50 protein-coding genes (1 of these 50 running past the window's edge) are annotated in these 57,671 nt (G+C 49.0%); 29 read left to right on the forward strand and 21 right to left on the reverse strand.

What is annotated here, in order from left to right:
• Window positions 1-284 precede the first annotated feature (284 nt).
• The 8 genes from QWI17_RS12245 (at window position 285) to QWI17_RS12280 (ending at window position 5,219) form a co-directional block, all read left to right on the forward strand.
• Window positions 285-677 carry a hypothetical protein gene (locus QWI17_RS12245; RefSeq protein ID WP_302722796.1) on the forward strand — a complete coding sequence of 131 codons (393 nt, stop codon included), beginning with the start codon at window positions 285-287 and terminating at the stop codon, window positions 675-677.
• Between the two features lie 138 nt (window positions 678-815).
• On the forward strand, window positions 816-1,313 hold the full coding sequence (locus QWI17_RS12250) for a DUF2314 domain-containing protein (protein WP_302722797.1): 498 nt from the start codon (window positions 816-818) through the stop codon (window positions 1,311-1,313).
• An 86-nt stretch (window positions 1,314-1,399) separates the two neighbouring features.
• Window positions 1,400-1,825, forward strand: coding sequence for a hypothetical protein (locus QWI17_RS12255; protein WP_302722798.1), 426 nt, complete (start codon window positions 1,400-1,402; stop codon window positions 1,823-1,825).
• Between the two features lie 2 nt (window positions 1,826-1,827).
• A complete protein-coding gene (locus QWI17_RS12260; protein WP_302722799.1) occupies window positions 1,828-1,989 on the forward strand; it encodes a hypothetical protein in 162 nt (53 codons plus the stop codon).
• A 310-nt stretch (window positions 1,990-2,299) separates the two neighbouring features.
• A complete protein-coding gene (locus QWI17_RS12265; protein WP_302722800.1) occupies window positions 2,300-3,271 on the forward strand; it encodes an alpha/beta hydrolase in 972 nt (323 codons plus the stop codon).
• Between the two features lie 79 nt (window positions 3,272-3,350).
• Window positions 3,351-3,809: a GrpB family protein gene (locus tag QWI17_RS12270; RefSeq protein WP_302722894.1), complete on the forward strand. Its 459-nt coding sequence runs from the start codon at window positions 3,351-3,353 to the stop codon at window positions 3,807-3,809.
• 41 nt (window positions 3,810-3,850) lie between these two features.
• Window positions 3,851-4,249 (forward strand): GFA family protein, encoded by a 399-nt coding sequence (locus QWI17_RS12275; RefSeq protein ID WP_302722801.1) that lies wholly within the window; start codon window positions 3,851-3,853, stop codon window positions 4,247-4,249.
• A gap of 142 nt (window positions 4,250-4,391) precedes the next feature.
• Complete coding sequence (locus tag QWI17_RS12280; RefSeq protein ID WP_302722802.1) at window positions 4,392-5,219, forward strand: alpha/beta hydrolase family protein; 828 nt, start codon at window positions 4,392-4,394, stop codon at window positions 5,217-5,219.
• Between the two features lie 90 nt (window positions 5,220-5,309).
• Here the strand turns inward: QWI17_RS12280 and mgrA are convergent, their stop codons facing one another.
• The 3 genes from mgrA to QWI17_RS12295 all read right to left on the reverse strand — a co-directional run bounded on the left by mgrA (window position 5,310) and on the right by QWI17_RS12295 (window position 8,724).
• Window positions 5,310-6,323, reverse strand: a complete 1,014-nt coding sequence (gene mgrA, locus QWI17_RS12285) for an L-glyceraldehyde 3-phosphate reductase (RefSeq protein WP_302722803.1) — start codon at window positions 6,321-6,323, stop codon at window positions 5,310-5,312.
• A 161-nt stretch (window positions 6,324-6,484) separates the two neighbouring features.
• Window positions 6,485-7,405 carry a cysteine synthase A gene (gene cysK / locus QWI17_RS12290; protein WP_302722804.1) on the reverse strand — a complete coding sequence of 307 codons (921 nt, stop codon included), beginning with the start codon at window positions 7,403-7,405 and terminating at the stop codon, window positions 6,485-6,487.
• Window positions 7,406-7,488: 83 nt separating this feature from the next.
• On the reverse strand, window positions 7,489-8,724 hold the full coding sequence (locus tag QWI17_RS12295) for a hypothetical protein (protein ID WP_302722805.1): 1,236 nt from the start codon (window positions 8,722-8,724) through the stop codon (window positions 7,489-7,491).
• 209 nt (window positions 8,725-8,933) lie between these two features.
• On the opposite strand from QWI17_RS12295, the gene QWI17_RS12300 reads away from it, so the two are divergent.
• On the forward strand, window positions 8,934-9,890 hold the full coding sequence (locus tag QWI17_RS12300) for an HPP family protein (protein WP_302722806.1): 957 nt from the start codon (window positions 8,934-8,936) through the stop codon (window positions 9,888-9,890).
• Here the strand turns inward: QWI17_RS12300 and QWI17_RS12305 are convergent.
• The 4 genes from QWI17_RS12305 to QWI17_RS12320 form a co-directional block, all read right to left on the reverse strand.
• Entirely contained in the window at window positions 9,887-10,660 is a 774-nt protein-coding gene (locus QWI17_RS12305; RefSeq protein WP_302722807.1) for a substrate-binding periplasmic protein, read from the reverse strand. The two genes, QWI17_RS12300 and QWI17_RS12305, sit on opposite strands and share 4 nt — an antisense overlap.
• Before the next feature lie 119 nt (window positions 10,661-10,779).
• Window positions 10,780-11,382, reverse strand: a complete 603-nt coding sequence (locus QWI17_RS12310; RefSeq protein WP_302722808.1) for a hypothetical protein — start codon at window positions 11,380-11,382, stop codon at window positions 10,780-10,782.
• Window positions 11,379-11,861, reverse strand: coding sequence for an RNA polymerase sigma factor (locus QWI17_RS12315; protein ID WP_302722809.1), 483 nt, complete (start codon window positions 11,859-11,861; stop codon window positions 11,379-11,381). Before QWI17_RS12315 ends, QWI17_RS12310 begins: the two co-directional genes overlap by 4 nt.
• Window positions 11,862-12,299: 438 nt before the next feature.
• Entirely contained in the window at window positions 12,300-12,851 is a 552-nt protein-coding gene (locus QWI17_RS12320) for an outer membrane beta-barrel protein (RefSeq protein ID WP_302722810.1), read from the reverse strand.
• A gap of 1,496 nt (window positions 12,852-14,347) precedes the next feature.
• Between QWI17_RS12320 and QWI17_RS12325 the strand changes: the two genes are divergently transcribed.
• Both QWI17_RS12325 and QWI17_RS12330 read left to right on the forward strand, forming a co-directional pair.
• A complete protein-coding gene (locus QWI17_RS12325) occupies window positions 14,348-17,383 on the forward strand; it encodes an AAA domain-containing protein (protein WP_302722811.1) in 3,036 nt (1,011 codons plus the stop codon).
• The gene (locus QWI17_RS12330; protein WP_302722812.1) at window positions 17,380-21,660 is read left to right on the forward strand and encodes a P-loop NTPase family protein; all 4,281 of its coding nucleotides are present in this window, start codon (window positions 17,380-17,382) and stop codon (window positions 21,658-21,660) included. The genes QWI17_RS12325 and QWI17_RS12330 overlap by 4 nt, the downstream gene beginning before the upstream one ends.
• Before the next feature lie 50 nt (window positions 21,661-21,710).
• On the opposite strand, the gene csm6 is transcribed toward QWI17_RS12330, so the two are convergent.
• The gene (gene csm6 / locus QWI17_RS12335) at window positions 21,711-22,829 is read right to left on the reverse strand and encodes a CRISPR-associated ring nuclease Csm6 (protein WP_368045342.1); all 1,119 of its coding nucleotides are present in this window, start codon (window positions 22,827-22,829) and stop codon (window positions 21,711-21,713) included.
• Between the two features lie 400 nt (window positions 22,830-23,229).
• Here csm6 and QWI17_RS12340 point away from each other — a divergent pair, with 400 nt between their 5' ends.
• The gene (locus QWI17_RS12340) at window positions 23,230-24,531 is read left to right on the forward strand and encodes a type IV secretory system conjugative DNA transfer family protein (RefSeq protein WP_302722814.1); all 1,302 of its coding nucleotides are present in this window, start codon (window positions 23,230-23,232) and stop codon (window positions 24,529-24,531) included.
• Window positions 24,528-25,436, forward strand: a complete 909-nt coding sequence (locus tag QWI17_RS12345; RefSeq protein ID WP_302722815.1) for a hypothetical protein — start codon at window positions 24,528-24,530, stop codon at window positions 25,434-25,436. The genes QWI17_RS12340 and QWI17_RS12345 overlap by 4 nt, the downstream gene beginning before the upstream one ends.
• A 171-nt stretch (window positions 25,437-25,607) precedes the next feature.
• Here the strand turns inward: QWI17_RS12345 and QWI17_RS12350 are convergent, their stop codons facing one another.
• From QWI17_RS12350 to QWI17_RS12405, 12 genes are all read right to left on the reverse strand, one after another.
• Entirely contained in the window at window positions 25,608-26,756 is a 1,149-nt protein-coding gene (locus QWI17_RS12350) for a Card1-like endonuclease domain-containing protein (RefSeq protein WP_302722816.1), read from the reverse strand.
• Between the two features lie 114 nt (window positions 26,757-26,870).
• Window positions 26,871-28,028 (reverse strand): pectate lyase family protein, encoded by a 1,158-nt coding sequence (locus tag QWI17_RS12355; RefSeq protein ID WP_302722817.1) that lies wholly within the window; start codon window positions 28,026-28,028, stop codon window positions 26,871-26,873.
• A gap of 73 nt (window positions 28,029-28,101) precedes the next feature.
• Window positions 28,102-30,243, reverse strand: coding sequence for a hypothetical protein (locus QWI17_RS12360; protein WP_302722818.1), 2,142 nt, complete (start codon window positions 30,241-30,243; stop codon window positions 28,102-28,104).
• A gap of 60 nt (window positions 30,244-30,303) precedes the next feature.
• A complete protein-coding gene (locus QWI17_RS12365; RefSeq protein ID WP_302722819.1) occupies window positions 30,304-33,276 on the reverse strand; it encodes a TonB-dependent receptor in 2,973 nt (990 codons plus the stop codon).
• Window positions 33,277-33,583: 307 nt separating this feature from the next.
• Window positions 33,584-34,633 carry a class I fructose-bisphosphate aldolase gene (locus QWI17_RS12370; protein WP_302722820.1) on the reverse strand — a complete coding sequence of 350 codons (1,050 nt, stop codon included), beginning with the start codon at window positions 34,631-34,633 and terminating at the stop codon, window positions 33,584-33,586.
• A gap of 91 nt (window positions 34,634-34,724) precedes the next feature.
• Window positions 34,725-36,011 carry a 6-phosphofructokinase gene (locus tag QWI17_RS12375; protein WP_302722821.1) on the reverse strand — a complete coding sequence of 429 codons (1,287 nt, stop codon included), beginning with the start codon at window positions 36,009-36,011 and terminating at the stop codon, window positions 34,725-34,727.
• A gap of 207 nt (window positions 36,012-36,218) precedes the next feature.
• On the reverse strand, window positions 36,219-37,298 hold the full coding sequence (locus QWI17_RS12380) for a lipid A deacylase LpxR family protein (protein WP_302722822.1): 1,080 nt from the start codon (window positions 37,296-37,298) through the stop codon (window positions 36,219-36,221).
• Between the two features lie 316 nt (window positions 37,299-37,614).
• A complete protein-coding gene (locus QWI17_RS12385) occupies window positions 37,615-38,373 on the reverse strand; it encodes a hypothetical protein (RefSeq protein WP_302722823.1) in 759 nt (252 codons plus the stop codon).
• A 61-nt stretch (window positions 38,374-38,434) separates the two neighbouring features.
• Complete coding sequence (locus QWI17_RS12390; RefSeq protein ID WP_302722824.1) at window positions 38,435-39,055, reverse strand: nitroreductase family protein; 621 nt, start codon at window positions 39,053-39,055, stop codon at window positions 38,435-38,437.
• A 10-nt stretch (window positions 39,056-39,065) separates the two neighbouring features.
• Entirely contained in the window at window positions 39,066-39,773 is a 708-nt protein-coding gene (locus QWI17_RS12395) for a GNAT family N-acetyltransferase (RefSeq protein WP_302722825.1), read from the reverse strand.
• A 1-nt stretch (window position 39,774) separates the two neighbouring features.
• The gene (locus QWI17_RS12400; protein WP_302722826.1) at window positions 39,775-40,221 is read right to left on the reverse strand and encodes a DMT family transporter; all 447 of its coding nucleotides are present in this window, start codon (window positions 40,219-40,221) and stop codon (window positions 39,775-39,777) included.
• Between the two features lie 36 nt (window positions 40,222-40,257).
• A complete protein-coding gene (locus tag QWI17_RS12405) occupies window positions 40,258-40,866 on the reverse strand; it encodes a Crp/Fnr family transcriptional regulator (protein ID WP_302722827.1) in 609 nt (202 codons plus the stop codon).
• 246 nt (window positions 40,867-41,112) lie between these two features.
• Here QWI17_RS12405 and QWI17_RS12410 point away from each other — a divergent pair, with 246 nt between their 5' ends.
• The 9 genes from QWI17_RS12410 to QWI17_RS12450 all read left to right on the forward strand — a co-directional run bounded on the left by QWI17_RS12410 (window position 41,113) and on the right by QWI17_RS12450 (window position 50,772).
• Window positions 41,113-42,402 (forward strand): efflux RND transporter periplasmic adaptor subunit, encoded by a 1,290-nt coding sequence (locus QWI17_RS12410; protein WP_302722828.1) that lies wholly within the window; start codon window positions 41,113-41,115, stop codon window positions 42,400-42,402.
• Between the two features lie 10 nt (window positions 42,403-42,412).
• On the forward strand, window positions 42,413-43,129 hold the full coding sequence (locus tag QWI17_RS12415) for an ABC transporter ATP-binding protein (RefSeq protein WP_302722829.1): 717 nt from the start codon (window positions 42,413-42,415) through the stop codon (window positions 43,127-43,129).
• Between the two features lie 2 nt (window positions 43,130-43,131).
• Window positions 43,132-44,445 (forward strand): ABC transporter permease, encoded by a 1,314-nt coding sequence (locus tag QWI17_RS12420; protein ID WP_302722830.1) that lies wholly within the window; start codon window positions 43,132-43,134, stop codon window positions 44,443-44,445.
• A gap of 13 nt (window positions 44,446-44,458) precedes the next feature.
• Window positions 44,459-45,673, forward strand: a complete 1,215-nt coding sequence (locus QWI17_RS12425; protein ID WP_302722831.1) for an ABC transporter permease — start codon at window positions 44,459-44,461, stop codon at window positions 45,671-45,673.
• A gap of 10 nt (window positions 45,674-45,683) precedes the next feature.
• Window positions 45,684-47,027 carry a sigma-54-dependent transcriptional regulator gene (locus QWI17_RS12430; protein ID WP_302722832.1) on the forward strand — a complete coding sequence of 448 codons (1,344 nt, stop codon included), beginning with the start codon at window positions 45,684-45,686 and terminating at the stop codon, window positions 47,025-47,027.
• Complete coding sequence (locus QWI17_RS12435; protein WP_302722833.1) at window positions 47,011-48,345, forward strand: sensor histidine kinase; 1,335 nt, start codon at window positions 47,011-47,013, stop codon at window positions 48,343-48,345. The genes QWI17_RS12430 and QWI17_RS12435 overlap by 17 nt, the downstream gene beginning before the upstream one ends.
• A gap of 72 nt (window positions 48,346-48,417) precedes the next feature.
• Window positions 48,418-48,675, forward strand: a complete 258-nt coding sequence (locus QWI17_RS12440; RefSeq protein ID WP_302722834.1) for a YerC/YecD family TrpR-related protein — start codon at window positions 48,418-48,420, stop codon at window positions 48,673-48,675.
• A 34-nt stretch (window positions 48,676-48,709) separates the two neighbouring features.
• Window positions 48,710-50,122 (forward strand): anthranilate synthase component I family protein, encoded by a 1,413-nt coding sequence (locus QWI17_RS12445; RefSeq protein WP_302722835.1) that lies wholly within the window; start codon window positions 48,710-48,712, stop codon window positions 50,120-50,122.
• On the forward strand, window positions 50,119-50,772 hold the full coding sequence (locus QWI17_RS12450; protein ID WP_302722836.1) for an anthranilate synthase component II: 654 nt from the start codon (window positions 50,119-50,121) through the stop codon (window positions 50,770-50,772). The genes QWI17_RS12445 and QWI17_RS12450 overlap by 4 nt, the downstream gene beginning before the upstream one ends.
• Window positions 50,773-50,979: 207 nt before the next feature.
• Here QWI17_RS12450 and QWI17_RS12455 read toward each other — a convergent pair whose 3' ends face one another.
• Window positions 50,980-51,927, reverse strand: a complete 948-nt coding sequence (locus QWI17_RS12455; protein WP_302722837.1) for an alpha/beta hydrolase — start codon at window positions 51,925-51,927, stop codon at window positions 50,980-50,982.
• Window positions 51,928-52,216: 289 nt separating this feature from the next.
• Here QWI17_RS12455 and QWI17_RS12460 point away from each other — a divergent pair, with 289 nt between their 5' ends.
• The 7 genes from QWI17_RS12460 to QWI17_RS12490 all read left to right on the forward strand — a co-directional run.
• Window positions 52,217-53,467 carry a putative porin gene (locus QWI17_RS12460; RefSeq protein ID WP_302722838.1) on the forward strand — a complete coding sequence of 417 codons (1,251 nt, stop codon included), beginning with the start codon at window positions 52,217-52,219 and terminating at the stop codon, window positions 53,465-53,467.
• Between the two features lie 86 nt (window positions 53,468-53,553).
• A complete protein-coding gene (locus QWI17_RS12465) occupies window positions 53,554-54,117 on the forward strand; it encodes an FMN-binding protein (protein WP_302722839.1) in 564 nt (187 codons plus the stop codon).
• An 11-nt stretch (window positions 54,118-54,128) separates the two neighbouring features.
• Window positions 54,129-54,887, forward strand: coding sequence for a PepSY domain-containing protein (locus tag QWI17_RS12470; protein ID WP_302722840.1), 759 nt, complete (start codon window positions 54,129-54,131; stop codon window positions 54,885-54,887).
• A 105-nt stretch (window positions 54,888-54,992) separates the two neighbouring features.
• Window positions 54,993-55,385 (forward strand): hypothetical protein, encoded by a 393-nt coding sequence (locus QWI17_RS12475; protein WP_302722841.1) that lies wholly within the window; start codon window positions 54,993-54,995, stop codon window positions 55,383-55,385.
• Between the two features lie 618 nt (window positions 55,386-56,003).
• Entirely contained in the window at window positions 56,004-56,549 is a 546-nt protein-coding gene (locus tag QWI17_RS12480; RefSeq protein WP_302722842.1) for an RNA polymerase sigma factor, read from the forward strand.
• The gene (locus tag QWI17_RS12485; RefSeq protein WP_302722843.1) at window positions 56,542-57,129 is read left to right on the forward strand and encodes a hypothetical protein; all 588 of its coding nucleotides are present in this window, start codon (window positions 56,542-56,544) and stop codon (window positions 57,127-57,129) included. The genes QWI17_RS12480 and QWI17_RS12485 overlap by 8 nt, the downstream gene beginning before the upstream one ends.
• Window positions 57,130-57,165: 36 nt before the next feature.
• Window positions 57,166-57,671: the 5' portion of a hypothetical protein gene (locus QWI17_RS12490; RefSeq protein WP_302722844.1), read on the forward strand. It continues 340 nt past the right edge of the window; the window shows 506 of its 846 coding nt (coding positions 1-506); its start codon is at window positions 57,166-57,168; its stop codon lies beyond the right edge, outside the window.

Below are 57,671 nucleotides of genomic sequence, written 5' to 3' on the forward strand. Positions count from 1 at the left end.
TAAAAGTAGGATCGGCATAGTGCTCTGGCTTGTTAACGGACTCGGTTGTACCGGTGCCTGGCATCAATCGAGCTACTATGCCGAATGTCTGTTGCTGCAGACATGAGCCTCACCTTATCGCTTTTTAACAGGAAAGGAAATCGTGTTAAACCAACCATACAAGCGGCATCAAACGGAGCCATTTTACGCTCCTGCGTCGCTCCAAATAGCCCGCTGTGCCGGGCGTTAAGTTGGAGTGTCTATGAAGAAATCTGAACTTGCGAAACTGCAAATAGAAAAAGCAATTGATCTTTTTTTATGAGAATGATTTTCCGTGCTCAATTACGCTTGCAGGTGCTTCCGAAGAAATGCTTGGTAATATCTTAAGACAGAATGGTGAAGAAAATATTCTTGGCGAGCTGCTTCCATGGTTTAACGAGCGTTATAACACTGAAATTTCCTTTTCAGAATTGGCAAAAGGTGCCAACGAAATACGAGACGAACTGAAACATGGGCATAGCTACCCTGATATCAATCATGAAGTTGAGGTTTCATTAGCTTATTGCACCCAAATGCTTCAAAGAGCATATGTAAATTACTCCCGTGCAGTTGGTGTTCCTACTGAAAAAATGGCCTTTTTTGTCAGGTACGTAACAGAAAACGAAAAAGAGCTATTTTCTGAATGGTCAGAAACTTAATGAGGCGGTCAAACATCGTTCCGCTTCGCTCCACTAGACAGAATTTAAGTAGTTTTTTTGTGGTTTTACTTCGTGAAAGTTTTCCAAAAAAAACTAGTTAAATTCTGCCGTTTACCGCACGTCAAGGGGTAAGTAACTATGAATGTTGTGATAATAATTTTAATAATAGTGGCCCTTCTTGTACTTTGGTGGTGGTTTATTGGTAAGAATATTCCAAAATATCCACCATTAGATATAAAAGACGATGACCCTTTAATGCTTGAAGCTATTGAAAAGGCTAAAAGTTCAATTGGAAAATTTCAGAAATTGTATAAGGCAGGGGGTTTTAGTGATGTGCAAATTAAAATTCCATTCCTTTCAAGTAGCGATGTTACTGAACACCTATGGGCAGAAGTATTAGGGTTAAATGACAGTGAGGTGAAGGTAAGGTACCTCACTCCGCCGGTAACGCATACTGGAAAATTGGAGCGTATTCACGATCATCCAATTCAGGAAATAGAAGATTGGGTCGTAGTTTCTGAATCAGGTGACATTTTTGGAGGCTACTCACAAAGAGTAATGTTTGTGCGGGGTAGAGAGCAATGGGGTTCGTTGCCACCTGAACTCGAAGCTCAGGAATCAAAATATGTCACCTAAGGCCAGGCAGAGGAACGAAAAAGCCGCCGCTTCGCTCGGGTTTTTGTGGCCATGCTGGCGACGTTATGTTTCCAAGGCGTAGGATTATGATTTATATCGAAGCGAATGGACTTAAAAGGCAGCTTGAACTTCTCGCGCTTATATCCAAGATGGAATCTTGTGAGCTAGTTATTTGGCTATACCCAGAGTCCAGGATAAGGCATTTGGCCGGGGCGCTTGTTTCAAAAAATCACGTTAATTTTGTGCCAATCACAACGTATGAGGATAGGACTGAACCTAGGTGTACAAGCTCTTTACCGGCACACTCTAATTCTATATTGGCACTAAAGACATTCATCTCGAAGCTTGAGCGCAACAGCGATAGTATTGCATTGTATCCCGCAGGAGAAAAAGATTGGAGCGCCTGTTCGGTAGGTCATGAAGGTGTGTGCCTAGTTAAAAATGAAAGGCTGCTGTTTAAAATTCAAAGTGCAGGTTTTACAGCGTCATTAACGGCACCATCGTGGTGGTAGGTATGGCAGGTCAAGCAATGAAGTATTTAAATTATCTCGCTCTCTTGTTTTGTTCTCTGTCGGCATTGGCGGGAGAGAATAGAGTGGATGACGCTGTCGCCGCGTCTGTCGGGAGAATTTTGCTTTATCAAGACATTAATACCGATATGAAGTTGGCAATGTAGGTCTTGGTCATTATTACCTTCCGGAAATAGCCATCAACGAGTACAGGGGTAGCATTGCTGAGTTGGGGGGAGATGATCGGCTCAAATTTATTTGGGGCGTGATATCGTTCGCAAAATTTGGTGCCAAGGGTGCCGAAGGTTTTACCTTGTTGATTAAAGAGTGTTGTGAGCAAGAGTTTATCGATTCCGCAGCGCAGTATATACGAAAGGCGAATATTCATCGGAAAAGTTCTCGTAACTATGTGGATGAAAGTATGGTTGAGAAAGCGGGTTTCTTTCTTAGGGCTTTAGGCGCGTACTAGGTATTTAAATGCAAGAACAGGAAGTCAACATTCAGTCGGGGGAGGTGACGCTCGCAGGTACGCTTTGCATACCTCACGCTGCCGGGAAGTTTTCCGCGGTTCTGATGGTGCACGGTAGCGGGCCATTGGACCGCAATGGGAATATGAAGGGGCAGAATCTCAACATTTTCAGTGAGCTGGCCCACGCATTCGACCGCCATGGTATTGCCAGTCTTAGATACGATAAACGCGGCTGTGGCAATAGCTCGGGCGATTTCTTAACGGCTGGGTATTCTGATCTTGTACAGGATGCAGAGCGATGCCTAGAGGCTTTGGCGCAGTCAAAATTGGTCTCCTGTGATCATCTTTATATCCTCGGGCATAGTGAGGGTTGCAGTATTGCCTCTAAGCTTTCCCAAAGCTGTGAGTCAGTCTCAGGGCTTGTGTTGTTGTGCCCGTCTATAGAGCAGGTCGAGCCCTTGTTGATCAGGCAAGCAGAGCAGCTTGAAAAAGAAATAGGGTCGCTACCGGGAATGTCAGGTTATTTTTATCGTATTTTTTTCAAGATTATGGGGCGCCCTGTGCGTATGCAGAAAAGTTTACTACGTAAAGTTCGTGAAAGTGACTTACCGGTTGTGCGCCATGGCCTGTCTCGACAGCCTGCAAAATGGTTGCGGGAGATACTGCAATTGAATACGGAAAACGTGTTTGCATCGACGCACGTGCCGATACTACTGGTTGCCGGAAATAAGGATCTACAGTGTAGGCCGAATGACATATATCGAATAGCTGACGTAGCGCAGGGGCCCACGGAAACCGTGATGATTAACGGCATGACGCATTTGCTACGAATCGATGAGCGCCCGGCCTCACTCTTGGGCTCTGCGAGACTCTTAGGTAGACCCTTGGATGGTATGGTAAGTGAGAAAGCGGCGCAGTGGATTATTGCGACAATGTCAGCTAACCATCAATTGCGTGCGGCCAGTGGGCCTAACGTGTGAGTTTTCCTGTTAGCATTGCTGGGGATTTCATCTTATGAATCGAGCATCTGTCATACTTCAGGAATATGATGGTTCCTGAATTTCGGAATTTGAGAAAGAGAAGGCTCTTTTACAATCAATAGCGGGAGAGTGGAATCACGGAGGCATTGAGCACGTTGGCATTACGGCTGTACCAGGAATGGTGGCAAAGCCCGTTATCGACGTAATGTTTGGTGTTAAAGGCCTGAATGAATCTAGCCCGGCAATCGATAAGCTGGTGAAAAATGGGTACGAATACTGGCCGTATAAATCTGAAGTTATGCACTGGTTTTGTAAGCCATCTGATGCTTATCGAACGCACCACCTTCATTTAGTGCCTTTTGAAGGCCCACTATGGATGGAGAGGATAGAATTCAGAGAGCTTTTACGAAATAATAAACAAGTAGCAGCGCAGTATGCTAATTTAAAGCGTGACCTTGCCGCTGTGTATAAAGACGATCGCGAAGCATATACACAACACAAGTGGCCTTTTATTCAGGCGGCTCTCGCGGGTGCGTAGTGCAAATAAGCCACCCCAATTACTTTGATTAAGGAATAGCTATGAAAGCGAAATTTCTATGTGGTTCTATTGAAGTAAATGCCCCCGATCATAAAGATGTTGGGCTCTGCCATTGTTCAATGTGCAGACGTTGGACGGGTGGGCCGATGTTTGCTGTTCACTGTGGCTCTGATGTGAGCTTTACCGGGGCGGAGCCTGTTCGTTACCAATCATCCGACTGGGCTGAGCGCGGGTTTTGTTCAGCCTGCGGCACGCACCTGTTTTATCATTTGCTACCTAATGATGAGTACATACTTCCGGCGGGTTTGTTTCAGGATCAGGACTTTACCCTTGCCAGTGAAATATTTATTGACGAGAAGCCATCCTATTACGAGTTGAAGAACGACACCCACAAAATGACAGGGCAGCAAGTCTTTGATATGTATGCGCCTAAAAACTAAGAGCGCAGAGATGTACTCGTTAAGCCGTTTCCAGCTATAAATAGGATAGATTTAGCAGCACGGGCAACGGTTTATTTATCTTGAAAAGCTGATGTAAATTTTTCAGTTTGGTGCCGTTCAATATTATCGGGCTGGATACAGTATGAAGCTATGGGTTGCATTTTTTCTGGTACTGCTGAGTTCGTTGTCGTATGGCAGTGAAGTCATTGTTGAGCATGTTGCGTTCGACAGTCACGGCGTGACATTACGGGGTTCGCTAGCGCTGCCTTCGACAGCGCCGAGCGCGGCTGTAGTGTTTGTGCACGGTTCGGGCAAGCAAGCTCGCAATATGCACTGGGCGGAGCGATTTGCGAAGGCGGGCGTGGCCGCGCTGGTTTACGACAAGCGCGGTGCGGGAAAGTCGGGCGGAGCCTACGAAGGTAACCAAAGCGTTAGCGGGCAGAATATTAGCTTGCTCACGGATGACGCAATCGCCGCGTTGAATGTGTTGCGCAAGCATGCGAGAACAAAAGATATTGCCCATGGCTTAACCGGTATTAGTCAGGCGGGCTGGATTGTTCCGTTAGCGGCGGAGCAAAGTCGGGCCGTAGACTTTATGGTGCTGTGGAGTGGGCCTGTGACTAAGGTCAGTGAGGAGGATATTTACAGTAAGTACACCTCGGATCTGGACGGCGAGCGAGTACCTAGTTATAGCGAGGCGCTTAAGGCAAGAACACGCGAGTACGTGTGGCCAGAATTTCTGGGCACCGATACTGACCCAACAACCAGTCTTGAGCAGTTATCGATACCAGGGCTTTGGGTATTCGGTGAACAGGACGGAAGCATACCGGTGGACCTGTCTGTTCAACGGCTCCGCAGTCTTATCAAAAAGGGCCATTCGTACGAGTATGTACTTTTCTCAAGCTTAGGTCATAACAATATGGAGCAAACGTTTTCGACCGTAGCGGATTGGATTAATCGGTTGCGGTAGGAAAATGAGGGCCACCCTTTGTCCTTAACAGTCCTTTCACAAAAAAGGCAGCTATAAAGCTGCCTCTCAGGTGTCGCTTAACATTCGACTCTATTTTAATATAGTGTCAATGGCCGTTAATTCTTTATCGGTAAAGTCCAGGTTATTTAACGCCGCTACTGAGTCGTTAATTTGCTCTACGCGGCTGGCGCCGATGATGGCACTGGTAACGGTTTTGTTGTTAAGCACCCAGGCAATAGCCAACTGCGCAAGTGTTTGGCCGCGTTGCTCTGCGATGTTATTGAGCGCGTTTACCTTGGCGATTACCTCATCGCTAAGGTCGCTCTCGTTGAGGTAGATTTGCTCGCCACGGCTGGCGCGGGAGTTCTCGGGAATGCCACCTAGGTATTTGTTGGTAAGGATTCCCTGATTTAGTGGCGAAAATACAATGGCGCCCACGCCTTCGTCGTCGAGCACGTCGGTTAGGCCGTCCTCAATCCAGCGATCCATCATGTTGTAGCGCGGTTGGTGAATTAACAGCGGGGTGCCCAAGTCTTTTAATATGGCAGCGGCTTCGCGCGTCTGTTCCGGTGAGTAACTGGAAATACCGGCGTAGAGGGCGCGGCCAGAGCGGACGATATAATCCAGCGCCATCATGGTTTCTTCCAGCGGTGTTTCCGGGTCGAAACAGTGCGAGTAAAAAATATCGAAATATTCTACTCCGCAACGCTTTAGGCTTTGGTCACAGCTGGCTACCAAGTACTTACGCGAACCGCCAATGCCGTAGGGGCCAGGCCACATATCATAACCGGCTTTGCTGGAAATGATCATTTCATCGCGGTAGTGGTCAAAGCCTTCGGCCATAATCTGGCCAAAGGTAGACTCAGCTGAGCCGTAATTGGGGCCGTAGTTATTGGCGAGGTCAAAGTGGGTGATGCCCAGATCAAAAGCGCGATGCACCATGGCGCGGGCATTGGCTAAAGAGTCGACCGCGCCAAAATTTTGCCAAAGGCCGAGTGACAGGCGAGGCAGGCGCAAGCCGCTTTTACCGCAGCGCTGATAGGGCATTTTCTCATAGCGTTCTGAGCTTGCCAGGTAGCGGGGGTTAACTTCGTGAGTAATCATGCTGTGGTCTCTTCTTATATTCGCTGGGAATGCATAAATAGTAGGCGGCTATTCTACGAAAAAGCCGACCCCGAGGGGTCGGCCCTGACGATTCTTAACAGAGCTTTAATTTGTGTTTTAAGCGTCGCTCAATTGTGGCCGGTTTTATTGCTGGATAAAACCTATTCGCCAGCAAATAAATCGTCAATGGACAGGTAGCGCTCGCCGGTGTCGTAGCTAAACACTAATATCCGGCTGCCTGGGGCGAACTCGGCTTCGCGTTGTTTTACCGCCGCGAGGCTGGCACCGGAGGAGATACCGACAAATATAGCTTCCTTACTGGCGCACTGGCGGGTCATGTCGAAGCTGTCCTCCTCGCTCACGGCAATGGTACCGTCGAGGGTTTCGGTGTTGAGGATTTGCGGTACGAAGCCTGCGCCAATGCCTTGCAGGCGGTGCAGGCCTTTTTCTTTGCCGGCAATCACCTGGGACTTTTCCGGCTCAACAGCGAAGGTTTTCATCTGCGGGAAGGAGGCCTTCAGCACTTCGCTGCAACCGGTGATGTGGCCGCCGGTGCCGACGCCCGTAATCAGGTAATCGAGTCCTTCCGGGAAGTCGGCGAGAATTTCTTTGGCCGTAGTTTGGCGGTGTACTTCAACGTTGGCCTGATTGGTGAACTGCTGTGGCATCCAGCTGTTGGGGTAATCATCGCGCAGTTCGGTGGCCTTGTTGATGGCGCCGCCCATACCTTGCTCTTTAGGGGTTAGTACTAGCTCAGCACCCAGCGCTTTCATGATTTTGCGGCGCTCGATGGACATTGACTCCGGCATGGTCAGAATCAACCGATAACCGCGCGCGGCGGCAACCATGGCAAGGCCTATACCGGTATTGCCACTGGTCGGTTCAATAATGACCGAGTCTTGCTTGAGTAGGCCGCGCTCTTCCGCGTCTTCGATCATGGCCAGAGCAATACGGTCTTTGATGCTGGCGCCTGGGTTAAAGCGCTCGGCTTTCATCCACACTTCAATATCGGGTCGGAATAAGTGGTTGATTCTTATACAAGGTGTGTTGCCGATTGTCTCGAGAATATTGTCGTACTTCATACACTGCTCCGATGTTGGTGGTTGTCCCGGTCGACTGTTAATATAGGGCCTGTAGAGTCTATGTCAACAAACACCCTGTGGGGTTATTTCAATAGATCTGATTGAAGTGTATCTGAGGGCTCGCCAAGCAGCTCGGTGACGGATCTGCGTAAATCGTCGAGGTCGACTTTGCGCTTTTTAACCAGCGCCCGGGTGACGTCATCAAGTGATTTGTTGCCATCGGTTTTCTGCTCAATTTCCAGGGCGAGCGCCTCCAGTAATACAACGGCACGCGCGGTTTGCTCTCCGCTGGAAGATCGACCCCGTAACTGTTCAATATCTTTACCCCAGTCGGCGAGCCAATTGAATACCCGTTGACGCCTTGCATCGCTCAGGCCGGCGCTGCGATAGAGTATTTCGACGGAGTAGTATTCAGCCAGCCCCTCGACAATCCAGTCATCGTTACCTTTATCGGTCATGCTGGTCAGGGTGTGGAACAATTCGTGGAGCAGGGTGCTGGTGCCGTTTTCACTGACCATGGGCCGGTCTGCGTGAAAGAACAGGGAGTTGGGGCCGGACAGGCCACCGCGCCACATAGGGTCCGCCGCGCTGACAATCAGTACTTTCTCGGGTAGTTTGCCTAGCAGCTCTCTGAACTGAGGCCAGTTCATGAGTACAAAGCTCATAACGTCCATACGCCGTACCCCCTGACTTTGCGGCGCACTGACAGCGATGTGGGTATCGCTTAAGCGCTCGCGCCGGGTGCCGAGTTCGCCGGCAATAAACCAGCCCGTGGGGCGGTCGAAGCGACGGTCTGGATCGTCGATAACAAAACTGTCGTCCGCTTGCTTGGGCCATCCGCTGTTGACACTGTTCCAGGCGTCGGGAATGGTAAAGCTCAGTTGTGCTTTGCTGGTCGCGCCCTTGATCGTGCGTACCCGGGCGGGCGGTATCAGATCATCACCGCGAAAAATGGCGAAGTCGTCCCGGCGGATGGAGTCGTATTCGCCCGGGTCGCGCTCGTGGTTTAGCGCGACGTGGAGCTCAAGCTTGGCGTTTTGCGTTGGCGGTTGCCACAACGCGCGGCCATCATTGAGTTCTAGCTCGCCATTGGCTTCTATTTCACTGTGGAAATCGGAGTCGAGATTAAAGTCGATGCTTTTCACTGGGCGTGCGTCGGGCAAGCTAATGGTAACCCGAACGTATTGGTCGCTGACGGTAAAGTCAGCGTGATAGTTCAGTTCATAGTCTTGTGCGGCTAGATCTTGAGTGAACAAGAGAATGCCGCTCGCAAAGGCAAGCGGCAAAAGCTTGTAAAACCTGCTTAATCGGTTGAACACTCGTTAAAACTCCTCAACTCAATATATTAGAGCGCTAGGTTGCATGGTTTGTCGCGCGCCTTCAAGCAAGCCAGTCACGTTTCCCCGCTTTGAATGCTCTAATCTCTGGGCAAGTTGCTAGTTAATAAAGAGACAGCGCTTAATTTTTCTTGTTCCCTCAGGGGGATTTGTCTACCATGCCCCGAAATGGTGCGATGAGTGGATGGTCAATGTTATCAGTCAGGACATTTCTCGGAATTGACGAGAACACAACGAGCCACTGGGAGAAAGTGATCTCGGGCCTCGGCGCGTTGGTGGGAATCGGCATGGTGTATCACCTTTGCCATTGGCTGTTGCCAGATGTTACACCTTGGATATTAGCGTCCATGGGCGCGTCTGCCGTGCTTTTATTCGCGGTACCTCATGGGCCGCTGTCACAGCCTTGGGCCTTGGTGGGGGGGCATTTGGTGTCAGCGGCAGCGGGGGTAAGCTGCCAGCTATGGCTGCCCTCGCACGCGCTCACCCCAGCACTTGCGGTCGGTATGGCGGTTTTGTTGATGAGCTATTTGCGCTGTATTCATCCTCCCGGTGGTGCTACGGCCCTGGCGGCGGTTATTGGTGGGCCTGCTATTCACGATTTAGGTTTTACCTATTTGCTGTATCCCATTGGCATTAATGTGCTGGTCATTTTTGTCGCCGCGTGTGCATTTAATGGATTATTTGCCTGGCGGCGGTACCCAAGATCATTGGCTGCTTTGGGTAAGGCAAGGCTGAATATGGCGGGTGCATCTGTGCCCACCTTGACCCATGAAGACTTTGCCGCGGCTATGCACGAACTCAATACATTTGTAGATGTTGCCCCCGACGAGCTGTCCGATATTTTTGCCCGTGCCTGGAGCCACGCGCGCGCCCAGCAAGGGGCGAGCCTTACGTTGGTTAAAGGAGCGTATTACAGTAACGGTGAGGTGGGTAGCCAGTGGTGCGTACGGCAAATTTTCGATGCGGATGACGATTTAACTGACGACAACTCAAAATTGATTTATCGCAACGTGGCGGGAACTACTTCGGAGCAAACCCAATTGTGCCGGGTAAGAGATTTTAAACAGTGGGCGCATTGTCAGGTGTATCACAGCAACGGCCATTGGTTGCGAGTTGTGCCAGAGGTTAAGGCACAGCGTGTGAGTTAAAAAAGCGGGGTGCTGGCTTGGTAGTGCTCCAATATGGCTTGATATTCGTCACTGCCGCGCAAGCGTACAATCGCCTTGGTGAACTCAGCCGAAAGCTTGTGGGCATCGTCGCGCGAACGTGAAAAACCAATGTATATAGGGCCACTGTAAACGGAACCTTCAATAAACATAAGTTTATCCGCCACACCGAATTCGCGGGCTTGATGCAAAATACTGGCTTTGTTGCCCAGCGCGTAGTCGATACGTTTTGCCAGCAGAACCTTAATCAGCTGTGCCTCGTCATTCACTTCGAGCTTTTTAAAGTTTCCTTTATCCTCAAATTTCTTGCCGTAAAAGTACGCCCGGACGCCGCCAATTTTGTAGCGTTTAATGTTTTCAATATCCAGCTTTTGAGCTTGGGCTTGACGATCGTTGCGGGCAAAAACGGAAATGTTCTCGAACGTATGGGGGACGCCGGTAAAGGTAATGCCGGGCGCGCGTGAGCTGGTGTTAAATAGGGTGCAGGCGATATCGGCTTTGCCTTCGCTCAAGTCATGTAAGAGGCGGACGAAAGGCATGCGTACAAAGGTTAAATCGTAGCCAAGTGATTGGGCGACGGCACGACATATATCAATAGAAATACCCGCGTACTCTTGTTTGACTTCATCGTAAAAGTAAAAAGGGGGGTAGTCTTTATCGGCCAAAGCGGCCTTAAGTTCGAGTGCCTGTGCGCTAAGCGCTATTACGGCACTGACAAATAACCCTAACAACACCTTGTAGATTAGACTCACACGCACGCTCATCCTTATGCTGTTGAGCCTTTAGATTACTACAGCGTGGCGATGTCTGCCAGATTAACGAGGGGAACTCGTTGCTGTGAAACAGGATCACCGCAACTGTGTTAGAGGCTTTAATCGGGGTTGTTCAGGCTTTGTTTAAGCTGTTTTAATTGATCAATCATAGGGCGAATCTTTGTCTTAGCTCGTTTTACGTTTAATGCATAAACGCCTAAATACAAGATTATTGCGCCCGCCCAGTAGATCAGTAGGCCCGCATCGGGTGTGTACTGACCGGTGCGCTGCGAAAAGCCACCCCAGGAGCACAGAAATACCGCGATGGCGAGCGGGGTTAAGTACCAGCTGGCTACCGACTGCAGTAGTCTGGCGTCCTGTTCCAGTTTTTCAATCTGCCGGGTAATACGGTTCGCCAACGTCCAGTCGTCCACCTGGGCTGATTGGCGCTTGGTGACGATGATTTTACCGGCGACAAATACGCAGCTGGCAATCATGCTGGCCATGCCCAATTGAAACAGCGGATTGGGGCTGTCAACGCTGGCCCAACCCACAATGACAAAGACAATAACCGCTACCGCCACCATCACTTCTAAAATCCAGCCACGCTTTGCCTGACGTTCAAATTTATCGGTTTCTTCTCTTAATGTCGCAAAGTTTAGTTGTGTGTCAATCATCTGGGTTTCCTCCCGAAAGGTCTGTTTTAGGTCGTCGAGTTTCATGATGCTTCCTCTACAAACTGGTGGGAGAAGTCGGTCTTGAGCCGGCTGATACGGGTTTGGATGGCGCTGCGCTGCATGCCCAATACAGCGGCCATTTCCGCACCACTTAAACCGTCCAGGTACATCAACAAAATTGAGCGATCAACTTCGTCCAGGCTCGCGGCAAAGCGCTCCAATATGTCCGCCTGGCAACGCTCCGCCGGTGCCGCCTCGCTGACGACACTGTGCGCCTTGGGGTGATTGTTAACCTCCCGCTGCCGACATTGCTTGCGCACCCCCGTGATGGCGGTATTCAGCGCAATTCGATAAACCCATGTCTCGACTTTACTCTCAGCCCGAAAACTGTCTCTGGCGCGCCAAAGCTGTTCGAGTATCTCCTGATACAAGTCTTCGCAATCTGGCCCTCGGGCATAGCGATTGGCAATGGCCCGAATACGGCCAGACTGGCTGCGTAGCAAGGCTTCAATGTCGATGTTCACGGCTTCTCCAACGATTTAAAGGATTAGTCGCCGCGCAAGCGGGTTTCTTACGGCCGGGAAAGAAAAGTAATTCAATGAAAGGTTGCATCCCAATATTTACAGGCTATCAGGTCCATTGTTATAGAGAATTTAAACCTGCGGGCGTTAACCCACAGGCTCCGCCCTCTTGGCGATACCCGTTATTAAAGACATTGCGAGCGCCGTGAGTACTGCATGTGCCGCTCGGTTAACGGAGGGCAGCGAACCCTCAAGCCAAGGCCGACAAACAGTAGCCGAATCTATCGAGTTCAGTAGGGGCAGGGGGGATACAAGCGCAAAAACTGTCGTAGAGCCTTGGGGTTTTATGCGCGTAGTACAGTGTGGGTTGGTGACAGGCAATTAAGAGTGCAGCATTCGGTAGTCGCGCATGTGGCCACTACCGAGTGCGTATGTCACTTGTCAAAAGGTGATTGCAGCACCGACAGAGTAGAAATCGATATCGGCTTTATCCGCCTCTACAATTTCATACTCAGCCCGAATACTGAATGAACCCAAATGCACTTTTGCGCCAAGGCCATAGATGGGGTCGGTGCCGGAGCGTGATTGATCAAGCGAAACGTGCTCGATATTACTGTCCCAATCAATAACACCGGCTTTGCCGAATAAGCCAATAGGGCCTAAGTTGATTCCGGCCAGGCCCGATACATTCCAGCCGTTGACATCGATTTGGGTGTCCAGGTCATTTTGCGAACCGAAATCCATGTAGGACCCCTCAACCGCCAAATCCAATAACGGCAGTATGCCAAAATTATAGCCGGCAAAAATTTTATAAGCCGTGTCATCATCCTTAAAGTCGATACTGCCAATTTCCGCCAAATCATCTCCATAATTCAGTTCGGCATTGCCAAGTGAACCACCAATATAGATACCGCTTTCTGACCCCGCATGAGCCAGACTGGTAAAGGATAAAGCTGTTATAAGTAGGGCGAGTGGGGTAAGGCGTGCTTTCATTGCTGACATCTCCATGTGAATCAGACATTACCTCTCAGGCCAAATTAGCACTGCCGCATAGATTTGTCTATCGGGCATCTGTCACAAACTCAGGTAAAAAGTTATGGAATACCTAGTAAGGTAAATTTATACGACGAGAGGCCCTCAATATGGCGCATGTTGTAACCTGGCTGAATTGTCACCTGGATGATTTGCGCCGGTGAGATTGAAGGGTGACGGGACAGATAAAAAAAGAGCCGCAAAAGCGGCTCAAGGGGGAGGGTGATGTTGCGACGGGTGTCGCAGTCATCGAAGGGAATAAAAAACGGCCGCCTCTTGAGGGGGAGTACGACCTAACGAGGGTGAAAAGGTCACCAGCTCGGGTGAATAAAAAGAGGCCGCCATTCGGAGAGTCGCGCGGCCCAAGTGGGGGTTATTAATACCAAAGCGAGCAAAATTCAGACACTTCTGATGTTTGTATGAGAGCTGTACATTGTGCTTTTTGTCATCCATCACCTGTGCTCCGATTTGTCCAACGCAAGGCTGGGCAGCCTGCTTTCTAGTCTTGAATTGTATTTAGCTAAGTGTATGCCAACTATAAAAAATATCGCAAAATCAAAAAGTTATGATTTTAGGGTAACCGTCAGAGTGCAATCAATGGGCTGATCGTCCGTTGTGAGGAAATTTTTACATGCGGTATTTGTAGAAAATTCAAATGCATCCATAGGCGCTCGCTGCAGGACAGCAATATTCAAGGGGAGTGAGTACAGAGTCTCAATGGATAAGAAAATCGTGTTTGAGCTAAACCTTTGTGGTTCTATAAAGCAAAATTATAAATTGTGCGCATAAGTGGTGCTGATGTAATAGAATTTGACAATTTATAATTTTCAGATTCGCAATGGATATTTACTGACACATAGTTGTTAGGAATAATTTTAGCGATCTAACTATCTACATAGGGTAAATAATTTGAACGCACTGTTATGTATAAAACGATCGTGACAAGATGTTTCTGAAAGGCTAGGGTCGTATATCTAAAGTAGCACAGGGAGAGCCAGCAGGGCAGCACACAATGTCGGTGTAGAAATTCAGATATTTTAATGTGGTAAATGCTTTTAGTTGCCATTGTTCGGCAGGGAAAGCAAAATACAGTATTAGGTACGTTACTGAAATGGAATGGGTTGGCGCTCCAGTATCGACAAGCTTGTTGTTGGGCACACTTCTATTGAGTCGACATAGAATATAAAAAATGGGCTGGCCTATTAATAGTAATATCGAAAGTTTACATTGATTTCCCCAAATGGGTTGATATCGCAGTCATGTTGTTAAAATCAAATTAATTTGTTGATATGTATAGTTTTAATGAAAATTTAGGAGGGAAATTGAAAGGGCCACTATCATCTACCGATTGCTCTAGTATTAATTGTGTTGGAGAAATAACCTTAAAGCTAAGAGGGATGACAGACAATCTAGTTAATTTTCATGAGTTCTCTAGTATCGTAGATGCAGCATGCGCTATGGCTGACAAGTATAGTTTAGATAGCTGTGATGACAATCAGGTTTTCTTTGCGAGGAAATTGAAGAAAAATATAGTGCAGCAATCCTTGCTGTATATTCGTACTCTAATGAATAATTGCTACAGAAATAGTTATGAGAACTTAAGCAAAATGGAGTTTCAAGTTAATGATTTGAATGTTCTCGCTCAATCCCTATCCAAAATATCTAGGGAATGTAAGACCTATGATGAACTCTATGGTGATATTTTAGGTTGGATAACGAGCCTGAATGATATCAGATCTTACAGGTATGTAAAAGCAAATCATCTCACTCAAGAGTTTGGTTTCGATTATTATGGGGGCCGCATATATATAAATATTTCTGGTGACCAAGATGAGGAAATACTAACAGTATTGCATTGCGACAAGGAAGGCTTTGAATGCTCAATGATCAATGAATTCGAGTGCAAAAATCTCAGGGGTAACTCTATTTCATTCGGTTTTTCAGGGGAAGAAGTAAGTGTAGATCTGTCCAACTGTAGCAATCATAGAGAAGTGTCTTTTAGATTAATTTGGATCTCTTCATACTTGACTAAATGGTGTGTAGAAGGTGGGAGGTCTTTTCTAAATGGAATTTTTTTAAATGATCTTAAGATTGAATGCCAGTCGAACAAGTCAAGTCATTTTTTAGGGATAATGCCTGTTGAAAGTGTGAATAGGGGTGACTCAATAATAGAGAGGCTTAGTGATCGAGAGGCTGATTATGTATTGTACGATAGTTCGTCATATGAAGGTTGCTTGGCGTGTCAAGTGCTTGTTGTGATACTTGGTAATGGCGTCGTTTTGAATAGAGTTATTTCCAATAGAATTATTGATTTTGTATTGGCGGGAGGTACTGCTTTCACGTGGAGTCCATCATCTGGAATACTAAAGTCATGGCATAATAGTAGAAAATGGGATTCTGATAAGGGTGTGAAATGTTCCGTAACGCAATCAATAGTATCAAGCGTTATGTTTCATGGCTATGATTTGGTTGATTTCATTTTCTCGTTCATCGCTCCACGGAAAAAGTTTAGAGAATTAGAGGGTTGTTCTGATAATTGGTCGTCAGATGGCTTGAGTAGATTAGACTATCATGAGCGAGCGAGCGAAATAATAGACTCGTCCATAAGGTATATGAGTATCGATGAGTGTGTTCAGCGTTCATTTTGTTTGTGTAAGAGCCCGCCAAGTATTGATGGTAATTTAGTGTCATTTTCCGACTTGGAAATATGTTGGATGGGAGAAGAAAGGCCAGCAGTTTCTTCAGTCGCAGTTGCGGGAGATGTCTTTGAAGTTTTTTTAAATTATTTCAATCGACCAAAACTTTCAATTGGGCTCTATGAAGTGGTCCATGTCCAGAGAAGGGTGCTAACATTTAACATTGAAAGTGTTGAGGGTAAAGCCCTATGTATGATGGATAGAATTATCAATGAAAGTGACGGACTAAAAATGTTCACAATTGTTAAGCCGCCTTCGCAATTTAGTCCAATTAAAAAACGATTGGGAGTAATCAAAAATGACAAAATTAAAAGTTTACCATATTCTTTGTTTGGCCAACTTATCGGGGTCAGGTCTGCCTATACAGATTGCTCTTTGTTTGAGCCGGTGCTGTGTAATTCTCTAATTGGAAGTGATAGATCTCAGAAGAGAATGGTCGATCAAGCGCTGAATGATGAGGGGGTCACTGTTGGATGGGGGCCCGTTGGTACGGGAAAGTCAACTGCAGCTGCTGAAGTAATATATCAGTACGCAAAAGAGGCGGAACGAAACTGTGGGGTTGTTTTGGTGGTGGCAAAGACAAATGCAGCGGTCGACGCTCTAACGGAAAAATTTATTAAACATTATGTTGATGGCTGTGCGCTAACTAGGTTCAATGGCCGCCTGATGAGGATTGGGTCTAAGGAAAAGACAAGCAAAAAGCTAGAGGCGTACTTCTCCAATAATTCGAAGGTTAGTAGAAAAAATCGACAGGAAGGGTGTGTGGTTTCGGCGACTATTGACTCCCTAATTACGAGCGGTATGTCTGTTCCTAAAGATTTTCCAGTCTGGCTCGTCTTCGATGAATTTGGAGTGGTCTCTCTTGCAGAGTCGCTATCCGTAATGTCTTTTGTAAACGAAAAAGCATTTTTAATCGGTGATCCAAGGCAGTTAGGGCTGTTTGAAAATAAACAAAGTTTTTCTCTCTTGAATTCTCTGTCTGGAATAGAGTTTCCTTTGTATAGTAAGGATGAGCGTTTAGTCTTCATGAGTCATTTTAAGCTCATTGAGTCTACTAGATATTGGAGTGTTTGTAGATTGTCTAGGGTATATAGGCTGAATGAGACTATAACTGAGTTAACAAACTATCATTATCAAGATTCAGATTATTCTAGTTTGACTTCGGTGGTTAATATGGGTTTGGTTGACTATAAGGGGGACAATACAGTTGTTCTAGTAGATAGCTCTAATGATGGAAATGGTCAAGAATACCTAAAAGACAAAAATTTGAATGACAGTCATCTCGATTTTCTGGTCAGTGTTGTTCTTCATCTGTCTGAGTCAGTGACTTATCATCAGGATAATGTAGCCATAATAATTCCCTATAAGAAGCAAATTAGAGAGCTAAAGCGTAGACTTTCAAGTGGCTTTCCAGATGGAGAATCTAGTATTTACCTCGAGAACTTCGATGATATGGTTAATACCGTTTATCCGTTCCAGGGGGGGGAGCGCTATATAACTATTGTTGACCTCGTGAGGCAGTCATCTACAGCTTCTGCAGATTCCAGTACAGGGTATATTTCTATCGAAATGCTGCTTGTCATGATGACTAGAAGTCTCAAGGGGCCGCTTTGTGTAATTGCTGATATGAATCTAATGAAAGCCTCAAAGGATAAGAGTGTTTCTGACTTCATGACCTATTTTGAGGGCTTCGTAAATGGCAACTCATCATGTAGTAGAATGAATCTTTCCGAGGTGAAGATTGAAGATATGGTAGGGCCTTGGGTTGATTGGATTGAGAGTGTTCGCGTCTCATGAAACGTATAAAGGGCGTGATAGTGTTGGTGAATAAGTTTATAAAGAAAGTTGCTCATGATCGGTTTAAGGCTAAAGTCGAGCCGGAAGCAGTATACTCTAGGCGCTTTAGATTGGAAGAAAGCTTTCAGAAAATAAGAGAGAGCTCGTGTGATGTCTCTCCATTGTTATTCATAACCGGTTTGAGGGGTGTTGGTAAGAGTACTTTTTTGAAAGCATGTGTTCGTGATACTTTATCGAAATTAAGCCTCGGTCGATATGTTTATATAGAGTTTGATGGCAGCAATGAGCATTGCTGGAAGAAGCAAGACGTCCTGTGTGCGATGGCAGGTGTTGAAAAGTGTGCGATCTCTTCGGATGAGGGTGCTCTGAGGGTAGAGTGTGGTTCAAAATGGAAAAGGAACAAAGATAACCATCTTGTACGCGAATGCAATCGAGGTGTATTTGGAAGATGGCTTCGCCGTGCAGCTATAAGTGCTCTTTCGTCTGTATTAGTTCTGATTTCCCTTGTCGCTGCCGTTCGTATTACGCGAATATTTTTGGATTGGTCTATAAGTGGCTTAATTCAATATATTCCTGAAAAATACAGTAATTCCAAAGCGCTTGTAGATTTTCTTGAAGCAAATTTTTACGATTATGATGCTATTCTAAGTGGGTCCTTTCAGGGTTGGTCGGAGCTCGAAGCGCTTGGTTTCCTCTGGTTTAATCTAATAAAGCATGCAGTGTTTATAGCTTCTATCGTGTTTGGGGTGTTGATATATATAGAGAAAACAACTAGTTCTTGGGTTGGATTTTCCGGTGAGGATAGCAAGCTTGATCGTGTTATCCTTGAAAAATTCTTCAATATTGTAGCCTCGAAAAAATATAAGCCCTGGATTATTATTAACCTGGGTGACGTTGGTGTAGGTTATCCTATGTCAAATTATGAAAAAAGATCTGGTCTGAGGAGCTTTCTTTCTACTTTGGCATTTGTTGTGAATTCAAAGTATTCATCTAAGATTAAGCTCGTCTTTATGTCCAAATCATATCCTCTTATTGAAGAGATCAGTGGCGATCAGGTGCTGGAGTCTGGAGTGAATTTTCTCCGTGTGGATCTTTTGGATCGTTTAGATACGGCTGCATATATCGGTGATTGGCTATCGAGAAAGGCGTTGGGTGATGGTCATTTAGTTGAGGCTGGATTTATAGATGACCCAATCAGTCAAGTTGATGACTTTGAGTTGCTGGAGGCTCTCAGGGGGTATTATCCAGAGCAGCTAGAGTGGATATTAGAGAGGAATTTTCCGAAGAGTTATGAAGATTCCGGTAATTTTCAAGTCCATAAATTTTTAAAAGATGTCTCCTTAGCAAAAGTTAGTGGGTTTAAGCACTATCTGGATACTGAGTACAGTGATGATATTGTTAAATTTATCTACATTTCCACTTTGTTTCCCGAGTACTATTTCTCTCGGATTAATAGGAATAGGGAGTTTGTCTTTAGTAGTGTTGTTGATTCGGAGTGGAGAGATTTATTCGCTGATGTCAATGTTATGTCGGAAGATGTAGCTGGCGGAATTCAATCGTCAGTTCGCTATGCGCTAGGTCGCATTGATGGTAAGGCGATGTACTCCTCTGTCTCAATTGTAGAGTATTTAAAAAAAGATTTTTCTGATGTTTTTTATTTTGATGGTTTTGAGCGTCAGTACATCTTTAAGCTAAATGGAGGTAATAGATGGTCCTCCCTAGGGTTTATTCTTTTCTCGTGCGGTATCCTTTGTGGAGTTCAGGCGGAAACATCGAGTAGTCTAGGCAGCGACTATCTTCGGGTTTGTGAAGATGGTGTGTTTAGTTTAGAAGAGTGGATTGTAGTGGTTCAGATTGTCGCGAATGGAATTTCTGAGTTTAAAGGGACTAGTGATTTTGATGTGACGGTGGTGAAAGTTGTTGAGGTCATTCTATCGGGTGTCTGTTCTAAGAAAAATTTTCAAAGTTATGCTGATGTTTTGGAGGTTGGTGGACAAAAGTATCTGGATAATTTATGCGAAATTTTACATTATGCTTTTAGCGGGGAAAGGACCTCAAGGATGGTCGGTGAGTCGAGAGCTGCCGCACTAAGTATTTCCGTTTTATTAGGCGGGGCCGCAAATCAAGCCATTCGTCAATATTACTCTTCTTGCGGTGATGTTGTTTTAGGCGTTTTTAGTGTTGTTCAAGATTTTGTCTGTGGCGTTTATCAGGGTAAAGAAAGCAATGTTGACGGCGATGGAGAAAATCATGCTGACAATGGAAAAGTTGCTGCATTTAGTGCTATTGATGGGCGAGAGCGACATTATCGACAGTTGCTAAATCTCTATGAGGCAAGGTATGAGGTAGACGATCGTATTGATTTAAGGCGAAGGTTTGAGGAAGAGTGTTATCTCTTTACAAAGGAAGGTGTTCCAGAAGGCTTAAATCGCGATAATGATTTAGAGGTTTATGGTTACTTTTCTTTGTTGAGAAAATGTGCGAATTCCTTGGCGTCCAATATTTTTAAAGGCTATTCCAGATCTGGTGAGTTGGATGATGTTGAATTGTTTGCTGTCTACGAGAAATCTAAGAGGTTCATTGTTCTCTATCGAGACGTCGTGGAATTGGCAGTTACTGAAGCTGCAGAGAGTGAGCGGGCCACATTGTATAAAATGCTTTACTTTGTCGGTGCGGCACTCTGGAGTGGTCAGGTATTAGAAACATCACTAGGTGATGAGGTTTATAGGCGCCATAAAATATTTATGGCCGATATATCTTCTAGTGTGTTTTCGTTTTCCCAGGAAGCTCAAGTTCTACAGGATCTACGATCCCCTATTTTGGGGCATTTCAAAGAAGACAATTTAAAGCGACTTCAAAGCGTAGAGTTTCTGCCGATATTGGACTTGGTTTTAACAAAGGAAGATTTCTTCAGAGAGGTGGATGCACTCGATTTTGATGAAAGTCTGCTGGGAATGTTTGACCGCTTTTTTGATCAAGGTAACTACTCAAGATTTTTGTTCGAGGAAGAGGGCTTGTCGAGTCGCTTGCAAATGATGCGTTCGGAAGGGGTTCTGGATTCCGATATTTCTAGGCTAGCGGATTATGTGTGCTCTGCTTTCTGCTATATTTGTGGGGAAAGAAAAGAGGAGTCTGGTCGGGAGGGTGCCAATGGGATCGCTTTATTCTGCCGAAAGTATTATTACAAACTTTATGCTATATATCACGACTGCCTGAACGACATCCCGATAGCCAAGCATAGATTAAATGTCCAAGCGTTTATCTTTTCGGTAGGTGGCTATTGTTTCTCCAAAGAGGAGAAAGAAACAATATTTAGGCAGTGGGCTGATAGCTTTTTTGCTATGTATTCAACGTACTGTCTCGGGAGTGCTGATGCTCGTGTTGCCCCGCGCGAGAAGGGCTGGCTTAGTGAAGAGTTGGTTTCTCGTTTTGTGGGGAGCAATAACTTTTCGCTTTCATATATGGTAGATACTATATTTGACGTCATAGAGTCATTCCCACTAGTTGGCGATTCAGTAGGTTCATATTTTGTAGGGCATTGTTTACGCTACGGACCGAAAGGTATTGAGTTAGAGGCTAAAGGTCTTGATGGGGCAGTCTTCATCTCTGAAATGCTTCAACCTTCCAGAGTGTATAATAAGTATTCCGGAAGTCGAGCGCACAGTTTTTCAAAAGAGGCTGTATTGAGTGAGTACGCTGAGCGTACAATGGACTATGAGAATAGTTTTTCTTTGTATCAAGATGAAATTTCTGGCACGAGGCTTTTATTTGTTCGAATTAAGGATGTCGATGGGAGTATCAATGCTTCGGCTAGAGGGCTAGAGTACATTGCTAGAGCGTTGCAGGTTTTTATGCCTTACGGAGCCCCCGGCGTGGATGAGCGGCGCAAAATGTTTTGGGAGGGAAAGGTTTGGTCTGGTGCCAGTAATTCGGCCTGTGCAATTAGCCTCCCGCGCCAACTAAAATCAGTATACTTGTCGTGTGGAGGTATATATACGCAAATTGTTAAGGAGTTACTTTGTCTTCATAGGATTGTAATTTCCAGTAGTTACCCGAAGCCAGAAGATAGGGAAAAAGAGATACGTAGTTTTGTCAATGACTGGTTTTCCGACCTTGAGGTGTTTATTGATACGGAGGATGGGGTGGTTCATATTACTAATCATTTCTCGGCCAATCTTGATTGTCGAAAAATGCGAACGTTTTTGTCGATATTTAGAAAGGTTTACGATGAAAAAATTGTACTTGATTATTTTGACGAGGAAAGTCTAAACTGGTAGGGCGTATGTATTATATTATATGGCACGACCATCTATACTGGGTGAACAAACTAATTTGAAATTCTAATGTGGCTTCTTTTGATGTCTAAGCCGTAAAGAGTATTGGGTCTGCTAGAAAAGCTGGCAACATCATAAATATCAGCCCGTTCTCCCAATACGCATTTGAGATTTTTCTTGATTCGGCTATTTTTTTCCCAGATGTATTCACGCTCTATTCCCTGCGATAGAATTTCGCTTGCGGTTTCATACTCATATGACATCTCACCGACAATACTTTTATATACATCCAGATATTCGAGAGCAAGGGTCGCATCGTTTGCCTTTATAAGGTTGTCGGGATGGGGATAGTCGACATGGCGCAGTGCAAGCCACAAAAACCATGAAAAAGTAGAGGGGGGCATGGGTACCTCATGACCGTCTGCAAACACCTTGTTGGATTTGGTGGCAAACACAAGCTCGGGCGTCTTGACACGTTTTTGAACCGTTTGAATTAGGTCGGTAAAGCTTAAAGGCGCCTCAATTTGTTGGTTTGTTAGCCCGTACCTTAGCCGTACGAAAGGAATGTCTACTAGCTCTACGGCGGCTTGACTGGCTTCAAGTGCTTTTTCAGGGCTACTCAGTGAGTAGATTGTTCTAGAGTCGCGGTGTGGATAAAAAAAGCTGGGGTGCTTTTCGAATTCTGGGTGTACCCACACGTGGGATAAACGATCATCCATGCGTCCATACAACGACATAGCGTATCCCAAGTAAAAGCCAAGAGCTGTCCTTGCTCCGCTGATGACAGTGTGAACCTCCGTGCTTTCATCATTGCAATATTCTCGTAGCAACTCGGTAATAGTATTTGCCGCTATCATCAGTTCTCGCTCGCTACGGGTATCCTTTATTGGCGTGCAGGTACTGTCTTCAAGAACTTTAATCTCTTTTCGATTTATTGTGATTTCAGGAAGTTCGTATTCTTCAACTAACTTCCCTAGCCAGTTGTCTCCTTCCGGTAAAAGCTGGGTTTCAATTCTTTCAAGGCCAGTAGCCGTTGTGATGAGAACGACATCGGTTGGAATCCATTGTGGAGTTTCCATTGCCAACGCATATATAGCTTCTGTAACGACTTGGGGTATAAGACCTACAGGAAGGATTAGTATTCTACGCATTATAATTTGCCGATAAATCATTTTTTGTGACGAAATTCGGAGTCTAGCCTAGCAAGAGCCGCCAACGAAGTATAGTTAGTTTCTTTTATTGCGAAAATAAATTGGGTTAATAGTGGGAATATGTAATTAGAATGTTCGTCACCAACAAGCTTGTGAGCCGACTTGTTTGTTCTAACCACTGTTAGTCTGTTTATACCTGAAGAGGATAGGTTTGTCTTATGGAGGCAAGAATACGCCTCGTGTGAAAGTTTCACCCCACTTTAGGCGCCTGAAGTTTGGGCGCCATTTTTTATTTCTATTCTCCCGCTATTTCTTATGGCCTGCACCCCGCACCCCGCACCCCGTTCCAGCCCCACAAGCTTGCCAGCCCCCTGAGCGATCGTGTTGGTCGGTATAGTACTTAGCAACACAGGAGGTATTTATGTCGGATTCAAACAGTGCGGAGATTATGTTGGGCTGGGCGCGCCCAGCGCAGCAGGTTATAGGCTTTCATGCGGCGCAAGGTATTGCTGATGCCGACGCAGTCTGCGCCAGTAGTGGCCACTTAATGACCATTGCCGCCACCGGGAGCGGCAAGGGCGTGAGCAGTGTTATCCCGACACTGCTTAGCTACTCCGGCACTGCCGTGGTTATTGACCCTAAGGGGGAAAACTACGCAGTAACACATAAGGCTCGCGAGGCAATGGGGCACACCGTAGTACTGTATGACCCATTTGCCCTAACGGGGGCCGAAAGCTGTGGGTTTAACCCGATGTCCGTGCTGGACCCAGGTTCTGCCAATCTACTGGACGAGGCCCGTTCACTGGCGCTCAATCTATTCGGCGACACTTCGACCACCGCGGATCCTTTTTGGGATCGGGCGGCTATTCGTTTGCTGACCACTTTGATCGTACAGGTGGTGTATGAAGAGGCACCGGCGTGCCGCAACCTTAAGCAAGTGCTCACCCTTTTGGCCCTACCGCTGGAGCAACTGCGTATGCGTATTCAGCAGTTTATTGGCACAGCGCCGGGCCGGGATTTTGCCCATTGTTTAATGCATTTGGATGTGGCCGAGAAAACAGCGAGTTGCATTGTTGAGGTTGCCCGTACGGGCGTTGGCTATCTGCAAAGCCCGAGCGTGTTGCGCAGCCTGGATGTTACCGGGTTTGACCTTACGGCATTGCGACAAGGCCAACCATTGACCTTGTACCTGGTGGTGCCACCACACAAATTACAATCACACAGTGGTTTACTGCGCAGTGTGCTGGGGTCACTGTGCAGCCTTATTGTTCAGCGCAAAGCGTCCCCGGCATTAGAGACCTTGTTTATTTTGGATGAGGCCGCCCAGCTCGGTCAGATGCCACAGTTAGAAACGGCGATTACGTTACTGCGGGGCTACGGTGTACGGGTCTGGACCTTCTGGCAAGACGTTGCCCAGTTAAAGGCAACGTATCCGGGTAGTTGGCCGACACTGGTGAACAACTGTAAGGTGCTGCAGATGTTTGGTTTCTCTAATGCCGTCAGTGTGCGCCAAGCCGAGGAGTTGACCGGTTTTTCGGGTTCGCTACTTACACTTAACGCCGACGAACAACTTGTGCAAATTGCGGGTAAGCCCGCATACCTTTGCCGGCGAGTTAATTATTTACTCGATGCACCCTACCAAGGCCGTTATAGCCCCAATCCATTCTACACAGGGCACACCCAGAACAACGAAATTGACGCTTTAGAAGGTGACTTGCTATGAGCCTTGCCCCGGTACTTTTGGTGGATCATTTCCCTCGGGCCCGACACTTAATGTTGGCGATAGATAATGCCGGTGCCAGTAGTGAGATGTTGCCAATCGATAAGCTTACGGTTTGCGACTCAATAGGTTGTATTAAGCACACTGTGGGTGCCAATGGTGCTTTGCAGTCGGCAGATTTTGATACTGAATCGGGAAATGTTTTTGAGTGTGTCGATGCGCTTCTTCTGACAGAGAAGGGCAGCCGAAACCTAGTGAGACGGTGCCGGTTGCCGATATTTACGCTGCACGAGGAGGATCGGCAATGGCTGAAAGAAGCAGACTGGCCACGGGTGGTTGACCACGGCAAACAATCCCTTAACGCTTTATTATCTGTACTGCCGTTCTATGGCGTTCGTCACGTGTTGCACCTAGGCGTGAAGGGTCTTAGCCAAAATATACAACAAGAAACTCCCGGACTAACCATCAGTTATCACGAAACGGCCAGAGTAGAACGGTTGCAAGAGTTCTCTAAAGAAACCCTGGAGAAAATCACCGGGAGCTACTACGGCGCCTTTGTGTTTCGCAACGAAGCTTACGCTGATTGTTTTATGCGATTCGCACGACGTTACAATGTAGATCTGTCAAAAAAAACGGCGTTCGCCAGAACGCCTTCAATTGGCAAAAAGTTGGTGGGGTTTTTTCAAGTTCTTGCTGAAAGCTCCACCAGCGATGAAGACTTTGCCCAATCGCTTATTCAGTGGGCTATTGATTTTCCTTCTGCCGACTCCTTTCGCGCTGCCTTTACCGGCGGCCGCAACACCCAAAAGCTTAGTCAGGTGCCAATAGTAGAATCAGGTGAGGGCGAAAGTTGGTCTATCGATGATTTACGGCCACCATCTTCAGCGACATTGCGAGACGGTTCATGAGTGTTATTCTCATTTTTCTGGTAATACTGTGCATATGCTCCTGAGGCGAGAGGGTGTAGGGCAAAGTTGCCAACAGTGTTGGCAATGCCTATCACGCACAGCATGTGGTGACGCGAGCTTGAGCCAGTAAAGTACGTTTGTAGTGTCTTTCTACTGGCGCGCTTTACTAGGTTAACCCAACAAACAATTGCGCAGGTGTTGATTCAAAGAGCTAAGGCTGGTTCGTTCGCATACGGCGACATCAAACAGTTTTGCGCGCTCTTTAGAGTGTGACGCAATGCTATGGAAGCTTACTAAAATGCCTGTGGTTTTAATGCCCCCCAAATGTTTAATTAGTGAGCCGAGTTTATATACCACGTCGTTCGCAGATTGATTATCAAACCTACTGGTTTTACACTCTATAACCACAAGGCGATTATCGTAAAGTACCATTACGTCCAGTTCATTGCGCACGGGTCGGCGCTTCTGACTCTCGAGCCAATTTATCTCCACGCTGCGGGCAATGTCCTGAATTTGCGGCAGTTCAGATCGCAATTTAAGTAACTCGCTGAACACCAGCTCCTCCAACCAGCCACCGTTGGCAAAGAATCTTGCTGTAGCATCGGTAAACGTCAGCCTGTTGCCTGACAGTGTGGCGAGCCCGCAGTCTATGAGTTGGTCGAGCAACTGACTGAATGCCGTGTGACCGGATAGATGAGCGTCGTCAAGCGTGCAGGCAAGCGAGCTTTCAGCCTTGGCCGCATAGTAGTTTAGAATTCCCATGGCTTTACTGTAGGTGTCTGCCGAGGCAATCCAATGCTCCGCCAAGGCCCGGTAGCTCGCGGGAATGCCCTGACGCTCTAACTCTGAGACTTTAAGCCCGTGGCTGTGTAAAAATGCGGGTAACTTAATTTTGTCTTGCAGATTAAAGTCTGGCTCTTGTGTTGGGTTGCTGAGCCAACGTACCCAGTCGTTGTGTAAATAAAAGGCGGGCAGGTTGCGGTAGAAAAAAACCTCATGCGCGACGATGCTGATGGGTTTAAAGCCGCAGGTGTTATTAAGAACTAATTTTTCCCCTTTTTCTACCCGCTTATCCACCAGGGCTTCAATGTCACGCCTGATGCTATCAACATCCCAGATGTTATTCAGTTCAACGCCGGTACACTTGATGCCCATGGGCTGGCAGACTTGAATCAGCCACTGTTGATACTCGTAATAATCGGCGCCGGGCGGGGTGATTAGTACAATTTCGTCGGGCTTTAGACGTGAATCGAGTAGGGGGCAGAGATTGGGGCTGGGCTGATCTGAAATGATTAAAAAGTGTACGCGTTGAGAGTCCATTGGGCGGCATAATCCTGCTTAGTATTTCAAGCCAGTGTAATTTGCCGAGGACGTGCTGTACAGAAAAAAGCGGCGGGACATGCCCGCCGAAATATTACAGCCTTGCGAGGAGAACTAAGGTGAGGGTAAGCATTCAGTGATTTTGCCGCTGCCTGCGTAGTCGAGAAGGTGCTGTTTGACCTCATCAACAGGCATTGCGGTGTAGTCGTAAGGTGGGGTGTAACTTACCGTTGATTCCAGATCGGTGCCGGGCCCGGCGATAATATCGCCACCTGACGGGTTGCTCCAGCTGATGTCAGTGTAGAGGTTGTCTGCCACATCCCAGTAACCAATCTCTTCCGAGTAGAAGCTGACGATGGGGTTTTTTACATCTTCAAAAACGGTACCCTCTATTCGAATATTGGCGCCCATGCGCGAGTTGATAGCGGTAGAGGTAACGCCTTGGTAGAGGTTATTTAATATATGGCCTTCGCCAAAGCGAAACAGGGGCATACGCGAACTGGCGTTTTCCCAGTGGTTGGCATAGAAGGTGACGCGGCGGTGGCTAGAGTCGGTATCGCTGCTGCCCCACAGTGAGGTTTTCCAGCTGTCGTGCAAATAGTTGTAAGACAGTGTGATGTTGTCGACATCACGTTTGCCGCTGATTAATTCATCGTAAAAGTCCTTGTCGCTATCAAGGTCGTTGTAAATTTCGTTGTGGTCGATCCATATATTGTTGGCCGGGCCTTCCAGGCTAATGCCATCTTTCGCACCAATAGTGACATAGCGAATGGTTAGGTTGCGAATAATAATATTTGACGCGCGGCGAACATACAGGCCAATGCCGTCAAGTAGGGCGTTGTCGCCAACACCGATAATGGAAACGTCGTCGACGTCCTTGATGTCAAAATTATCGCCCGGGGAGTTCTCCGGCGTGATAGTGCCGTCAACAAAAATAGTGAGCGGGTTGCTGCCTTTTTGGCTAATCGCCTGGGCCAATTCTTCACCGGTTGTGACAGTGACGATGTCGCCACCGGCGCCACCGGTGGTACCGTCGCCAAGGCTGGCAAAACCCACCACCGTATTCATCATATCGCAGTGACTCATTTGCGAGCTGCTGGAGCTCGATTCACTGGATGAGGACTCCGAAGAGCTGGACGAGCTCGATGAGCTACTTTCGCTACTGCTTGAATTGTTGCTGCCGTTGCTGGAGCCGGTAGGGCCACCACCGCCACCGCAGGCACTGAGAAGAGCACTGATTACCAGTGCGCTGGAAAGAGATACTGCTTTCATAACGTCTACTCTCTTGCTAACGCTGACTAATCAGCGATAAAGAGCGCGGCTGCTGCACAGCCGCGCCTAAGTCTTAAGGGGCAATTTCTTCAACAAGTATGTTGTCGAATTCGATGGTGATATTGTTTTCACCAGGCGCCGCATAAAGACCTACGTACCAGCTGTCGCTTTCCGGTGTGGCTTTGAAGTCAGAAGTGCTGTTGGCTTGCTCGAAATCAACACCGTTTTTCGAGTAGTAGCGCTTCAGACGTTTGCCGTCGCCATCGTCGTAGATTTCGATACGCACATAATCGCCCACTTCTAGCTCACTAATGTTCGAGCGCGAGCGGCTACCACTTGGTTTCATTTGTGCGCGTGAACCAATCAGCTCCGCTGGGTCGCCATCGACATAGAAGCCCGCATCAGCCCAACCTGCCAGATCAGCATAGTCGGCGACAGGGTCCATGTTTTCCATGATCATAATGCCGAAACGATAGGCGTTACCGGCACCGACATCAGCTCCGGTGATGTTGGAGATCTGTGCGGTGAACATAAAGTCACTCATCTCAACCATTTTGCCTGCGAAGTAAAGGTTGTGATTGGACGATGACATATTGCCGCCCGTCGCGCTTAACGTTACCGCGGTATCGGTGTTTTCGGTTACCTCACCTGCAGGCGCGATATCGGAGCTGCCAGCAAGATTCAGCGTGTAAGGAGTCCAGCCTTCGCCGTCAGCATCGAGATACTCGATGGTAAACTCGGAGAATGACAGGTTGCCTACACGGCTGTCCGCTCGAACTTGCAGGAATGACGTTGTGGTTCCAAGATCAGGCTCCAACACCAGCTCATAGGGCAGGGATGTTACGTCGTCTGGAGTAATTTCAGAGAACTTAGAGTCGCCACCGTGAATAGAGTTGCCAGAGCTTGTGGTGTTGTTGTCAATGTACACCTGGAACTTACCGGGGTCGGCTGGATCCGCGCTGGTGAAATCTTCAATCATCATCTTAATGCGGTACGGACGCGACAGGTCCATGTTGCCCGATGGTGTTACGCCATCGGCCGTAGCCACACCGGTATCCCCGATGGTGAAGCGAGCGTTGTTCAGACTTAGCTGATTGTTTTCAATGGTGATACGACTGCTGCCGCTGGTGACCTTGTAGAAAGGATCTTCACGGTTGCTTGAAATCGACAGGAAGTCGGCTTCGTCATTTTCACCGAAGAAGGTTTCGGCATCTGCCGAGAAATCCAATGTCAGTGGCAGGCCAGTAAAGGGCGTACCTTCGTTGGGTTCTACAGGGGCATTGTTGTCGTCGCCGCCGGTGATTGGGTTAACCAGTTTATAGATGGAGTCTTTGGTTGAACAATCGGGCTGCGAGTCACCGTTCGATTCGCTTTGGTATTCAATGACCAGGTCGTCAAACACTGCCCAGCCACCGCTGGAAACGCGGAATGAGAAGAAAGAGTTCTCGGTGCCCACGAGATCAGGTTTAGAGCCAACTAATTCACCGCCTGCCTGCAAGGTGGTATCGCCCGGAATATTGATCTCAACACGCTGACCCGGTACCAGATTGTTTACCGGCTGGTTGAAGATACGTGAGCCGACGTTACCGCCGCCGTGAATAGAGCTCGCTTCGCTGGTGGTGTTGTTATCAACGTAAATTTGGAAGTCACTTGAGCTAGCGGTGTCTGGCACAGCTACAACACAGAACGAAATTCTGTAGTCCTGGGTTAAGTCCAGCTCGCCCCAACTTAAGCCCTCATCAATGCCATCGCCCGGCGTGGAATCTTTCCGTGGGTCGGCGACGTCACCTGCCAGTGGTGAAACGGTTTGGCCAATGGTAAAGCGCGAATCGCCCAAACGCATTTTTTGATCGTTATCAGCGGTAATCCAGTTACCGCCATCCATGTCGACAGTACCATCTTCCATAAAAACACCGGCCATGGAGTAGTAAAAACCATTTTCACCGTCCTCAGCGTCGCTGGCGAGAGCGCGATAGCCCGAGGTAAAAAAGGTTTGCGTATCCGCCGCACTGAAATCTTCCAGAATGGGCAGGGCAGTGTTGGTGATCGTGGGTAGATCGCTGCCACCGTCACCGCCGTCGCCACCACCGGTGCCGGGATCTGGGTTTTCGATATTAATGATAATATCTGGCGCGCTGGAGTCTGGTTCGCTTCCACAGCCGGCCAGAATTGAGCTGGAGATGATCAGAGAGCTCAGAAGTCCTAGCTTGTTCATAACAATTACCTTTTCATTATTGTGAGTCTTGACCGGCGCCAGGCGCCGGTTGCTGATGAGTTACATGAATTTAACGTTGATGCCCACTTGATAAGAGGTGCCGTAGTCTTCCGATTCGAACAGCATGTTGCCGCGCGAGTATTGGTTGCCACGGAAGTACTTAAAGCTTTTGTCCTCGGTCAGGTTGATCGCGTCAAAGTACAGCTTAATGTCGTCGGTGACTTGATACGTGGCCTTGAAGTCGAGACCGAAAGTGTCGTCGTCGTATACATCAGCCCAGTCCGCACAGTTCTCGGGGTAGGCGGCACCCGTGTCAGCGGCAATGTCAGCCTTTGAGCACGAACCGATACGCTCGAGTACTTTGCTGCGATAGTTGCTGATTAAACGCAGTGAGAAGTCGTCATTCTCCCAACCAACCGTAAGGTTAACCGTGGTGTCAGCTTGATTCGGCAGTTGAATCTCTTCGGCACGGATGGTGTCACCGACATTGGCTTCACTGTCGATCAATGTCATGTTGCTTTGTACAAATAACCCGAGAGGGAAATATTGCGAGTACGACAACTCAATACCGTAAACTTTGGCGTTTTCACCGTTGGTTGTCAGGTTGACGTCGTTGTAAACCTGATTGGGGGCGAAATAAAATTCGCTGATTTGATCCACCGGTATTGTTACCGGCATGTCTTCAAAGGAGCTTTGAACGCCGGAAACATCGACGATAAAGTCGGCAATATCTTTATAGAAAAAGGCCGCCTGCACGTATAAATCTTCGCTGGCGTACCAGGAGATCGATGTATCAAAGTTTGTCGATGTCATGGCGGTGAGGGTAGGGTTACCCAAGTTGATGACATTGTCGGGGCTGACGTAGAAATTCTGACTGCTTGCGGACAAGTCATCCAGAGATTGCGCACCGATATCGGTGGGGCTGTCACTACACTCACCGTAGTTGGGACTGTCGACGATGTCGTTACACACCTCAACCCGACCATCGAATGATGCATAAGCTCGGGCCTGATTAAACGAAGGGCGTGTAAAGCTGGTCCACAAAGAGGCGCGAACCAATATGTCCTCTCGGGGCTCGTAGCGGTAGTGCAAGCTTGGGAAGAAATCGTCGTACTTACTCGAAGCACCTTCCATAGGGACGGCAATATCTAGTACGGTAGCTTCGTTGGCAACTTCGAAGCGATCGTTGCGAATCGACAGATTCCCCGTAGATGAAAACTCGGTTTGCGCCCAACGTACACCGGCAATCAAGCTGGAGTTGTCCGAAATTTGGAACTCGCCCATAAAGTAGGCGGCGGCCGTATCTTCAGACAAGGTGTAATCGTCTTTCACACTGTCCTGGCCGGTGCGCAGCGGATCGGTATACTTAGCGATAGGCGTGGTAACGTCCAGCAGGTATTCGGCGGCATCCAGAGTAATAAAATCGTGCTGAATGTCCGGGTGGGCCGGGGTGAAAGTTGCAAAATCACCGAGCCGACCGCCGGCAAACTGCAAGCACTCTTCGTCACCTTCACAGCCATTGGTGAAATCACCGGGTACAACGCTCCAGCGGTCTTTGTTGCGGTCACGCTGGCGCTCTTTGGCGGTAACACCAAACTTGATGTAATTGAGAAAATCGCTGTCTGCGAACTCTTTTTTCAAGTCGAGCTTAACTTGGTTGAGTTCATCTTCCCGGAAGCTGTCTTCGATAAAGATGTTGTCGTACAGTAAGTTTTCCTGCAGGCGCTGTCCGTCCTGATAGCCATTAAGGCCACCATAACCGCCGGATTGCGGCAAGCTTGAGGAGCCGGTTAACGCTTCTAGCACATCGGGTGCAACCACTTGGCCCTGAATATAGCCAGGCCCGGCAACGCCCAACATGGGTAAGTCGCGGGCGCGGAACTGCACGCGGCGACCGTCGGGCTTAGTCCACTCACCCAACGAGTAGGCATAAGAGTAGTCCACCGTCCAGCCATCGCCAAAGTTGTTTTCACCGCCAAACGACATCGCCGTTGTTTCAGACGTGCCGTCTTGAATAAAGAATTGTTGCTGCAAGTCGGTATCGACTAAACCAAATAATCCACTTGCAGAATCGGTATGGACAATGTCTCCGGAGCCCGCCTGGCCAAAACGGTAATATTCACGCAAGGCGGTGTCGAGATCGTCGTACTTTGTGTAACTGAACTTTGCGTAGTATTCGCTGTTTTCGTTTGGGCGGAAGCCTAAGTCCAGCGAGCCGGAGGAGCGGGTGCGTTCGGCGTCTTCCTGGCGCGCTTCATAGCGAAATGGAATTAACAAGGTATCACCCTGATAATCTTCCGGCAGAGTAGAGACGTCCGGCGTTACATAACGAGGTAGAGAGTCAGAGTGGTGCTGTACCTGGTAAACCACCGATGAGCGGTCTTCGTGCGAGAGCGAGTAACCCACACCGATGGTGTCATCGGCAAACAGGTGTGAGCCGCTCAATGAGACTTTAGGGTTAATCTCTTCTTTGTAGGATTGATAGTTACCTTGTACCTTGAGGCTTACGGTGTCCTTTTTGCGGTCAAACGCTGAAATCGTGTTTACGTTGACGGTACCACCAATGGAGTTCAGGTCCATATCGGGTGTTAGTGCCTTGATCACCTCAATTGAGCTCAAAATATCGGATGGCAGTGAGTCGAGCGCTACGGCGCGACTGTCGGCGCCCGCCGAAGCTAGTTCGTTGCCGTTCATGCTGACAGACACAAAGCCTGGCCCCAAACCGCGGACGGTGACAAACTTACCTTCACCTTCAGACTTCTGCAGTGTTATACCCGGCAAACGTTGCAGGGACTCAGCGACGTTCTGATCGGCGAAGTCACCGACGTCATCGGTCGCAATGATGGAGCTGAAAGCGTCTTTGTTGCGCTCGCGTTCACGTGCGTTGAGTTCGGCCTGACGTACACCTTTAACAATCACTTCTTCAAGGTTTTCGGTCTGGCCAGAGTCGGCTGACGGGGGAGCATCCTGAGCATAAAGGTGGCCCGATGAGGCCATCGCGATCATCAAAGGAAGCAGGCGGTACTTCGACATGATTTGTCTCCGTTTTATCTATTATTAGTCGTTCAACGGTTTGGTAATACCAATTTAATGTGATGGTTGCACAAAAATCACTAAAATTCAAGAACTGGTTTTACCAAGAGGTGGTTTGGTCATACCTAAGTGAATCGAGTATCAGCGCGACCAAAAGAAGCGCGGGTGCAAATAATAAATGTATAAAAATTAATGTTTTAGAAGATATTGTGCATGTTGAGCCTAGGTCTTCTTGGCTCGCCAGAAGAGGAACCTTCATTCCCCGTATTGTTCTGGCGAGTAAGATTTTTTGGTAAGACGATAGCGGTTAAGCCAAAGTCACAGATTTATCCAGATAGACGTCCTGGATTGCCTGAAGAAGCTCAACACCTTCGGCGAAGGGTTTTTGAAACGCCTTGCGCCCACTGATTAATCCCATGCCGCCGGCGCGTTTGTTAATGACCGCCGTTTTTATGGCTTGCTCAAGGTCGTTTTCACCCGACGCACCACCGGAGTTTATTAAGCCAATGCGCCCCATGTAGCAATTAGCCACCTGATAGCGGGTTAGGTCTATGGGGTGTTCAGTGGTCAGCTTTTGGTAGACATCGGCATGGGTTTTACCGACGTTGACGGCATTGAAACCGCCATTGGTCTCGGCCATTTTCTGTTTGATGATGTCTGCCTCGATGGTGACGCCAAGGTAGTTGGCCTGGCCTGACAGGTCCGCGGAGACGTGATGGTCATCATTGTCCGTTTTGAAGGCAGAGTTGCGCAGGTAGCACCACAAAATAGTGACCATGCCCAGACGGTGCGCCTCGGCAAACGCTTCGGAGACCTCTTCCAGTTGCCGCCTAGAGGTGTCTGAGCCAAAGTATATTGTGGCGCCAATGCCGACCGCCCCCATATCGTAGGCCTGGCGGACGCTGGCAAACAGACGTTGGTCATACTGGTTGGGGTACACCAGTGCATCGTTGTGATTAATTTTTACGATAAACGGAATTTTGTGAGCGTAACGTCGCGCCACCGAGCCGAGTACGCCCAAAGTGGAGGCGACGCCATTACAGCCGCCCTCTATGGCCAGACGCACAATGTGTTCCGGGTCGAAGTACATGGGGTTGGGCGCAAAGCTTGCACCTGCCGAGTGTTCAATACCTTGGTCCACCGGTAAAATTGATACGTAGCCGGTGCCTCCAAGGCGACCGGCGTCGAGCAGCTGCTGAAAGCTGCGCATGACCGGAATGCTGCGGTCGGTGGCTGCAAAGCTGTCGCGAATGTAGTCGGGGCCAGGCAGGGTTAACGTTTCTGTCGGTATGCCTTGGCACTTATGGGTGAGCAAGCTTTCCGCCTGCTCACCCAATAACGCTTGTATGTCTATCATGAGTTGTTCCTTGTTAACAGGTGTTGTCTCTACCTGTGGCTCTCTGGCCGCATCTTCGCGCACTTATATTTGTCGCGTAAGCTGCTAATATTTATGCCGTTTCGGGCGTCGGCTTTTGTGTCGTCTTGCCGAAGTACTCGGGAAGCTTGCGCTCGAGTAGCCGGTTGCGACACTTTTGGTAATCGGGCAAACCGTTGCGATAGGGGGGGTAGGCCTCGCCCTCAATTAAAGGGGCAAAATAGTCGCGGCCGGCCTGGGTCAGGCTAAAGCCGTCTTTGCTCATGTAGTGGCGCGGCATATGCTTTTCGCCGCCGGCTACTTTGGAGATATGGATGGGTTCGATATGCCATTGGTAGGGCACAGATTGCTCGCGTACGATGCCGGGCATAACCGCTTGCAAGCCCTGAGCGGCATAATCCACCGCAGCTTTACCCACCGCGTAGGCCTGATCAACATCGGTTTTGGAGGCAATGTGCCGCGCTGCGCGCTGTAAATAGTCGCAAACGCTCCAGTGGCACTTGTAGTTCAAAGATTGCTTGATGTAGTCGACCAATCGCGGCGCCACGCCGCCAAGTTGCGCGTGGCCAAACGCGTCAGTGGTTTCCATTTGTGAGACAAAGTTGCCACTGTCATCTCGAATGCCCTCGGCGGCTACGACAATGCAGAAGCCTTTTTTGGCTACGGTTTGTTGTACGCGGCGGACAAAAGCGTCGCGGTCAAATGTAATCTCAGGCACCAGAATAACGTCGGGCCCCAGTTCGCGGTTGTCGCAGGCAAGGCCTGCGGCTGCGGCAATCCAGCCGGTGTGGCGGCCCATTACCTCCATCACAAATACTTTGGTGGATGTTTTATGCATAGAGGCGACATCGAGAGAGGCCTCTAGGGCGGATACCGCCACGTATTTAGCAACAGAGCCAAAGCCCGGGCAGCAGTCGGTTTCCGGCAGGTCATTGTCGATAGTTTTGGGAACACCGATACAGGTTAAGTCGTAGCCTACATAGTGGGCGGCGTCGGCGAGCTTGCGGGTGGTGTCCTGCGAGTCGCCGCCACCGTTATAGAAAAAGTAGCGTATGTCGTGGGCGCGAAAGACGTCTATCAAGCGTTGATACTCGTCGTGATTCACATTTGGGTTCTGTAACTTGTGCCGGCATGAACCGAATGCGCCGCCCGGGGTGTGTACGAGGCCGGCCAGTGTCTCTTCAGACTCTTCACTGATATCAACGAGGTTTTCGTAAAGTGCTCCCAAGATGCCGTCTCTGCCCGCAAATACCTTATCGATCAGTTCGGGATAGGCTTTGGCGCCCTCAATGATTCCAGCGGCCGTCGCGTTGATAACCGCGCTAACGCCACCAGACTGACCGTAGAATGCATTCGCCATTTTGTTAACTCCTCTGTCAATGAAGCCAACATTCTAACCACTAATTGGCCTTACCAGCAAATGTTAATTGGTCTGCACTATGTCTCGTTTGTATGACAAGTATTGGTCAGGCATTTGTGACACCGCTGTCATAGCCTCGCTGGCTAGGGGTGTAAGGTAGTTCGTATGATATTTGATTGGCTGGGTTGGTCAGGCCGGTATTGGGGGTTAGAAGCTTCTGGCGATGATAATTCCACCCCACAGTAAATTCCGATTCGCTGTGCCGGATTTAACTTCTGAGCTGTGGCCCCGAACGACATAACTTAAACGGTACCCGTTCCTCAGCGCTAAGGTATAGCCGATCCATGCCTCGGCTACCCAATGATTTAGCTCGTCGTGGCCGTAAGTTAAAGCGCTGTGGCGAAACTGCCCTTGCAAAAATGCATTGTAGCCACGTGCTTTTAGGGCAACACCCCCCCAAAAATAGTGCTCGCTCATAAGGCTTCTGTCGTCGTTGACGACCGACTTTTCGCCATAGCTGGTTAGCTCTGGGTCAAATGACCACCAATTTGAGTGGATCTTACCGGCGCGAAAGCCTAGTGCGTAACTGGCCTCGGTTAAATAACCGACCGAGCCTTGTACGGTTTGCTTAATTTCTACACTGTCGCTTAAGTGCAGCAATTTTTGGTGAGCAAGTGTGTAGCGGGCGGTCACTTCTCCGCCATCAGAAATTTGATTGTGCCAGCCATTAGCCTCGCTGCTGTCGGTCCAGTCGTGAATTGTATTTTGTGCCTCTCCCACCAGGTCGAGACCTAGTACGCCCAGGCTTAGGCTGGTTTGCCAGCTGCTGTTGTGCTCAGGATTGACCCACTCGCTGTAGCTCGCGGCGTAGACCAGACTGGCATACGGGCGATCGTCTGGTACCGGTACGAAGGAGGTAATGTTGTCGGGTGTAAAGCCGTATACGCCTAGTTCCAGACTGTATTTATCGGCAGGCTCGTGGCTAAAGGACAAACCGAGGACGCGGTTCAGTGGTTGTTCGACTCTGCTCGGATTAAGCCAGCCACTGCGGGCGGCCCCGCCACTGACGGTTATGTTCAGGCCGTAGGTGTAGTCTCGGTCACCGGCGCCGACGGCCAGAATGTCGTTTTCGAAGGCAAGGGCGACGCTCGAGCGTGAATCTGGTGGGCGTTTTTCCTCGGTGCCCGCCAGAAGTTGGGCGTTACCTCCAGCGGCCAGGCCCGTTATCGGGGTTGTCAAAATGGCGGCCGCTGTGAGAGTGATGATCAGTCTTGCTATTGTGTCCATGTGTGGTATTCTCAATCAAACCGGTCGGTATGTGCAAAGTTAAAAACAAGTACGCCTATCCAGCCCGCAGGCTGAAATTAGGAGATTTTGGTTGGGTTTATCGGGTGCTTACGGCGAATATAGCCGTGTCGTATCAATGGATTTAGCTTTTCTAAGCATGTGCGTCAAATATAAGACCGATCGGTATGTTGGGTCAAGGGTTGCATTAAACGACCATGAGAATCCTTTGTTCTAAGACGGGTGTGCATGGTTATAAGCACAGACGCTAACTGAGTGGAGGGTGGGAGCTCAGGTTGGGCCCATACAAGGCCGGAATTTAATTGAGTTGAGTGAGAGGGGTGGCGAATCGCTCGCATGCGTATTGATAGAGCGTCAGATCCTGCTGGTTGCGGTCGATGAGTCTCTGATACAGGTCCGGCCCAAGTTCCCCGGCAATGGACGCTAGTTGCTCATCCACTGAGGTTGCATTTCGCTGAGTAGCGTTTTGCCAATGATGCCGCAGTTGAATATCGGGAAATTCACCCACCAGATAAAAGTTGAGCCGGACGAGAGACTCGTGAAACCGCTCAACAAGGCCAAAAAACGCCAGCGAGTCGATAAAGTTGATCGCTCGCCGGGCGTATTCGTGTTCCGTTGCCGGAGCCACTTGTTCGGGCCCGCTGGGTGATCGGTTAGCCAGCCGACAAGCTTGAAAGTTGGTGATAACGCCGCCGTTTAGATCCTTGGTGCGTTCGTCTATATAGGCTTGAAAACCGGCAGCTGTGGTGGACAGGCTGTTCTGTACCCCGCACTCAAACAGGTAGGCGGATTTGGCCCGAAGTACCGGGTGACGCAACATCACAATTGGGTACACGCGAAAATCGCCGCTGGGTAAAGGTGGGGCGGCATCGTGTGAGGAGATAGCGCAGAGCTCTGGCTGTTGGTGCAGACGAGCAACGATGTCGTCGGCACTGATGGTATGCCCAACGGGACTGTCGAAATTGCACCAGCGATCGCCAAAGGACTGCTGCAGGCACGTATCAATAGATGTGCCTGCATTCTTAAACAAATGGTAGTGCAGTATGACGGGTCGCATTATAAATCCTGTGCAGCGGGGGCCGTATTTTGCCATTTATTTGTAGCCACTGCACCCATGTCTAAGCGAGCTCTGGGGCAAAGGTGTTTTCAAACACAAGCTCCTTCAGCGGAAGTTGCCCGGGTTTGGCGTGCGCCGCTGCAAGTGCTTTACCGATAGCGATGAAGGGCCCTACCACATGATCCGCTGGCAACTGCACAAGTTCTGCGACTTTGTCGTGATCAAAACCCATCATTGCACAGGAGTCGTAATCCAGCTCTTTGGCGGCAAGCATCAGGGTCTGCGCGGCAATGCCCAATGAGCGATGTGCCTCGTCGCGCTCAAGCCATGGTTTGCTATCGAAGTAGGGCGCAATCATCCCGACCAGCGCGGGGCGAACCTGTGCAGGTACATTCGCATAATAGCGTTCGGGTTGTTTTTGCCACGCTTTGGTATCGGCGGTGAGGAGTATCAAGAGTGAGGCGTCGGTGAACTGAGATTGATTGTAGCCAAAATTTTCCCGCAGCTGCTTGCGTACTTGCGTGTCACGAATAATCACAAAGCGCCAATGTTGAATGTTATAGCAGGTGGGTGACTGAATGGCCGCCTCTAATAGAGTTCTTTCCTCGCCGACGGCCAGTTTTACCTTGGGGTCAAAGTGGCGAACGGAGCGGCGCTGATAGATAGCGTCGAGTGTGTTCATGGTATCTCCTTTAATCAACTGCAATGTAGTTAATGTGAAACTGATCGGTAAACCCGAACGACTGATAAAGGGGTTGCCCCATTTTTGATGCCTGCAAAACTACAGTTTCAATATCGTTGTCGTAGGCTTGAGCAATAATGTGTTGCATGAGTGACTGAGCCAGGCCTTGGCGACGAAATTGTTCTGGTACGCCAACCTGGTGTACGCCTAGCGTATTGCCGGTTCGAAAGGTAATGGCGGTGGCTTTCGCGACACCTTGGTCTGTGAGGAGGTACACCCTGGCGTCGTCATTGCGCATTAACTTTTGAATGGAGACTGCGTCAATTGTATAGGCGAAAGCCGATGAACAAATTTCAATCCAGGTGGCTAGCATTTGCGGCGATTCTATTACCTGTAAGTGTCTGCTATAAATCGCAGGTTCTGAGGGCGCTCGGTCCTTAAGATCGAGATTCATTGCCACTTGCTCGAGGCGAACCTCGATCGCCCCCTTGTTGCTAAGCTCGTCATTGAACTGGCTGCCGGCTACGGGAAATATCAGTGACCGTGGTTCTCTGGCCAAAATCGATACTGCCTCGGACAGGCTGTAATCAGGTTCATGGCTCCATAGCCTGTTTGGCCAGTCTGTCGACATTTTAAATGGGTGTGTCAGCTCAGTAGTGCCCATCGCTTGCCAGTACAGGCGCAGGTTCGTGAAGTTTGTTCCGTTAAATTCGTACATGTTATCGCTCATAGTGAATCAGCATCAGTCCCGCAATAAGGCAAATTAAGCCACCTATGCGCTGTAAATTAATGGGGTTTGACGGCACGTCCGCCCAGCCAAAATGCCCGCATACAACTGCGGCGACCAGCTGCCCGCTCAAGGCAAAAGACACCATGGCTCCCAGGCCCATTTTAGGAATGAGAAAATAGAAACTGGCAATTGCCAGAGCGCTCAGCAACCCACCGATATACCAAAGGTGAAAGGGCACAGCCTTTATTTGGTCCAGGCTAGGTCCTTCGCGCAAAGTGATCAACAGTGCGAACGTACTAAAGCAAGCCGCCGCGGTAAAGGCACAAATACTCGCCAGAATAGGGCTGCCCAGCAGGGTGCCCAACTTGGCATTGAGTGCCATTTGTACCGCTATGGCCGCGCCCGAAACAAATGCAAGTAAAGATAACCAGTTCATAAGCCGCAGTGTATCGACGCCTTACGGTTGATTCATTTACATAGGTTGATCAGACGCTAAATTTTTTCGTATGCGGCTCAGTTGGGTAGGGGTAATGCCGAGGTGGGAGGCAATGTGATACTGCGGTAAACGCTGACTGAGATCGGCGTGCTTCTGACAAAAACTAAGGTAGCGCTCGGTCGCATCGGCTTGCACCAAGGCGATTTCTCTTGCGTCTTTGTGCAACAGCCAGTTTTTTTCCAGGTAAGAAATTTGGTACTGCATAAGATCAACTTCGGTTTTTAATACTTGCCGAAAGCCCCGGTGGTCAATTTCAACCAGCGTGCAATCCTCTACTGCGGTAACACTGTAGCGCGACGGTTGATTTGTCAGCAGAGCCGTCATACAGCCAACAAAGCTTCCCTCGGCGAAGAAGTTCTTATTATATTCAGTACCCTTTTCGTCGGTAATAAGCAGCCGCAACAACCCTTCATGTACGAAACAAAAAGACGCAGGATAGTCCCCGGTCAAGTACAGGCTTGCGTTTTTGCTAAGTTCAATTTCCTTGCGAAATGGAGCCAGCAGAGACCAGGATTTGTCACTGATCGCGTGATACTGGCTCATGGCTTGGCGCATATGCTCGGTCGCGCTGATTCTATCTGGCATTGGTTAGCTCGGCTTACAGTTAGCTCTCGTGCATTTTAGCAGAAGTGTCCGCCGCCCTTGATCGGACACATTGGGCGGACACTTGTGTGCTCGGCAGGTTTCTATAGTTATAAATATATCCTTATAAAACAGCGGCATACAAGTTACGTTTGAGTTGGCACGGTCATTGATATGTCATTGATATAACTCCGCAAGTAGACAGTTCACGGATTCATGTATGACACATTTTATGGGTGGTAAAGCCGAATGACCACGGTTGCTTTTAACAAAATTAAGGATACCTCTTCACAGGATGTGACCATTAAATCACCTAGACGGGCGTGGCATATTCAGGCCGCCATAGCAGGGGTGGTCATTCTTATCGCTGCTTTGACCTACGCAATAGCAGGTTTTAGTAAGGTGTTGGTCGCCGATGAGATTATTTCCGGGCAGGATTTGCGTTTTGCCGTTGTTGAGCGTGGCGATTTGGTTCGCGAAGTAGCAGCGCAAGCTCGGGTGGTGGTTGCCAACAGCCCAACGCTGTTTAGCACCGCCCAGGGTAAGGTAGAGTTGCTGGTTAAGGCCGGAGATGATGTGCAAAAAGGCCAAATACTGGCACGGGTTAGTAGTCCTGAACTCGGTGAGCGGTTGGCGCGCGAGGGATCGGAGCTGACGCGCTTAAAGATTGCGCTTGAACAACAGAAGGTGACCGCTCGTCAAATATCTGTTGAGCGACAGCAATTGCTCGCGTTGGCACAGGTCGCACTTGCAGCGGCTGATCGTGAACAGCGTCGGTCAGAGCAATCCTTTGGTCTTAACTTGATCAGTGCCTTTGATTACGAAGAGGTGCAAGACAATCTGGCGCGCGCGAAACTTGAGTTTCGACAAGCCGAGCAAAACCTGGGATTGTCAAAAGACACACAAGCATTTGTCGGTCAGTCTTTGCAGCTACAGGTGCAAAGTCAACAGCTAATCATTGACGCGTTGCAACGCCAGCTTGACGAACTAACGATAACATCACCGGTTGACGGTATGGTCGGAAATGTCGAGGTCAATCAAAGTCAGATGGTAGCGGCCAACCAGCCCTTGATTAGCGTTGTTGACTTGTCTTCGTTTGAAGTTGAAGCGCGAGTGGCCGAAGGTCTGGCTGCGGAAATCGGAGTCGGCATGGATGCAGCCGTCAGTGTAAGTGGCGAAATATTTGCCGCTGTAGTTACGGCAATTTCTCCGGAAGTGGTGCAGGGCGAGGTAACGGTTCGTATTGGTTTTAGCGGCAGCCGCCCGCCAGGGCTTAGGCAGAACCAGCGTTTGAGCGCAAAAATTTTACTGGAAAATATAACAGATGTACTCATGGTGCAGCGCGGCCCGTTCTTTGATAACTATGCCGGGTCAGTCTTTAAGGTGAACGGGGAAGACGCGATAAAGACGCCCGTTCAGCTCGGTGCCAAAAGTTTACGTGCAGTACAGGTGACATCCGGCTTGCAAGAGGGCGATAAGATTATTGTTTCTGCCCTTAGCAATCTGGGTGATATTAAAAAAATACTCGTTACAAATTAAGGAGAGTTACATGTTATCGATGCAGTCTATAGGCAAGGCGTACCGTACCGATATGGTTGAAACCCATGCATTGCGCGATTTTAGCCTTGAGGTTGAACCCGGTGAATTTGTCGCGGTTACCGGTCCATCGGGCTCTGGGAAAACGACATTCCTGAGTATTGCGGGACTACTGGAAAGCTTTGATGGTGGTCGCTACGTGCTCGATGGTGACGATGTCAGTGCCCTAAATGACACGGAGCGCTCGCGTCTTAGAAACGAAAAAATTGGTTTTATCTTTCAGGGCTTCAATCTGATATCCGATCTGAATCTATTTGATAACGTCGATGTTCCCCTGCGGTACCGGGGGCTCGGTAAGCAAGATCGGCGTGCGCGCATTGAGTACGCTCTGGAGCGGGTGGGATTGGCTTCGCGACAAAAACATATGCCATCGCAGCTTTCTGGCGGCCAGCAGCAGCGCGTAGCCATTGCGCGAGCGTTGGCTGGCAAACCCGCATTCTTGTTGGCCGACGAACCTACCGGTAATCTGGATTCACTGATGGCCCGTCAAGTTATGGATATGCTCAGTGAAATCAATGAGCAAGGTATGACTATTGTTATGGTCACTCATGATCCGGATCTTGCGCGCCGCGCATCACGCAATATTCAAATAGTCGACGGTCAGGTGACAGACTTCAGGTTGTACGAGCCTGCGAATCGTCACGAGCATGAAACGGCGCTGGAGGTGTAATCATGTGGCGCTACTATATTCATTTAGCCTGGATCAGTGTCAAAAAAACTCCGGTGCTTTCCATGTTAATGGTGTTGGCTATCGGTATGGGTATCGCGGCCTGTCTAACAACGCTAACTCTGTTTAATGTGGTTTCCAGTAACCCACTGGCGCACAAAAATGAAACGACCTTTGCGGTTCAGTTAGACACTTGGGCGTCCGATGAAGACTACTGGGGCGCTAATGGTGTTCCGGTACAGACAACGTTTCAAGATGCGAAGGCTATTTACGAAGCGGGAGTCGCGGAACAAGTGGCTTTGTCGTCAAGAGTGGGCTTGACCGTTGAAGATTCGAGCTATGCTAAAACGCCAGAGGTGAGTGACAGTAGATTAGTAACTCGTGATTTCTTTCGCCTGTTTGATATTCCCTTTATTTACGGAAGCGCCTGGAGTACCGAGGCAGATACTAACGCCGAGCGTCAAACGGTGATATCGGAATCTTTGAATAACAGGTTTTTCGATGGTGTTAATTCCGTCGGCCAATCGTTGTTGCTTGAAGGCGAGAGCTTTACGGTTGCCGGTGTAGTTTCCGACAGCTGGCTTATGACGCCCTCGGTCTACGACTTGAACATGGGGGCATTTAAATGGCCTTCGCATGTGTATATACCGTTTTTTAGTGTAGAGCAGCGTGCTTATTCAAACTGGGGCAATATGGAAGGGTGGAAAAGTGAAAGCAATAGATCACACCAGGACTTTCTGGCTTCTGAGGTGGTGTGGGTGCAGGCTTGGGTTGAGCTGGCAACGCCGGAGCAAAAATCAGAGTTTGAGCAATACCTTGTCAATTATATTCAAGAGCAAAAACAACGTGGCCGCTTTCAGCGTCCGCTTAAATACCTTCTCAATACCCCAGAGCAGTGGCTAGCCATTAATGACGTGGTAACAAGGGACAATTACGTGCTGGTGTATTTGTCGGTGGGATTTATGCTCGTGTGCTTGGTCAACGCCATTGTTTTACTGCTGGCAAAATTTCTGCGCAAATCTCCAGAGGCAGGGCTGCGCCGGGCCTTGGGGGCGACCCGGATGTCATTGTTTGTGCAGCATTTAGTCGAGGCTTCGGTTATCGGTGTTCTGGGGAGCATGCTCGGTTTGGTGCTAGCCTGGCTCGGACTTATGGGTGTGCGCGTACTTTACTCAAACTATGAGAATGTGGCTGTTATGGGCATTTATACATTCGTGGGAGCTGTAGTCTTCGCGGTGATGGCAACGGTAATAAGTGGCGCCTTACCAGCCTGGCAGGTGGCGCGTACGCAACCGGCTCGATATCTAAAAGCACAATAAGCGGGAGTGAGTTATGTTGGATGTAATGCCTATTTTAAAAAGTCTTTGGCGCAGTAAGATCGGACCGTTTCTCATTATTTGCCAAATGGCTTTAACGGTGGCTATTGTCAGTAATTCGGTGTTCTTCTTAAGTGGCAAGCTTGAAACCATCGCACGCCCAACTGGGTTAGCGGACACCGAGGTCGCTATGGCCAAGGTAAAACAACGCCCGGGTGCCACATTCAGTGAAAGTGTCCTGGCAGAGGATATTGCATCGCTGCAAAGCGTTGCCGGCGTAGCGCAGGCTGCGGCAATCGGTCAAGGCATACCCTTTTCTCAAAGTGGCGGTACCTCGGGCTTTTCAATATTACCCGATAGTGATCCGGACCGGGTCAATCGGCCGGCAGCGTTCTTACAGGTGGATCACCGTGTCATCGACACGCTGGGCGTAAGCTTGCGGCAAGGTCGAAATTTTCGTGCCGAAGAGATTAAATATTATGCGCCGAATCAAGAGCCGCAATCGGCCAATGCCATTATTACCGCGTCATTGGCGAGCGACATTTACGGTCAGCAGGACCCTATTAATCAAACGCTGTATTTGGCGGGGGTTTGGCCGTTGACGGTAATCGGAGTGGTGGAAGATTTCATCGGCTATTTCCCACACTCAGATTATTCCTACAGTAATGTGCTGGTCGGCGCTTTGGAGTTGTCTGCGTCGATGAATTATATTCTGCGCTCCGATAACCTCACGCCCGCTTCGGTATTGCCCGAGGTTCGCCGGGCATTGCAGGGGGCTGATCCGCGTCGCATTGTTCGCGACGACAAAACCATGGCGAGCATGAAAAGTCACGTCTATCAGGATGACTATGCCATGGTCATACTCCTATTGGTGGTCAATGCCGGGCTTATATTTGTCAATGTTCTTGGGGTTGTGGGGATCACCACTTATTGGGTTAATCAACGTCGACGTCAAATTGGCGTACGTCGCGCTCTGGGGGCTACCCGGTTTGCTATACAGCGCTACTTCTTGCTGGAGAATGTCGTGTTGGTTGTGCTGGCCTCAGTGCTAGGAGCAGCTGCGGCGGCCGCTGCGAGCTACTATTTCGTTGTGCAATACGCAATGGAGCTGCTGCCGGGGTGGTACATGTTGGCGGCGGCAACTATGATGTTGCTGGTCACCATCGCAGCGGCTTGGGTGCCTGCTCATGGTGCGACCCGGGTGCAACCTAGAGAAGCTGTTTCAGCTTAAAGGAACTTAAGTGCAACACGTTTTAATCATTGATGATAACCCCGATGTGGGCAAAGCACTGGGCGTTTTACTTAAGCTGCACGGTGTGCCGAGTACCAGTGTGCTGACACCACAGGCGGGGTTAGATGCTCTGCGCGGCAACGGAGATGTTGCGTTGGTGATTCAGGATATGAATTTTTCGGTAGATACCACCTCTGGCGACGAAGGCGCGGCTTTATTTCGTTCGCTGCGGGCGGAGCGGCCCAATATACCGATTATTTTGCTGACGGCATGGACACAGTTAGAGTCGGCGGTGTCTTTAATAAAAGCCGGTGCGGCTGACTATATGGCCAAACCCTGGGACGACCATAAATTAATGGCGAGTGTCAGTAATTTGCTAGAGCTGCAAGGCTTGCGTCAGCGCGATGCACTGCGTGAACAAGATCGTCTGGCCCGGCGTACTGAGCTAGCCAGTGCTGCGGATCTGTGTGGTTTAGTTTACCAAAGTGACCGAATGCATGAGTTGGCCAGTCTGGCTGTCAAAATTGCACCCACCGAGGTGCCAGTGCTTATTACCGGGGCCAATGGTGCCGGTAAAGAGAAGGTGGCAAACATCATTCAGCGCAACTCGCAGCGTCGCCATGAGCCGTTTGTCTGTGTCAATGTCGGCGCATTGCCCGCTGATTTAATGGAGGCGGAATTATTTGGCGCAGAGCCCGGCGCTTACACGGGCAGTCAAAAACTTCGCAAGGGGCGGTTTGAGTCTGCCGATGGCGGAACTCTGTTTCTCGATGAGCTGGGTAATTTATCCATGGAAGGGCAGGCCAAGTTGTTGCGTGTTTTGCAAACCGGTGAATTTGAACGCTTGGGCTCCAGTCAAACGCAGAAGGTGAATGTGCGTATCATTAGCGCCACCAATGCGGATCTAAAGCAGGCGGTGCGAGAAGGTCGGTTTAGGGAAGACCTGTTGTATCGGCTTAACGTTATTGAACTGCAGGTGCCGGAGTTATCTATACGCCGGGACGATATTCCTTTGCTGGCTCAACACTTTTTGGGCGAAGATGTTGAGCTTTCACCTGAAATATTGGGTTCGCTACAGGCCTACCACTGGCCGGGCAATATTCGTGAACTCGAAAATGCCTGTAAGCGTGCGGCTATACTGTCAGAGCCGGGCAAGTTGCAGTGGCAAGATTTTGCTCTTGATGTGGCTGTCGCTGCGGAGGGTGAGAGCGTACCCAGTATTGAGCCCAGTAAGGCAATGATTGAACAAGCTTTGACAATTAATCAGGGCGTTATTGCCAGAGCCGCCAGGCAGTTGGGGCTCTCCCGGCAAGCGTTATATCGCCGAATGGAGCAGTATGGGATCGAAAATTAAGCCAGAACTCGGGTCAACTTTTTCGTCACTCTACGCGCGTTTGTTGTTAACGGTGTTGTTAACAAGCGCATCCGCTCTCGTTGTGGGTGGCCTCGTTTGGTACTGGCTTGGATTTACAGCAGCAGCACTTGGCGCTGGCATAATAGCGGGTGCTCTTACCGCTAGTGTGTTTGCCAAGATCCTGAACTCAACAGTGAGCCAGGGGCTAGATGCGGTCGATCAGGGCATTATGAATTTACTGGATAGCGACTATAGCGCAACCCTGAGTGCGTCCGGAATTCGGGAGCTGCAAGGTAGCCAAGCTAGAATCAATCAATTGCTATCGGTGCTGCGTGAAGAGCGGCAAAGCATATACCAGCGCGAGCTATTGCTGGACACCATCATCGAAAACTCCGAACTCTGCGTGGTACTTGTCGATCAGCGCAATCGCATCGTTTACTCCAATCGTATTGCCAGGCGTTGGTTGCGCGGCGCAGGCGCAATGAATGGCTTAACCGTGCAGACTGTGTTGGCGGATTCTCCGGAGTTGCTGACGGCGGTATTGGCAAAGCAGTCGGGTATATTTCCGCTGGCCTGTGATAGCGATGCAATATGCCTCTTATCCTGCGGTCAGTTTGTGCTTAATGCTCAGCAGCACACCTTAATTATGTTGCGCGATATGACCGAAACACTCAGTCGTCAGGAAGCGCAAGCCTGGAAAAAAGTGATTCGGGTTGTGAGTCATGAACTCAATAACTCGCTGGCCCCTATATCGTCACTGGCGCACTCCGGTAAGCTTATGCTGGAGCAGGGCATCTATGAAGATCTGGATGATGTTTTTACCACTTTGGTCGCGCGCTCGCGCTACCTGGCCGATTTTGTCGGAAGCTATGCGGCGATTGCTAAATTGCCCGCGCCGCATAAAACCGACGTTAACTGGAGAGAATTCGTAGGCTCGGTGCTTAAAGGTTCACCCTATCAATGTACTCAAGAGCTGCCGGTGACTGCCGGCTATTTTGATGAGTCACAGATGTTTCAGGTGGTGCAAAATCTCCTGAAAAATGCGGCCGAATCGGGTGCACCGGCAAGCGCGATTGAGCTCTGTGTGTCGCAAAAGGGTACCACCAGTACCATTCTAATCCTTGATCAAGGGCCGGGTATGAATGAGTCCAAGCTCAAAAAAGCGCTCTTGCCCTTTTACTCCACCAAGCCCGGTGGCAGTGGCACTGGGTTGCCCCTGTGTCGTGAGATTGTCGAGTCTCACGGCGGTTCTCTAACCCTGGCGAATCGCGCGCAGGGTGGCTTGCAGGTAAAAATCGAACTGCCGTTGCCCCGCTAATATCCCACCTCGTGTCGGCGAATAGGAATGTGCTGTTGCTTTGTTCGCATGCAGGTGTTAATGTACTAGTACATGAGTACAGAAGAGCAACACCTCCAAGAGCTGGTTCAGTATCTGCTGCAGTTCGACAGCCCCGAAAGTATGCGCCGCGTGCTTGAAGGGTTGCTGACGCCAGCGGAGCTGCACGCCATTTCTCAGCGTTTGCAGATTACTCGCATGCTCAAAGCGGGCGTATCGCAGCGTGAAGTGGCCAAGCAGCTGGGCGTAGGTATCGCAACGGTAACGCGCGGTTCACGTGCTCTTCAGGCCGGTAAGCTGGACGATATGTAGCCGCTACCTAAATACTGCTGTTATAGGCCAAAATATGACCAAGCCCGACCCTATAAAAATCCCTCGCAAACCGAGGTACGTCACACTGACCACAGACTGTGATTTTTTCGAAGTCTTTAAAAAGATCGAAAAGCGCTTCGATAATTGCTTTTTTCTTGAATCTTTAGGGGAAGAGAGCCATATATCGCGCTACTCGTTGATTGGCTTTGACCCCGAGAAAATCCTCTCGGCGCGCGATAAGGCTTTGACCATTACCGAGCGTGATGGCCGTGCCGAACGCTACCCCAGTGACAACCCTTATTACCTATTGCGCGAGATTGTGCCTCAGGACATTATTTCGCGTGGTTACGCAGGTGGTTTGACCGGCTATATTGGCTACGATTGCATGAATTATTTTGAGCCCACGATGAATATTCAGTCGAGTGAATATTTCGATGCCTTTAAGTTCGGGTTATACAAAGATGGCTTGATACTCGACAAAATGACCAACGAAGTTTTTTACTTTTATTACGATGAAAACCGTCAGCCTCTGGTTGAGTCTCTGCTGAGCGAAACCTATGCCGGGGATGGCGACTTGGTTATTACGCCTTTAGGCGACACCATGGACCGGGCAGGGCATGCCGCGGCGGTCGAAAAAGTTAAACAAGATATCGTTGAAGGAAAAATATTTCAGTGTGAGGTCGGCTTTAAAACTTTATTTAAAGTCGAGGGCGACACCATTCGCGCCTACGAATCCCTGCGTGAAATCAACCCGTCGCCGCAAATGTATTACATTAAATTTGGCGAAGAAAAGGTGATTGGCGCAAGCCCAGAGCTGCTGTTTCGTTTGCGTCAGGGGGAAATGGAAACATACCCGCTGGCAGGTACCACTAAACGTGGTGCGACCGAAAGTGAAGACAAAACCCTGGCACGCAATCTGTTGAATGACCCGAAAGAAATTGCCGAGCACAATATGATTGTGGATCTGCACCGCAATGATATTGGTAGGGTTGCTCAGTTTGGCACGGTTAAAGTTCGCAGCCTTATGGATATTAAGCGCTTTAGCCATGTGCAACATATATCCAGCGAAATCGTGGGTATTATGGCGGACTCGGAAGATATGTTTTCGTCGCTGGCCAGCAACTTCCCCGCCGGTACACTTACCGGCGCACCCAAAATCGAAGCCATGAAGATTATTGACGACCTCGAGCCCGATGGTCGCGGCCCATACGGTGGCGCAGTAGGGCACTTTTCGTTTAATGGCGATTGTACCTTCGCGATACCAATCCGCACGCTTTTTGTTAATGGCGAGAACGGCTATGTGCAAACATGCGGAGGTAATGTGTACGATTCCAATGCCGATGACGAGTATCAGGAAATTCAGCGCAAATTTGCCGGTACCAAAAAAGTGTTGGACAGTTTTAAGCCAGCGGCGCTCAACTCACAGGCAAAAGGAGCAGAGTCATGAAGGTTCTAATCATTGATAACTACGACTCCTTTACCTACAACCTGTATCAATATATAGGCGAAATACTTACTGCGGAAAAGGCTAAGGGCGCTGTAGGAGAGTTTACGATTGCGGTAAAACGCAATAACGAAATTACCCTGGAAGAGGCCAGAGCAATGGCGCCGGACCGGATTATTATTTCTCCGGGCCCAGGCTCACCGGATGACAAAGCCTATTTTGGTGTATGTGCCGAGGTTATTTTGGAGCTGGGGAAAACTATTCCACTATTAGGCGTGTGCCTTGGTATGCAGGGCATTACCCACGTATTTGGTGGTAAAGTGGTCAAAGCCGGTTTACCCGTTCACGGTAAAACCAGTCCTATTTATCACAATGGCGAAGGCGTGTTTCAGGATACCCCTCAGTCGCTTGAGATTATGCGCTATCATTCGCTGGTGGCCGACCCGCTCACACTGCCAGGTTGCCTGGAGTTAACAGCCGTGGTGGCCGAGATGGGCATCGAAAACTTTGCCGATGCGGCCGCCAGCGGCGCGCCCATGGAAATCATGGGTGTGCGTCACAAGGACTACCCTATTCAGGGCATTCAGTTTCACCCCGAATCCTTCGCCACTGAAGGTGGGAAAGACTTACTCAGGAATTTCCTGTTCGTTTAAATTGCTCTGATTGAAGTTATGCCAGATGGCAGCGTGCAGCGGATACCGGTACATTGATTGGCCGGGTTGCGAGTTGCGGGTTACGGTTATAATGATTCCGCAACCCGTCCCGATCGGGCTCAGTCGCCAAACAAAAAGTTGCTCTAAATAGTGTGCTCCTGGTGTTGAGCTAAGGGCACACTTAAGCTTCCCGTCACCCGTCACCCGTCACTCAAGCTCCTTATCTAAAAACTCAACAATGACGTCAGCTGCTGGTTTCATCCACGGGTCGAACAGCCAAAAACTGTGGGGTGTCTCAGCAAAGGTAACCACTTCGGTATGAATGTTGTACTGGTTAAGCCGCCTAATCATTTCCTCTCGTCCGACGTAAAATCGTGTGCGCCCACTGGCTATAAATAACATGGGTGGCGTATATTCGTTGGCGTAAAAAATTGGTGAAGCCTCGTGCCAGTTTTCGGTCTGTTCGGCGTAGTGCCCGCCGAGCCACAACACGGCAGACGTTGGCTTATCTCTAGGGGCGTCTTCGTACTTACGCGCTTTTGCTGAGGTGAAATCAGACAGGCCGTCAATATTTATAATGAGCTGCACGTCACTCGACACCGAGCTTTGCTGTGCTTGAGGGTCAAATTTGTCCAGTCCGTTGGTTGCGCCGGTAAGGCTGGCAATCTGTCCGCCGGCGGAGCTACCAGCAATCGCAAATTTTTGTTCATCCAAATGAAAGTCGACGGCGTGAGCACGCAGCCAACGAATCGCCGCCTTCGCATCGTGTATGGCGGCCGGGTAAAGCGCCTCTGTCGCCAGACGATAGCTGATCGTGGCCGCGTTATAGCCGGCCTTTGCCAGCTCAATGGCAATGGGGGTTAGGTGGGTGCGATAGCCCGCCTGCCAGCCGCCGCCGTGCACCAAGATGACCAAAGGCCTGGCTTCGTTTAGAGAGCTTGGCTGATATAAGTCCAGCTGTAACGAGCGATCACCGTAGGTCACATAAGTGAGATCTTTGTGTACAGCCACGCTGGTGGGCGGTTTGGCGCTCGCTATTGAGATAAAAGGGTAGTCGCTGATCAGTTTTTTGAGAGTGTTCTCGGCGGTGTAGCTATTGGCAATGGCCGTTGAATAGCAGCATAACAATAAGATTACTAAAACCAGTTTTGGCATGGGTTAACGAGCCCTTCGCAATTGGGTAGGTAATGCGAGCAAAGTATACCCGAGGAGTCTTGTGCGGAGCATCAGTTTGGTAATGCAGACCTTTGCCTTCGATATATTTTAACGCGGGCGAATAGGTATCAATGTAGAAAAGTACCATAAGTGTCTGATTATGCGCATATTTTTCTGCTGAAATACAAGATTAACAGGAATGCTATTGATAACCGTTCTTAGTTGCATTAGTATGCGCGCAACTTGTGTGATCAAGCAGTTGATCGAGTTCAAACCTTGGGGATTGGTTATGTTTAAAAAAGCGACATTGGTAGTGGCCCTGGCGGCCATTGGTGTTTCAGCCGAGGCGCAGGAAACGCCGACACTGGAACAAATGTGGGAAGTCATACAGCAGCAAAAAGCGGAGATCGAAGCGCTAAAAAGCGAGCTGGATGAGGCCGAGCACAAGATCGAAGAAACTGATGTTCGCGTAGAAACCACGGCCAGTGCACTGGATGTAATTAGCCAGAGCGGCGGTTCGCAAAGCTCTGCGGCCAACTGGACAGAGAACACTAGCCTTGGTGGTTACGGTGAGCTGCACTACAACAATTTAGAAGACAGCCATTCCGATGCCAATGAAAGCGAGATAGATTTTCACCGTTTTGTGTTGTTTTTGGGGCACGATTTTAACGAGAAAGTACGCTTTTTCTCAGAAGTCGAAATTGAGCACTCTCTCGCCGGTGACGGCAAGCCCGGCGAAGTGGAGCTAGAGCAGGCGTATATCGAATACGATTACGCGCAGAATCACACGATTAAGTCAGGTTTGTTCCTGACGCCCGTTGGTATTTTGAACGAAACCCACGAGCCCGATACCTTTTTTGGGGTTGAGCGCAACAACGTGGAAAAGAACATTATCCCCACTACATGGTGGGAAGCGGGTGTAAATCTGCAAGGTTATTTGGTGGACGGTTTACGCTATGATCTGGGCGTGACGTCAGGCCTAAATGTCGACGCCTTTGAGGGCAAGTATAAAGTGCGCGATGGTCGTCAAAAAGTAGCCGAAGCCAACGCCAACAATGCCGCATACACCGGCCGTATTAAATACACGGCGATTCCGGGGCTGGAATTGGCGACTACCTTGCAGTACCAAAGCGATTTGCTCCAAGGTGAGTTAGAGCAGGGCGCCGCGGCGACCTTATTTGAGGCGCACGCCATTTATGAAGCTGGTGGTTTCGGTATTCGCGCTTTATACGCGGCCTGGGATATTGATGGTTACTACGAAGAGGCCACCGGAAAGCTCGGTGCCGATAAGCAAGAAGGTTGGTATGTAGAGCCTAGTTATAAATTCTTTGATAACTTTGGTGTGTTTGCGCGATATAGTGAGTGGGACAATCAAGCCGGCACAGGTCTGGTTGACAGTGGTTACTCGCAAATTGATGTCGGTGTGAACTATTGGCTGACCCCACAAGTTGTGTTTAAAGCCGATTACCAGGATCAAACAGCACCAGATGCCAAAGCAGAAATGGATGGTTTGAATCTCGGCGTAGGTTACTCTTTCTAAGCCAAGCGCGGGAACGATACAGTAAATGCTTGAGCGTGCAGCAATAGGTAATGCCCTATTGCTGCTTTTGTGTTTAAGGCTTGCGGATGCGTAAAACAGTATTTATCGGTTTGTTGGTTTGTTTGGTAACACTCTCTGTGCCGTGCAGGGCTCAGCGCGGGGTATTTCTGACGCCTGAACAATTCCATCAGCAAGCCTTTGCCGGGCAGGGTGAAAACCAAATCTTGTGGTTAGATGGTGATCAGCTGCAGCAAGCTCAACGGATTTTAGGGCATAGATTTCCGGGTATTAGAACGCGATACGTGGCAGGCGGTACTCGCACCGCGTGGATTTTCGATGAAATTGGCAAAACCCATCCGATTACTATTGGAGTGGTGGTTGAAGCATCCGAAATTGTCCAGGTAAAAATTCTAGAGTATCGGGAATCTCGCGGTGGTGAAGTTCGCTACGATAGCTTTACCCGTCAGTTTATCGGTGGCAGTTTGATTGAAAAGCAGCCTGAACCTAAGTTGGATGCGACAATCGATGGCATTACCGGTGCTACCTTGTCCGTGCGCGCTGTGAAAAAAGTCGCTACACTGGCGCTCTATTTTCACAGCCTTACACCGGTGGCTTACTCTGATACGCTGGCTGAGGGCAGTCTTCCTTAGTTAGAGTGGCTATGACCGCACACAAACCCTTCAAATTACGTCTTTTTCTCTGGCGCTGGCATCGGCGGCTCGGCTTACTCGCGGCTATATTGTTGTTGCTTGTGGCCGTTACAGGCATTCAGCTCAATCACATTGAAACGCTTAACTGGGATAACAGGCCCGTGCAGAGCGAGTGGCTTTTACAGCTATACGGTGTGGTGCGTCCCCCGATTAAAAGTATTCAAAGTCAGGATGTCTGGTACAGCGATATCGATGATGGAGCGGTGTATCGCAATGGGGAGCGGTTGGCGAGCTGTGCAGGTGGCATGGTTGGCGTAGCACCTGCGCAAAGTTGGCAAGTCGTTGCCTGTACATCCGAGCTGCTGCTGGTGACGAACGAGGGGCAACTTATCGAGCGCATTGGCCATAGCGCAGGTGCACCTGATAAAATTCAGGCTATTGCCACGTGCGAGGGGCAATTTTGCCTAAAAAGTGACAATCGCTGGTATGGCTTTGATCTCAATACCCTAGCCCTCGAAGATGAATTCTCAGGCTTGGTTAGTGCATTGCCAGTAGCGGAGCCTCCCAAAGCATTGCAGGCCCACCTGCAAAGTTTACAGTCTGCTGTTGGCATTACCTGGGAGCGAGTGGTGTTGGATTTGCACAGCGGCCGTTTGCTTGGTGGCGTTTGGGTCATGGATTTCGCGGCGATTGGTCTTATTTTGTTGTCACTGTCTGGTATTTGGCTGTGGGCCAGCGGCGCGAGTAAACGTTGGAAGCGCCGGCACTGAATATGCAATTGTTCTATGTTTGGCTCGCATATTGAGTCAAAATTTGCCAAAATCGGTGTGTCGCTATATTCAAGGAAGATCAACTAACAGCAAGGAGCTGCTACTATGCGTTTAAAAGTCTACAAAGTCCCCCCTCTCAAGGCCGCCATAATCGGGGCCATTGTCACATTTATCTACGCTGTCATTCTATTGGCGCTGGCGGCGCTGGCATTTATGTTTGGCCTGTCGAGCCAATTTTCCGTTTCGTTTCCGTGGCTCGCTATAAGCGGGACAATGCTGGGTGTTTGGATCGTATTCATTCCTTTGGTCGAAGCCGTCATTTTTTTTCTAAAAGTGCTTCTGCTGTGTTGGCTCTTCAATATCGTGGTCAAATTTGTAGGCCCGCTTGTGTTCGAGTATAAAGCCGTTCGCGACAAAACTCACGCTGAGAAGCCGCAAGGGCACGATCAGCGGCCCGTTCGAGCAGCGGACCAAGCATCATTCAGGCAAAAAATATAATCGAATCAGCGGTTGCTAAGGCTTGTTTACGCGAGACAAAACGGCAAACTCATAGTTTGGATAGCGTACGCGCTCGCATATGTATTTACGTGAGCATTATGCCTGCATGTCGATGAAATTGGCGGTGTTTTCATCTGCATGCATTAATGTCTAACGTGGCAATCCAGTGGGGGAGCTAAGGAACCTGATTAAGTCTCCGGTCGTCTCTGCGCGGGTCCACAACGCTCGGTACGTAAGACGCTTTTCGCAGGTAATGGCCGTAGCGCGTGGAAAGAAAAACAACGCGACATAAGGAGTGTTTTGGCCGCGCCCATCGGGACTTGCATAGTTTTCCGATTTCTGTGTTGACTCACCTCACCATGCGGCCTGCACGCTTTCAGTTCACCGTCTTTGCTCGGATTTTGCTTTTATTGTCCAACACCTACCTGAGCAGTCGCGAGATCAAATACTACAGGGGCTGCCGCTCCTCTTAGGTACCTTATTATTGATTGCTTCTTGGGCGCTACCCTGCCTATTGGGTTTATTTGAATTATTATAAAAATAATTCAAATAAACCCAAACTTTTTGGTGGGTGTCTGCGACTATAGCAGTACTAATAATGAAAATGATGAGCACCCAGTGTTTCAAGCGACCGATCAAGTACTAATAGAAAGGGCTCGTAAAGGCAGCAAGAGGGCGTGGCTGGCGTTAATCAAGCGCTATGAAGCCGGCGTATTCAATCACGCCTTGCGGATGACCCGTAACCAGTCGGATGCTCTCGACGTTATGCAGGAGACCTTTCTCTCTGTGTTTCGGGGGCTCGACAGCTTTCGCGCAGATTCGAGTTTTAAGACGTGGCTGTACCGGATAGTACATCACCGCTGTATTGATCATCTGCGCAAGCAACCCTTGGTGAGCGAGTCAGTAGACACCGACGACCTGATCTGCAGCCTCGACGGCCCCGAGGGATTGTTGGCAAGCGTCAGGCAGGGAGGGCAGCTCACCCGGGCGCTAAATGAGCTGCCGCCTGCTCAGCGCGAGGTCGTAGAATTGAAGTTTTACCAACAGTTTACTTTTGATGAAATTGGCCTGCAGTGCGGGGTTTCAAGTAACACTGTTAAAACACGGTTTTACACTGCTCTGCAGAAACTAGGGCAACGCTTAGTAGGTGACGAGTATGAATAAGCAGCATCAGCAGCTGATCGAGGCGTGGCTTGATAACTCCTTGAGTGGCAGTGAGCGAAATAGGTTTGATGAACTTCTAGAATCAGACCCGGATTTTCAGTCTATGGTGACGGCGGCGAGTAAGTTGCTGGTTGATGCGCAGAGTTTCGAGACTGTGCCGGTGCCCGAGTGGGATCGCGCGGGTGCTTTTGCTCGCACACAACAGTCTTACGTGCAGCTGCCGCGCTGGCTAACCTATGGCGCGATTGCGGTGTCGTTAATTGCTGTATCTCTATCCGTTGTTAGCATTACCTATGTGAAGTCGCTAAACCTCAATACAGTCACGGCAGAAGTGGTTGAACAAGGCAGTATCCAGGCCGAGGATTTGGCGCACACGGATGCGTATATGACGCTATTGTCTCGCTTACAGCAGCAACAGCAGCAGGCAAATGCTCAGCTAGTGGACTATGTGTTAACCAGTTCGAGGCAGAGCCGAGAGCACGATATGAAGCTGTTACTAGAGCATCTACAAAAACAGCGCCAGGCCGATATTGAGTACCTCGACAGCAAAATTATAAGCGCACAGTATCGAAATTATTAGGGGTTAGTTGGCCGCGAGCCAAAGAGGTGAAAAATGATGTCACGAGTATCTTTAAAATTACTGGGGTTGTTGTTAATTAGCTCCGCCGCCAATGCTGATACGGGAATGAACAAAGACATAGATTTGCTGGAAGGTGCCTTACAGGCATCTATTGCCGGAATTGATAAAACAGTCCACATTGGCGCTCATAATCTGGACTCGTTGTATCTGCCCAAGCAGGGTGTGGTTTATACACTCAGCAATCCCTATGCACATCTAATCAACGGAGCCTTGCATTTCAATTTTGACTTTAATGTAGGATCCGATGCTCCTGTTATCAGCGCTGAGGACGTGGTCGGGCACATGGAGGAAGAGCAGCGACATTACTGGGAAATGCAATCGAGGATGCATCAGGAGCGTTTGGAGTTTCAGATGGAAATGAAAGAATATGAACGCGAACTAAAGGATATGACATTTGAGCTGGAGTCTGCAAAAGGAAAAAACCGCGACGAAATAGAAAAGCACCTGGAGGAGCTGCAAGCTGCTGTCGAAGAAGGTAAAAA

Origin of the sequence: Gilvimarinus gilvus (assembly GCF_030518155.1) — a bacterium.
GTDB lineage: Bacteria > Pseudomonadota > Gammaproteobacteria > Pseudomonadales > Cellvibrionaceae > Gilvimarinus > Gilvimarinus gilvus.

Excerpts from the sequence above, each read along its gene's own strand:
- QWI17_RS12250 (WP_302722797.1), top strand. The coding sequence starts at position 816 with ATGAATGTTGTGATAATAATTTTAATAATAGTGGCCCTTCTTGTACTT.
- QWI17_RS12255 (WP_302722798.1), top strand. The coding sequence starts at position 1,400 with ATGATTTATATCGAAGCGAATGGACTTAAAAGGCAGCTTGAACTTCTC.
- QWI17_RS12260 (WP_302722799.1), top strand. The coding sequence starts at position 1,828 with ATGGCAGGTCAAGCAATGAAGTATTTAAATTATCTCGCTCTCTTGTTT.
- QWI17_RS12265 (WP_302722800.1), top strand. The coding sequence starts at position 2,300 with ATGCAAGAACAGGAAGTCAACATTCAGTCGGGGGAGGTGACGCTCGCA.
- QWI17_RS12275 (WP_302722801.1), top strand. The coding sequence starts at position 3,851 with ATGAAAGCGAAATTTCTATGTGGTTCTATTGAAGTAAATGCCCCCGAT.
- QWI17_RS12280 (WP_302722802.1), top strand. The coding sequence starts at position 4,392 with ATGAAGCTATGGGTTGCATTTTTTCTGGTACTGCTGAGTTCGTTGTCG.
- mgrA (WP_302722803.1), bottom strand. The coding sequence starts at position 6,323 with ATGATTACTCACGAAGTTAACCCCCGCTACCTGGCAAGCTCAGAACGC.
- cysK (WP_302722804.1), bottom strand. The coding sequence starts at position 7,405 with ATGAAGTACGACAATATTCTCGAGACAATCGGCAACACACCTTGTATA.
- QWI17_RS12300 (WP_302722806.1), top strand. The coding sequence starts at position 8,934 with ATGTTATCAGTCAGGACATTTCTCGGAATTGACGAGAACACAACGAGC.
- QWI17_RS12310 (WP_302722808.1), bottom strand. The coding sequence starts at position 11,382 with ATGAAACTCGACGACCTAAAACAGACCTTTCGGGAGGAAACCCAGATG.
- QWI17_RS12320 (WP_302722810.1), bottom strand. The coding sequence starts at position 12,851 with ATGAAAGCACGCCTTACCCCACTCGCCCTACTTATAACAGCTTTATCC.
- QWI17_RS12325 (WP_302722811.1), top strand. The coding sequence starts at position 14,348 with ATGGCTGACAAGTATAGTTTAGATAGCTGTGATGACAATCAGGTTTTC.
- QWI17_RS12330 (WP_302722812.1), top strand. The coding sequence starts at position 17,380 with ATGAAACGTATAAAGGGCGTGATAGTGTTGGTGAATAAGTTTATAAAG.
- csm6 (WP_368045342.1), bottom strand. The coding sequence starts at position 22,829 with ATGATTTATCGGCAAATTATAATGCGTAGAATACTAATCCTTCCTGTA.
- QWI17_RS12340 (WP_302722814.1), top strand. The coding sequence starts at position 23,230 with ATGTCGGATTCAAACAGTGCGGAGATTATGTTGGGCTGGGCGCGCCCA.
- QWI17_RS12345 (WP_302722815.1), top strand. The coding sequence starts at position 24,528 with ATGAGCCTTGCCCCGGTACTTTTGGTGGATCATTTCCCTCGGGCCCGA.
- QWI17_RS12350 (WP_302722816.1), bottom strand. The coding sequence starts at position 26,756 with ATGGACTCTCAACGCGTACACTTTTTAATCATTTCAGATCAGCCCAGC.
- QWI17_RS12355 (WP_302722817.1), bottom strand. The coding sequence starts at position 28,028 with ATGAAAGCAGTATCTCTTTCCAGCGCACTGGTAATCAGTGCTCTTCTC.
- QWI17_RS12360 (WP_302722818.1), bottom strand. The coding sequence starts at position 30,243 with ATGAACAAGCTAGGACTTCTGAGCTCTCTGATCATCTCCAGCTCAATT.
- QWI17_RS12365 (WP_302722819.1), bottom strand. The coding sequence starts at position 33,276 with ATGTCGAAGTACCGCCTGCTTCCTTTGATGATCGCGATGGCCTCATCG.
- QWI17_RS12370 (WP_302722820.1), bottom strand. The coding sequence starts at position 34,633 with ATGATAGACATACAAGCGTTATTGGGTGAGCAGGCGGAAAGCTTGCTC.
- QWI17_RS12375 (WP_302722821.1), bottom strand. The coding sequence starts at position 36,011 with ATGGCGAATGCATTCTACGGTCAGTCTGGTGGCGTTAGCGCGGTTATC.
- QWI17_RS12380 (WP_302722822.1), bottom strand. The coding sequence starts at position 37,298 with ATGGACACAATAGCAAGACTGATCATCACTCTCACAGCGGCCGCCATT.
- QWI17_RS12385 (WP_302722823.1), bottom strand. The coding sequence starts at position 38,373 with ATGCGACCCGTCATACTGCACTACCATTTGTTTAAGAATGCAGGCACA.
- QWI17_RS12390 (WP_302722824.1), bottom strand. The coding sequence starts at position 39,055 with ATGAACACACTCGACGCTATCTATCAGCGCCGCTCCGTTCGCCACTTT.
- QWI17_RS12395 (WP_302722825.1), bottom strand. The coding sequence starts at position 39,773 with ATGTACGAATTTAACGGAACAAACTTCACGAACCTGCGCCTGTACTGG.
- QWI17_RS12400 (WP_302722826.1), bottom strand. The coding sequence starts at position 40,221 with ATGAACTGGTTATCTTTACTTGCATTTGTTTCGGGCGCGGCCATAGCG.
- QWI17_RS12405 (WP_302722827.1), bottom strand. The coding sequence starts at position 40,866 with ATGCCAGATAGAATCAGCGCGACCGAGCATATGCGCCAAGCCATGAGC.
- QWI17_RS12410 (WP_302722828.1), top strand. The coding sequence starts at position 41,113 with ATGACCACGGTTGCTTTTAACAAAATTAAGGATACCTCTTCACAGGAT.
- QWI17_RS12415 (WP_302722829.1), top strand. The coding sequence starts at position 42,413 with ATGTTATCGATGCAGTCTATAGGCAAGGCGTACCGTACCGATATGGTT.
- QWI17_RS12420 (WP_302722830.1), top strand. The coding sequence starts at position 43,132 with ATGTGGCGCTACTATATTCATTTAGCCTGGATCAGTGTCAAAAAAACT.
- QWI17_RS12425 (WP_302722831.1), top strand. The coding sequence starts at position 44,459 with ATGTTGGATGTAATGCCTATTTTAAAAAGTCTTTGGCGCAGTAAGATC.
- QWI17_RS12435 (WP_302722833.1), top strand. The coding sequence starts at position 47,011 with ATGGGATCGAAAATTAAGCCAGAACTCGGGTCAACTTTTTCGTCACTC.
- QWI17_RS12440 (WP_302722834.1), top strand. The coding sequence starts at position 48,418 with ATGAGTACAGAAGAGCAACACCTCCAAGAGCTGGTTCAGTATCTGCTG.
- QWI17_RS12445 (WP_302722835.1), top strand. The coding sequence starts at position 48,710 with ATGACCAAGCCCGACCCTATAAAAATCCCTCGCAAACCGAGGTACGTC.
- QWI17_RS12450 (WP_302722836.1), top strand. The coding sequence starts at position 50,119 with ATGAAGGTTCTAATCATTGATAACTACGACTCCTTTACCTACAACCTG.
- QWI17_RS12455 (WP_302722837.1), bottom strand. The coding sequence starts at position 51,927 with ATGCCAAAACTGGTTTTAGTAATCTTATTGTTATGCTGCTATTCAACG.
- QWI17_RS12460 (WP_302722838.1), top strand. The coding sequence starts at position 52,217 with ATGTTTAAAAAAGCGACATTGGTAGTGGCCCTGGCGGCCATTGGTGTT.
- QWI17_RS12465 (WP_302722839.1), top strand. The coding sequence starts at position 53,554 with ATGCGTAAAACAGTATTTATCGGTTTGTTGGTTTGTTTGGTAACACTC.
- QWI17_RS12470 (WP_302722840.1), top strand. The coding sequence starts at position 54,129 with ATGACCGCACACAAACCCTTCAAATTACGTCTTTTTCTCTGGCGCTGG.
- QWI17_RS12475 (WP_302722841.1), top strand. The coding sequence starts at position 54,993 with ATGCGTTTAAAAGTCTACAAAGTCCCCCCTCTCAAGGCCGCCATAATC.
- QWI17_RS12485 (WP_302722843.1), top strand. The coding sequence starts at position 56,542 with ATGAATAAGCAGCATCAGCAGCTGATCGAGGCGTGGCTTGATAACTCC.